Genomic DNA, 55257 nt, shown 5'->3' on the forward strand with positions numbered 1-55257 from the left:
CAGAAACGTCACAAAGTTATCACACACCGTTACGTGTTACAGTTCACTGGTGCCCAGCGAACTGTAACATTCGCAACCTTCATTTAAAGTTTTGCTTCGCAAAAGGAGGGTTGCTCACACCTGAAACATGTTCTTACGCAGCGAAACAGCAAGTGTTTCACTGCTGAGTGAACAGTAACGGTTACGTTACGATACGGGTTGACGCGTTTCCGGGAATGAGGTTATACTAGAGGTATCATATACGAAAAAGGAGTAACGAATTATGAAAGGTATCGTACTTGCCGGAGGTTCCGGCACACGTCTTTATCCGTTAACTATGGTAACATCGAAACAGCTTCTCCCGATCTATGACAAGCCGATGATCTATTATCCGCTGTCTGTTCTTATGAATGCAGGCATCCGCGACATCCTGATCATCTCCACCCCGCAGGACACCCCGCGTTTCGAGGCACTGCTCGGTGACGGCCATCAGTTCGGTGTACAGCTTTCCTACAAGGTACAGCCAAGCCCGGACGGACTGGCACAGGCCTTCATCATCGGCGAGGAGTTCATCGGGGATGATTCCGTTGCCATGGTGCTCGGCGACAATATCTTCTTCGGACACGGTCTGAACAAACGCCTGAAAGCAGCAGTAGAAAACGCTGAGACCGGAAAAGGCGCAACCGTATTCGGCTATTATGTAGATGATCCGGAGCGTTTCGGAATCGTAGAATTTGACTCCGAGGGAAAAGCCATCTCCATCGAAGAGAAACCGGAGAAACCGAAATCAAACTATTGTGTTACAGGTCTGTATTTCTATGACAACAAAGTCGTAGAGTATGCAAAGAACCTGAAACCGTCACCGCGCGGAGAGCTTGAGATCACCGACTTGAACCGGATCTATCTGGAAGACGGCAGCCTGAACGTTGAGCTTCTCGGACAGGGCTTCACCTGGCTGGATACCGGTACACATGAGAGTCTGGTAGAGGCAACCAACTTCGTAAAAACCATCGAGACGCATCAGCACCGCAAGATTGCGTGCCTCGAGGAGATCGGTTACCTGAACGGCTGGATCGGCAAAGACCAGCTTCTGACCGACATCGAGCCACTGAAGAAAAATCAGTACGGCCAGTATCTGATGGATGTGATGAACGGAAAATATATCGACAAATAAAAGCGAACAGCGTTGAAGAAAACTGCCCCGGAAGAAAAATCCGGGGCAGTTTTTGAAAAAAGTGCTTGACCATGACATAACGTCATCCTTTATACTCATGGTACAAACAGAAAATCAGACTGAAAAACAAGAGACAGACAAAACATAACGATAGCAAAATCAGAAAAAAGGAGAACCATTATGAGAGTATTTGTAACAGGTGTAAAAGGCCAGCTCGGCCATGACGTCATGAATGAACTTGCAAAACGCGGTCATGAAGGAATCGGCGTTGATATTGAAGAAATGGATATCACCGATGCAGAAAGCGTAAGAAAAGTCATTACCGAAGCAAACCCGGATGTCGTAATCCACTGTGCAGCATGGACCGCTGTAGACCTTGCTGAGGATGATGACAAAAAAGAAAAAGTACATCAGGTCAATGCAGTCGGAACCGAGAACATCGCAAAAGTCTGCCATGACCTCGACTGCAAAATGATTTACATCTCTACCGACTACGTATTCGACGGCCAGGGCACCCGCCCGTGGGAGCCGGATGATGAGCGTCATCCGCTGAACGTATACGGCCAGACGAAATATGAGGGTGAGCTTGCCGTAGAAAAATGGGTGAAAAAATTCTACATCGTCCGCATCGCATGGGTATTCGGCGTGAACGGAAAGAACTTCATCAAGACCATGCTGAACCTTGGAAAGACACACGATCATCTGACTGTTGTAGATGATCAGGTAGGAAGCCCGACCTACACCTACGACCTGTCCCGCCTGCTTGTCGACATGGCAGAGAAAGAGAACTACGGCCGCTACCATGCAACAAACGAGGGACTCTGCTCCTGGTATGAGTTCGCCTGCGAGATTTTCAAACAGGCCGCTGAGATCGATCCGGCTTACGGAAAAGTAAGTGTATCACCGGTAAGCTCTGACCAGTACCCGGCAAAAGCAAAACGTCCGTCCAACAGCCGCATGAGCAAAGAGAAACTGACCGAGAACGGATTCGAAAAACTGCCGACCTGGCAGGATGCGCTGCACAGATATCTGCGCGAGATCGAATTCTGATAGCAAACCCCGAAAATAACGCAAAAAGCAGTGCTGAATTTTTTTATCCTCTTCCGGCAAGAAGACACGTTCTGCGGTGGGAGATGAATTTATAGCAAGACCAGAAAATAACGCAAAAAATTCAGCACTGCAGAACGTGAATTACTGCGTCACGGATTTTCGTCGTACCCCGGTACGCCTTCAAATCCGTTCCTTGTAATTCGCGCCCTGCAGCACTGCCTTTTTTGCGTTATTTTCTGGTCTTGCTATAGTTTCTGAGATTGCTATAAACATTTCCAATAGGCGGAGCCCCAGGTAAAACGGGGGCTCCTTTTTCTTATGCAAAACCCATGCATTCAACAGGGAGAATTCCCCTTTTTCTTTTGTGAATATTGACAGAAAATGCCGTTAAATTTCTCACATCGGATCCGAGTATTTCTGTTGACATTTGAACATGAAATTGCCATTATGAGAGCAGAATCTTTACGTATCCGGCGGGGGCAGGAACGTGAAGACAACAGAAGAAGGTATGGGGGATCAAACAATGAAAAAGAGTCTGTTTTATCGGGTAAAAAAGATGCCGCCATCTGCGCAGACCATGCTGCTGTTTGCCGTCGAGGGTGTATTTCTGCAATATATCACATCGATCAACGGTTTCGGCCTGAATCTGTATGCGACAAACATGGGTGCAACCGACAGTCAGATCGGCATTATCCAGATGGTGCCGAACATTGTAGCGTGTGCAGCACTGCTGCCGCTTGGAATTCTGGCGGATCGTCTGAAGTCGACAAAGACGATACCGATGCTTACGCTTCTTGTGATGTGTGCCGGCTATGCATTTCTTGGAAGTGTACCGGCACTCGGCGAGAGACGTATGGAGCTGTTTTTTGTATCACTGGCATTTACTGCGGGGGCACTTGCTATTTACAATGCGCAGTGGCAGGCAATGTTCGGTGCTGCGGTTTCACTGCGGCAGCGAAACGATGTCTATGCCTTTCGGAATCAGTTCATGTTTGTGATTGGCATTCTTGCACCGGTGATCTGCGGGATTCTGATGGGAAGATGCCACACGGCCGATGGAAAGCTTCTGGTACTCCGAAGCTTTTTTTATCTGTGTGCTGTCTGTGTTCTGCTGCAGGCCGCTGCAATCAAAAAAATTCCGGTGGAACAGCAGGAGGAGGGCAAAGCTCCGGCAGAAGCGGGGAAGGCATCCTCACGTTTTTCTGTTTCTGATCTGCTGGAGGCGATCACAAGCGTGGGGAAAAATAAAGCATTGCGCTGGTTTTTCGTGCCGGTGGTCTTTTTCTATATCACCTGGCAGCTTGACTGGAGCATGTGGTATTTAGGACAGGTCAAATATTGCAAAATGTCGGAGATGACACTTTCCATCTGCAACGGTGTTTTCAATATCGGTCAGCTTGCGGCGGTTGGAATGATCGCGAAGGTTGTCCGGAAAAAATCGCCGGATTTTGCACTGATTTTCGCCGGGATCGGTCTTTGCTTCTGCCCGGTTATTATGATTTTGGTTCCACATTTACCGTTGGCGTACCGCGGGGTTACTTTTATTGTTCTGATGACGGTTCTGAACGCTCCACAGTGTGCCGTTGCACTCTGCACGGTACAGATTCTTTTAAATGCCGCACCGGAAAAGAACCGTTCGCTTTTGATCAGCCTCTTTACGATGATGACGACGCTGACCAACAGTGTTCTGCCGTTGCTTGGTGTCCGTCTGTATACGGCACTTGGGGCAGATTTTACGGCACTGTATCGGTTCAATCTGATAGATCTTGGGGTGCGCATTTTATCCACACTCGGGCTGATATGGCGTTATCAGAAGGCGAAAAAAGATGGCTTTCTGACAAAAATTTCGGATTGAGACGGGCCGTAAAAGCCGAAAATAACATTTACAACAGGAACGATATCGTGTATGATAAATGTGGCTTTCTTTGCACGTATGGAAAAGAGAAGCGCAAAAAGGAGTTTAAACAATGAAATGGAATAAATTTACATTAAAAACAAGATCGGAAGTGGAAGACATTGTGATCTCCACTCTGGCCGATGTGGGAATCGAAGGCGTGGAAATTCAGGACAAACAGCCTTTGACCGAGAGCGACAAACAGCAGATGTTCGTGGATATCATGCCGGATATTCCGGATGACGACGGCATTGCCTATCTGAATTTTTACCTCGATGTGGATGAGGACAAGGAGAAGGTTCTTGCAGATGTCCGCGCGGCACTTGCAGAAATGCAGGAGTTCCTGGATCTTGGAGAGTGCACCATCACAGAGTCTGAGACAGAGGACAAGGACTGGATCAACAACTGGAAACAGTATTTCAAACAGTTCTATGTGGACGACATTCTGATCATCCCGTCCTGGGAGGAAGTAAAGCCGGAAGACCGGGATAAAATGATCATCCATATCGATCCGGGCACAGCCTTTGGAACGGGTATGCATGAGACAACACAGCTTTGCATCCGTCAGTTAAAGAAATATGTGACAAAGGATACCGAGCTGCTTGATGTCGGAACCGGAAGCGGTATTCTTTCGATTATTGCACTGAAGCTTGGTGCGCGTCATGCGGTCGGAACAGATCTCGATCCGTGTGCGGTTCCTGCAGTTGAGGAAAACAAAGAAGTCAATGGAATTCCGGTAGAAGCTTTTGATATGATGATCGGAAATATCATTGATGACAAAGAAGTACAGGACAGAGTCGGATACGAGAAATACGATATCGTTACCGCCAATATTCTTGCAGATGTTCTCGTTCCGCTGACGCCGGTAATCGTACACCAGATGAAGCCGGGCGCTGTTTATATCACATCCGGCATTCTCGATGTGAAAGAGGAAGTTGTCAAAGAGGCAGTCGTTGCAGCGGGACTTGAAGTAGTTGAAGTTACACATCAGGGCGAATGGGTTTCTGTTACAGCAAGAAAACCGATGTAAATTAAGAAAAGCGAAACACCAGAAGAGAAAGAGAACAGATTCATGTACCGTTTTTTTGTAGAAGAAAGTCAGATTTATGACGGCACTGTCCACATCACGGGCAGTGACGTTAATCACATCAAAAATGTGCTCCGCATGCGGCCGGGCGAAAAAATACTGGTCAGTACCGGAGGCGAAAAGGAATATCATTGTGCCGTTTCGGATTTCCCGGAAGGGGAGGTTCTTGCCGCAGTAGAAGAAGTCACAGCAGCAGACAGAGAACTCCCGTCCGGAATTGTACTGTTTCAGGGTCTGCCAAAAGGTGACAAAATGGAACTGATCATCCAAAAAGCAGTGGAACTTGGTGCGACGGAAATTGTTCCGGTGGAGATGAAACGCTGCGTTGTGAAGCTGGACCGGAAAAAGGCGGAAAAGAAAGCAGAGCGTTGGCAGACGATCGCGCTTGGTGCGGCAAAGCAGTCCAAACGGATGCAGATTCCGACGGTACACATGCCTGTTACATTTCAGCAGGCGCTTGCAATGATGGCAGAATCAGACGTTCGCCTGATGCCGTATGAGAACGCAGAGGGGATGGAAGGAACGAGAAGAATTCTGGAATCCATTGAACCGGGTGAATCTATTGCGATCCTGATCGGACCGGAGGGCGGCATCGACGAAGCGGAAGTGGAAATGGCCATGAAGGAAAAGGTAGAGCCGATTACGCTCGGAAAGCGCATTCTGCGCACGGAAACGGCCGGAATGACCGTGCTTTCCATTCTGGTGTATCTTTTAGAAGGAAGGGAACGAACAAGATAATGGAAGCATATCTGGACAATTCCGCAACCACCTGTGTTTATCAGGAAACCGCAGATCTCGTCTGTGATCTGATGGTAAATCATTATGGAAATCCGTCTGCGATGCATCAAAAAGGGGTAGAAGCAGAACAATATATCAGAACCGCCCAGGAAACGCTGGCAAAGATTCTGAAAGTCAAAGAAAAAGAAATTTTCTTTACCTCCGGTGGCACAGAGTCCGACAACTGGGCGCTCGTCGGAACAGCAATGGCAAATAAGAGAACGGGAAACCACATCATCACAAGCGCGATCGAGCACCCGGCCGTGTCGGCACCGCTGGCATTTCTGGAGGAGCAGGGATTCCGTATTACGCGCCTGCCGGTAAATAAAGAAGGCCTTGTGGATGTGAACGAACTCGAAGAAGCGATCACGCCGGAGACGATTCTCGTTTCGATTATGTATGTCAACAATGAGATCGGTTCTGTTGAGCCAATCGGGGAGATCGGACGCAGAATCAAGGCGAAAAATCCGAAAACGTATTTTCATGTCGATGCGATCCAGGCGTTCGGCAAATACCGGATTTATCCGAAACGGATGGGCATCGACATGCTCTCCGTGAGCGGCCACAAGATCCACGGACCGAAGGGAAGCGGCTTTTTATATATTGATGAGAAAGTAAAAATCCGTCCGCTGATCTTAGGCGGCGGCCAGCAGAACGGCATGCGTTCCGGAACCGACAATGTGCCGGGCATCGCAGGCCTTGCGAAATCCGCTGAGATCGTTTACAGGCATTTTGACGAGCAGACTGCGCAGATGCGTGCCTGCAAACACCGTCTGATCGAAGGCTTGCGGGAGCTGGACGATGTGGTCATCCATGGCATGCCGGAAGAAGAGGGTGCGCCGCAGATTGTCAATGCATCGTTCTTAAATGTGCGTAGTGAAGTGCTGCTGCACACGCTGGAGGACCGCCAGATCTACGTTTCCGCCGGAAGCGCCTGCTCATCACACAAGAGAGCCGGAAGCCCGACGCTGACTGCCATCGGCGCATCGAAAGCCGAGATGGAGTCTGCCGTGCGGTTCAGCTTCAGCGAATTTACGACACTGGAACAGATTGATTACACCCTGGATACGCTGCGCGAGGTACTGCCGATGCTGCGCAGATTTACCAGGAAATAATAGAAAGAGGAAAATTATGATTACAATACAGCCGGAAATTGAAATCCTGAGCACCGAATCCTACGAGGATATGCTGCGCCGGATCGAGAAAATCGGAAGAGTCTGCTACAAGAGCGAGGAGCGCATTGGAGAAGGCACTGCAGAGAAATTCATCGCAGGCATCATCAAACGCGGCCATGAATCCGTCATTGAGCACGGCTCCATCACCGTAAAAGTAACGTGCGACCGCGGCGTGACCCATGAGATCGTCCGCCACCGTATCGCAAGCTACAGCCAGGAGAGCACCCGCTACTGCAACTATTCGAAAGATAAATTTGGAAACCAGATCACCTGTATCGATCTGGCAACCGGATTTTCCTATGATCTGGACGACGAGAACGACCGTAAAAAATACGAGGTATGGCAGAAAGCAATGGAAGCTGCAGAGCAGTATTACTTCCAGATGCTCGAACTCGGAGCAAAGCCGGAGGAGGCAAGAAGCATTCTTCCGAACTCCCTGAAAACCGAGATCGTCATGACCATGAACTTAAGAGAGTGGCGCCACTTTATCCGGCTTCGAAGCGCCAACGCCGCACATCCGCAGATGCGTCAGGTATCTGACCTGATCCTGAAGAAATTTTCTGAGGAATATCCTCTGTTCTTCCGTGATCTGGCTGAGAAAAAAGGAGAATAAAAAACGATGATGTACAAAGCATTTCTGGTAAAATATGCCGAGATCGGCATTAAAGGAAAGAACCGTCATCTGTTCGAGAAAGCGCTCTGCGTACAGATGGAGCACGCGCTTGCCCCGGTAGACGGAAATTTCCAGGTCACCCGTGAGATGGGACGAATCTATGTCAACACCGAAGGAGACTTTGATTACGAGGGCGCTGTCGATGCGCTGACAAGAGTTTTCGGTATCGCCGAGATCTGCCCGGTTGTCATTTTAGAGGACACCGGCTTTGAAGATCTGGCAGAGGCAGTGGTTTCCTACGTGAAAGAGCTGTACCCGACCGAGGAGAAAACCTTTAAGGTATGCGCACGCCGTGCGAACAAAAACTATCCGATGCACACAATGGAAGTCAACTGCGAGCTGGGCGGCCGCATCCTCGATGTCTGCCCGAACCTCAAAGTAGACGTTCACGAGCCGGATATCTATCTGAACGTCGAGCTGCGTCAGAAGATTTATCTGTACTGCGAGAGCATCGCAGGCCCTGGCGGTATGCCGGTCGGCACAAACGGACAGGCCATGCTGCTGCTTTCCGGCGGTATCGACAGTCCGGTTGCCGGATACATGATCGCAAAACGCGGTGTTAAGATTGATGCCGTTTACTTCCACGCTCCGCCGTACACCAGCGAGAGAGCCAAACAGAAGGTTGTGGATCTTGCAAAACTCGTTGCACGCTACAGCGGCCCGATCCGTCTGCATGTGGTCAACTTCACCGAGATCCAGCTTGCAATCTACGAAAAATGCCCGCACGACGAGCTGACCATCATCATGCGCCGTTATATGATGAAGATCGCAGAAGCGTTTGCACGTCAGGACAAATGCCTTGGCCTGATCACCGGAGAGAGTATCGGACAGGTGGCAAGCCAGACGATGCATTCCCTCGCCGTTACCAACGAAGTCTGCACCATGCCGGTCTTCCGTCCGCTGATCGGTTTCGACAAACAGGAGATCGTCGATATTTCCGAAAAAATCGGTACGTACGAGACATCTGTTCTGCCGTATGAGGACTGCTGCACGATCTTCGTTGCAAAGCATCCGGTGACAAAACCGAACCTGAATGTCATCAAATGCTCCGAGCGCCATCTGGACGACGTGATCGACGAGATGATGGAACGCGCAGTTTCTACCGCAGAGACGATCGAGGTCTGCTAAGGAAAACTTGCTTTAAAGAACAAAAAGGCCGGATCTTGTTTTGGGGGTTCTGAAAAACAAGATCCGGTCCTGATGATAAACAAAGACAAAAAAAGAGCCGCGGCGAGTGCGCGGCCCTTATGTTCTATCGTAATTATACAATGTACGGAGCAAGAACATCAAGTACGGTCTGAAGAGCATCTCCATCAGCATGGACGTTCAGGTCGATCGGTTTGGAAAGGTCGAGGCTGAAGATTCCCATGATGGATTTTGCGTCGATTACGTATCTTCCGGATACCAGATCGAAATCAAAATCGAATTTGGAAATGTCGTTGACGAAAGATTTTACTTTGTCGATAGAATTAAGAGAAATCTGTACTGTTTTCATGTTTGTAATCCTCCCTGTTATTTGGTTAACATTATTTATTACCCTCATTTAACAGCTTTATCTTACCGTCTGGAGGGGAAAAAGTCAATGCGAAAACATACAAAGATAAAGTGGAATCTTCGTGATTTTTAATAATAAAGATGAAGAAGAAAGGAGTATGGCATGAAAAAAACGGTAGCTTTGCATAATCTTGGGTGTAAAGTGAACGCATATGAGCTGGAAGCCATCCAGCAGCTCCTCGAAAACAGAGGGTACGAGATCGTGCCTTTTGCACCGGGAGCGGATGTTTACATTATCAATACGTGTACCGTGACGAACATTGCGGACCGGAAATCGCGGCAGATGCTGCACAAAGCGAAAAAGATGAATCCCGATGCGGTTGTCGTGGCCTGCGGCTGTTATGTGCAGGCGGCTGGGGAAAAACTCGAAGAGGATACGGCGATTGATCTGATCATCGGAAATAATAAGAAGAAAGATCTTGTGGATATTCTGGAAAACTTTCTGGCAGAACGTGAGGATGGTGGAAAACCATCCGACGCGGAGTGTAAGAGCTTCCTCGTGGATATGACACACAACCGTGAGTACGAGACACTCTCGATCAGCAAAACGGCGGAGCACACCCGCGCATTCCTGAAAGTACAGGATGGATGCAATCAGTTCTGTACTTATTGTATTATCCCGTACGCGCGCGGCAGAGTCAGAAGCCGCCGCCAGAGTGATGTGGTAGAAGAAGTAAAACGTCTGGCAGAGGCCGGTTATCAGGAAGTAGTGCTGACGGGTATCCACCTTTCCTCCTACGGACTCGATTTCCCGGAGGGCGAAAAAGAGACGCTGCTCGACCTCATCCGTGCTGTTGATGCAGTGGACGGCATCAGAAGAATCCGTCTCGGATCCCTGGAGCCGGGCATCATCACCGAAGAGTTTGCAGAGGCGATCGCCGCAATGCCGAAGGTGTGCCCGCATTTCCATCTTTCGCTGCAGAGCGGAAGCAATGGAACACTGAAGCGGATGAACCGGAAATATACCGCAGAAGAATACAAACACAAATGCGATCTTCTGCGTAAGGTATATGGAAATCCGGCGCTGACGACCGATGTGATTGTCGGTTTCCCGCAGGAGAGTGAGGAGGAGTTTGAAGAGTCGCGCGCCTTTGTCGAGGACATTCATTTCTTCGAGACTCACATCTTCAAGTATTCGAGAAGAGAAGGCACCCGCGCCGCAGCGATGACAGGCCAGATTCCGGAGCAGGAGAAGACGAAGCGCAGCCACGTTCTGCTGGAACTGGACGAGAGACGGAGACAGGAATATATGGAAGGCTTCCTCGGAAAAGAGCTGGAAGTGCTCATGGAAGAAGAAGTCGAGATCGACGGCGTCCATTACTGGACGGGACACACGAGAGAATATCTGCGCGTTGCCGTTCTTTCAGAAGAAAATCTCATGAATCAGATGGTGCTTGTCACCCCGGCGAGAATCCATGGAAAAGACTGTCTGATGTAGGAAATGATACCAATCCGGAAGATCTGATAGAAAAAAGAGCCGGAACGAAAAAGTTCGTTGCACTTTTTGAGGGTTCGTGGTAGAATACCCCGTGAGCCTGCAAAAAGGCGGGCAGACGAAGAAGAAAAACAGCGGCTGGCAGAACGAACGAAGAAGTGAGGGATGTCGGCTGCTTTCGCGTCTAAAAAGTATAATCTGTAATTCGTAGTAATTCGTAATGAAATGTTCGGCCGCAGATGCGGCAAAGGGTAAAAATCGTGATCAAAGAAGAGATTGTCAGAGAACTTTATGCAATTGCAGGGGAAGATGCGGTACAGACCGCAGAACCGATGAAAAATCATACGACCTTCCGTGTGGGCGGTCCGGCAGATTATTTCGTCGCTCCTCATACAGAAGAAGAAATTAGAAAAATCGTGGCTCTCTGCGAAGAAAAAGAGATCCCGTGGTTCGTCACCGGAAACGGCAGCAATCTCGTTGTAAGTGACGAGGGCTACCACGGTGTGATTCTTTCGGTTTACAAAAACTTTCAGGGAATCGAAGTGGAAGGAAACAGAATCCGGGCGAAAGCCGGAAGCATGCTCGTATCCATCAGCCGGGCGGCAAGAGAAGCCGGTCTTTCCGGTATGGAGTTTGCCTCCGGAATCCCTGGAACTTTAGGCGGCGGCGTCCGTATGAACGCGGGAGCCTACGGCGGAGAGATGAAGGATATTGTACAGAATGTCACTGTACTCACAAGAGAAGGTGAGATCCGGAAACTGGAAAAAGAAGAGCTCGGCTTCGGCTACCGTGCCAGCGTCATCAAAGACAGAGGCTACGTCGTACTTGGAGCAGAACTTATGCTTGTTCCGGGAGATAAAGAAGAAATTCTTGCCCGCATGCAGGAATTGAAAAACAAGCGGGTAGAGAAACAGCCGCTCGAGTATCCGAGCGCCGGCAGCGCATTCAAGCGGCCGGAAGGCTATTTTGCAGGCAAGCTTGTGATGGATGCCGGATTTTCCGGCTACGCAGTCGGCGGTGCAAAAGTATCTGAAAAACACTGCGGCTTTCTGATCAATGCAGGTGGTGCAACCGCATCGGATGTGATGGAACTGATCCGTCAGATCCAGGCAAAAGTAAAAGAACAGTTTGGCGTACAGCTTGAGCCGGAAATCCAGTTCCTCGGGGAATTCTGATTTTCGTTATCCACCAAAGGAGAAAAAACATGCGTTTTGTAATTGTGACCGGCATGTCCGGTGCGGGAAAAAGTACAGCGTTGAAAATGCTGGAGGACGCGGAATATTTCTGCGTCGATAACCTTCCGATCCCGCTGGTTGAAAAATTTGCACAGCTTACCGCCGACGGTACTTCCGGAGAAATCCAGAAAGTGGCAGTCGGAATCGATATCCGAAGCGGCCAGGCGCTCCCGGACCTGCAGAATGTTCTGGAGTGGATGAGCATCAACGGAATCTGCTATGAGATCCTGTTTCTGGACGCGTCCGATGACGTGCTGGTCAAACGATACAAAGAGACGAGAAGAACGCACCCGCTGGCAGGCCTTGGACGGGTGGATGAGGGAATTAGAAAAGAGCGCAAAGCACTTGAGTTCCTGAAAAAAGATGCGGACTACATTCTCGATACGAGCCAGCTTCTCACAAGAGAGCTGAAAGCGGAGCTCGATAAGATTTTCGTGCAGGATCAGAAATTCAAAAATCTGATGATTACCGTGCTCTCATTTGGATTCAAATACGGAATCCCGGCGGATTCGGACCTTGTTTTCGATGTGCGGTTCCTGCCGAATCCCTACTACGTAGAAGGCATGCGCCCGCTCTCCGGCAACGATGCTCCGGTGCGGGATTATGTGATGGGATTTGAGACAGCGCAGGTGTTTGCGGAAAAATTAGAGGATATGATCCGTTTTCTGATTCCGAATTATATTTCCGAGGGCAAGCATCAGCTCATTATCAGCATCGGCTGTACCGGTGGAAAACACCGTTCCGTAACCCTTGCCAACGAGCTGTACCGGCGTCTTTCCAACGCGAAGGACTATGGAATCCGGATTGAGCACCGGGATCTGGAAAAAGACGCCATCCGAAAAGGAATTTAGAGGTGGAAGGATGTCATTCTCAAGCGAGGTAAAAGAGGAATTATCGAGACATCTTCCGACGGCACGCCACTGCCAGATTGCGGAAACAGCGGCGATCCTGTCACTCTGCGGACAGATTTCCGAGAAGGATGGGACGATACGGATTCAGACAGAGAATGCGTATGTGGCAAGAAAGTACTTTACTTTATTGAAAAAAACATTTAATATAGAGGCAGAGCTTGCAGTTAAGCTGAATCAGAAGGAAAATACGTATCTGATCCGCGTAAATGACAGGGAAGAAACCCGTCAGATTCTGCAGGCAGTGAAGTTACACGAGACAGACCGGCAGTTAGCAATGCCGATTCCGGCTGTTGTGGTACAGCGTCAGTGCTGCAAACGGGCATTTCTGCGGGGCGCATTTTTAGCGTCCGGTTCCATCAGCGATCCCAACCGGTTTTACCATCTCGAAATTGTCTGCCCCGATGCGCCGAGAGCAGAACAGGTGCAGGAACTTCTGAAAAGCTTTGGAATTGATGCACGGATCGTTCTCCGGAAAAACCACCATGTGGTTTATATGAAAGAAGGCGCACAGATTGTGGAGATGCTTGGCATCATGGAAGCCAACATCGCACTTATGAATCTGGAAAACGTGCGGATCTTAAAAGAAATGCGCGGCAGTGTCAACCGAAAGGTGAACTGTGAAACTGCCAACATCAACAAAACGGTCAGCGCGGCGATCCGCCAGATCGAAGATATCCGGTATATCGAAGAAACCACAGGCTTTTCTTCTCTGCCGGAACCGCTGGAGCAGATGGCAAGGCTCCGCTTACAATACCCGGAAGCATCGCTTCTGGAACTGGGCAAGATGTTAACGCCGGTTGTTGGTAAATCCGGAGTTAATCATAGATTAAGGAAACTAAAAGAGATTGCAGAAGATTTGCGAAGGAAACAAGGAGGAGAAGTATTATGATTAAGAAACCAATCACAATTCGTCTTTCAAGCGGCCTGGAGGCGAGACCAGTTGCCATGCTGGTACAGGTAGCGAGCCAGTACGAAAGTGAAATCTACGTCGAGAGCGGCAGAAAAAAAGTAAATGCGAAGAGCATTATGGGTATGATGACACTTGGTCTGGACAATGGCGAGGAAGTTACCGTGACCGCAAACGGAAAAGACGAGAGCGAAGCCATGGACGGCGTTGAAAAATATTTAAGCAGTCCTTTTGCTGAATAATCTTACTGCACTTATAGCATGAACATAGAGCAAAACGGCATGTCAGAAAATTTTGACATGCCGTTTTGCTATGCTTTTTTATGTGAAATCAGACGAAAATCAGACCACGTTCTTCGCGCGGAACCAGTAGGTATAGAAATAGGAAAAACCGAGCGATTCATACAGTGTGATCGCAGGCGTGTTTCCCTCGACAACCTGAAGATATGCTTTCGTTGCACCGAGCCGGATTCCCTCGGAGAGGATTGTGCGGCAGATCGAGGAAGCGTAGTGGCGGTGGCGGTACGCAGGATGCACATGGATGGCATAGACACCGACGTAATCGCGGTCGCGGATGCCAAGGCCGGTGGCAACGATCGTTCCGGTTTCATCCTGGATGGAGGTACAGATGGTTTCTTTTGGAATAGCGCGGTACATCGAAGGAACGACCATGCGGTGCATCACGTTCGTCGTGCTCTTTAAAGCAAAGAGGCTGTCAATCCATTTCGGCGGGATAAAGCTGCTGACGGTCACGGCAACGGCAGGATCCTTTTTGGCAAAGTTCGCCAGATCCATTGTCATGACGTGCGTCGTGTGCTGGACTACATAGCCGCGGTCGGCGAGCATTGCATCAAAGCCGGGATTGACAAGCGGACTGATCTTGAAAATTGCCGGTGTACCCCAGCGACGGTAGATCTCCTCACAGTACTGCACTTTTTCCTCCACCGGAATCGTGGACGGCCCGATCTGCTCGACGCTGTTGGTCCGGTGTGTATAAAAATAAGAAAAACGAAGAATCCATCCGTCGTACAGCTCGATCTGGTGAGACGGCCATGCGTTCAGGGAAAGATCTTCGATGGTTTTGATCAGTGTATTCATATGAAAGTATTCCCCCTTTGGTTATGCATATAGTATAGAAGAAACAGGACAGATCTTCAAGAAAAAATCGAAAAATTCGACACGCGGAACCGGGCGGCCGGGACACGATGCGTAACGTTTTCTTGCATAATCGAAGAAAAGGGGTTATAATAGGGGGCAAAGACTGAGAATACAAGGAGAATTGAATATGTCAAAATTACTGAAGGTAATTGTGAATACGCTGCTTCTGCTTGCAATCCTGTCAGCAGGCGCACTGGTGATTCCGCCGTTTGCCGGCATCACGACACTTGTCTCAGACGGGATGGGAAATACCAACATTTCCCGCGGCGCTGTTACGTACGCAAAGAAGACAGATACGTCATCGGTTGCGACGGGAGACAAAATCCTGGTTGATGACAATTCCGGAAAGTATATCTATACGATACAGTCCCTCGACATCGCTGCCGGAACCGCATCCGTAAAAAATGTGATCAGTGGAGACACAACGGAAATTACCGTGAGAGCAACCGTGAGCAAAGTGATCATCACGATTCCGGTGATCGGCTTTCTGTCGATGGCGGCGCAGAGCAGAGAGGGAATCATGATCATCGGACTTGCCATTCTGTTTCTGGTCATTCTGTTCATCCTTTCCGAGGTATGGAAACGTGATGAAGAAGAGGAGGATGATGAAGAAGAGGAAGAAGACGAGGACGATGAGAAAGCGTCCGAAGAGCTTCGCAGCAGAAAGAAAGCTGCTCTGGAAGAAAAAAAGAAACGGGAAGAACAGGAAATGATCGAACAGTTGAGAGCAGCCGACCAGAAAACGGCAGAAGAAGAGAAACAGGACGAATTTGAAATTCCGGATCTGGAAGAAGAAGGAACGGAGCAGGTGTCCTTTAATACCGTCGATCTGCAGAACCTTGTAAGAGGAGAAGAAACCGAAGAAATTCCGGAAACCGTGGAAGAAACGGAAATCGTCGAAGAAGCTGCCGCAGAAGAAACAGCGGAAGAAGTGACAGAAGAAACCGAAGAAACGGAATCTGCAGAGCCGGAAACTGTGGAAGAAATCGAAGAGTTTGAAGAAACCATCGAAGAGCCGGAAGAAGAGCCGGAGCCGGAACCGTCCGAGCCGATCGAACTTGCCATGCCGGTTTACACGGCGGAAGAACTCCTCCAGAAGGCCCACGCAGCCGGAGATGACCCGAAAGTCATTGAAGATCCTGCAACCGGCATCACAATCTTAGATTATTCCGACATTCTGTAACTATTCAGAGCCATGCGAACGAAAAGAAAAGAACGCGAATCATGCTTGCATGAATGAACGTTCTTTTCTTTTTGTTCATATGGCAAGAAGCCACATCGAGATGCATCGCAGCGGAATCGAGATGGGGCTCTGAATAGTTGGAAAACGTCAAAAAAGAGAGAAATATAGGAAAAGTGCACAACACGGCACCCCTATATTTCTCTTTTTGCATAAAAACGGATAAATCGAAAAAAATAAAAAAAAACCTTGATTTTTCGTGGAGTTTCTTGTATACTAACAACTGTTGTGACATTGATAGCGTTGAAGCGCGAGGTTGCCGCTGAGAAACAGCGGGTTTTCCGTGGAGCGAATGTCAAGTTAAAGAAACTGGCGACAAGTCACTGTACCCACAATTAAGTCCACCTGTAAGAGTGGAAACGACCGTGTGCAAACATTAGGACACACACGGGTAAGTGTACAGTCACCGCTTGTCGTACTCGTAAAAGTGCGAAAAGGAGGCGACTTTTTTTATGGCAAGTCAAGTAATGAGAATTACACTGAAAGCGTATGATCATCAGTTAGTAGATGCATCTGCACAGAAAATTATTGAAACTGTAAAGAAGAACGGAGCAACGGTGAGCGGACCAGTACCGCTTCCAACGAAGAAAGAGGTAGTAACAATCCTTCGTGCCGTTCATAAGTACAAAGATTCCCGTGAGCAGTTCGAGCAGAGAACCCACAAGAGACTGATTGATATCATCGCACCTACCCAGAAAACAGTGGATGCATTATCAAGACTGGAAATGCCGGCTGGTGTTTACATCGACATCAAGATGAAAAACAAATAAGATCAGCTGCAAAAAGTCCGGGATCAGCCCCCGGCCATCAATCAAGCAAGCAATAGATGATATAGAAGCAACACTCATTCGAAGGAATCAACATCCCTAAGGGTCATAGTGTTCCACTTATATCAACTGTTCGCTAGAATGAACTTCTTTATAATAGGAAGTTCCGCTGTAGATAAAACAGGAGGTAAAAGGAATGAAGAAAGCAATCTTAGCTACAAAAGTCGGAATGACTCAGATCTTCGACGAAAACGGTGTTTTAGTACCGGTAACTGTATTGCAGGCAGGTCCGTGTGTTGTAACACAGGTGAAAACCGCAGACAACGACGGGTACAGTGCAATTCAGGTAGGCTTCGGCGAGAAGAAAGAAAACCGTGTGAACAAACCGATGAAAGGCCAGTTCGCAAAAGCAGGCGTTTCCTGCAAAAGATATCTGAAAGAGTTCAGATTTGAAGACGCTGAAACCTATACATTAGGACAGGAAATCAAGGCCGATATCTTTGGCGCAGGCGATAAAATCGACGCTACTGCAACAAGCAAAGGTAAAGGATTCCAGGGTGCCATCAAGAGACATGGTCAGTCCAGAGGACCTATGGCTCATGGTTCCAAATATCATCGTCACGCAGGTTCCAATGGTGCTTGCTCCGATCCGAGTAAAGTATTCAAAGGAAAAAGAATGCCAGGACAGATGGGTGGAAAGAAAATCACCGTACAGAACCTGGAAATCGTAAAAGTTGACGTAGAGAACAATTTACTGTTAGTCAAAGGTGCTGTACCAGGACCGAAAAAATCCATGGTTACCATCAAAGAGACAGTAAAATGCGGTAAATAAGTTCGTTGAAAGGAGGAACACACGTAATGGCTAACGTATCTGTATTAAATATGGAAGGCAAAGAAGTTGGCAGCATGGAGCTTAATGATGCAGTGTTCGGTGTAGAAATCAACGAGCATCTGGTACATCAGGCTGTAGTGCTTCAGCTTGCAAATAATCGTCAGGGAACTCAGAAAGCTAAAACCCGTTCCGAAGTAAGCGGTGGCGGAAGAAAACCGTGGAGACAGAAAGGAACAGGTCACGCAAGACAGGGTTCAACAAGAGCTCCTCAGTGGACAGGCGGCGGAGTTGTATTCGCTCCAGTACCAAGAGATTACTCTTTCAAAATGAACAAGAAAGAGAAAAGAGCTGCATTAAAATCCGTTCTGACAAGCAAAGTTCAGGAGAACAAATTCATCGTTCTTGATGAGCTGAAACTTGCAGAAGTTAAAACAAAAGAGATGAAGAAAGTGCTTGATAACCTCAAAGTAAACAACGCACTGGTAATCATCGGAGATGACAGCGAAAACGTAGCACTTTCCGCAAGAAATATTGCCGGCGTTCAGACTGCATCTGTTAATACCATCAATGTATTCGACATGCTGAAATACAACACCATCATCGCAACCAAGAGCAGTGTTGCATCTATCGAGGAGGTGTACGCATAATGGCAGATATCAGATATTACGACGTAATCCTGAAACCAATCGTAACTGAGAAGAGCATGAACGCTATGGGCGAGAAGAAATACACATTTATGGTTCACCCGGAAGCAAACAAATCTCAGATTAAAGAAGCAGTTGAGAAAATGTTCGAAGGAACAAAAGTAAAAAGCGTAAACACCATGAACATGGACGGAAAGAACAAACGTCGTGGAATGGTAGTTGGAAAAACTGCAAAGAGCAAGAAAGCAATCGTTGCTCTGACCGAGGACAGCAAAGACATCGAAATCTTCGAAGGACTTTAATTAGCAGCTGTTCGAAATATGCACACATAAGTGCGATACGAAATGAAAGGAGAACAAAGTAATGGGAATCAAAAGCTTTAACCCATATACACCTTCCAGAAGACACATGACCTCCTCTGATTTCAACGAAATCACGAAGAGCACACCGGAGAAATCTCTGGTAGTGTCCCTGAAGAAAAACGCTGGTCGTAACAACCAGGGTAAAATCACTGTAAGACACCGCGGAGGCGGAAGCAGAAGAAAATACAGAATCATCGACTTTAAGAGAAGAAAAGATGATGTTCCGGCAATCGTTAAATCGATCGAGTACGATCCGAACAGAACAGCAAACATCGCTCTGATCTGCTATGCAGACGGCGAGAAAGCATACATCCTGGCTCCGGAAGGACTGAAAGTTGGCATGAAGGTTATGAGCGGCGCTGCTGCCGAGGTAAGACCTGGAAACTGCCTGCCGCTGTCCGAGATTCCGGTTGGTACCATGGTTCACAACGTAGAGCTTCATGCAGGCAAAGGCGGACAGCTTGTTCGTGCAGCTGGTAATGGCGCTCAGCTGATGGCTAAAGAAGGCAAATACGCAACCCTTCGTCTTCCGTCTGGAGAGATGAGAATGGTTCCGATCAACTGCCGTGCATCCATCGGTGTTGTTGGAAATGGCGAGCACAGCCTGATCAACATTGGTAAAGCAGGACGGAAACGTAACATGGGTATCCGCCCGACTGTACGTGGCTCTGTCATGAACCCGAATGACCATCCACATGGTGGTGGAGAAGGAAAGACCGGTATCGGACGTCCGGGCCCGTCTACTCCTTGGGGAAAACCGGCTCTTGGCCTGAAGACCAGAGCAAAGAACAAGCAGTCTAACAAGTACATCGTAAGAAGACGCGATGGAAAAGCTTTATCGAAATAAGGAGGTAAACGATGTCTCGTTCATTAAAAAAAGGACCATTTGCAGATGAAAGCCTGTTAAAGAAAGTTGACGCTGCAAACGCTTCAGGAGATAAAACAGTCATTAAAACCTGGTCACGTCGTTCTACAATCTTCCCGTCATTCGTTGGACACACAATCGCTGTTCATGACGGAAGAAAACATGTGCCGGTATACGTTACAGAGGATATGGTTGGACACAAACTCGGTGAGTTCGTAGCAACCAGAACCTACAGAGGTCACGGCAAGGACGAGAAGAAATCCGGCGTCCGCTAAGTAGAATGATTTGAGAGAGGAGGTTTTTTAGCAATGGCTAAAGGACATAGAAGTCAGATTAAAAGAGCAAGAAATGCTAACAAAGATACCAGACCGTCTGCAAAGTTATCCTACGCTAGAATGTCTGCGCAGAAAGCTGGATTTGTTTTAGATGCAATCCGCGGTAAAGACGTAACAACCGCACTTGGTATTGTAACTTATAACCCGAGATATGCCTCCAGCGTAGTGAAAAAACTGCTGGAGTCCGCAATCGCAAACGCTGAGAACAACAACGGTCTTTCCAGAGAAAACCTGTATGTAGCTGAGTGCTTCGCTAACAATGCTCCGACCATGAAGAGAATTCATCCGAGAGCACAGGGCAGAGCTTACAGAATCCTGAAGAGAAACAGCCACATCACGATTGTGTTAGACGAGAAATAAGGAGGACATGTCATGGGACAGAAAGTTAATCCACACGGCCTGAGAGTCGGTGTTATTAAAGACTGGGATTCCAAATGGTATGCCGAGGGTGATTTCGCAGATAACCTCGTAGAGGACTACAACATCCGCACATACCTGAAGAAGAAACTGTACAGCGCAGGTGTTTCCAAGATCGAAATCGAAAGAGCATCTGACAGAGTAAAAGTTATCATCTACACCGCAAAACCGGGCGTTGTTATCGGTAAAGGCGGAGCAGAGATCGAGAAAGTAAAAGCTGAAGTTCAGAAACTGACTGACAAAAAGCTTATCGTAGATATCAAAGAAGTAAAAAGACCGGACCGCGATGCACAGCTCGTTGCTGAGAACATTGCATTACAGCTGGAAAACCGTATTTCCTTCCGTCGTGCTATGAAGTCTACCATGCAGCGTACGATGAGAGCTGGCGCTAAGGGAATCAAAACATCTGTATCCGGACGTCTTGGTGGAGCTGATATGGCTCGTACCGAGTTCTACAGCGAGGGAACTATTCCGCTGCAGACCCTGCGTGCCGATATCGATTATGGATTCGCTGAAGCAGATACCACTTACGGTAAAGTTGGCGTAAAAGCATGGATCTACAATGGCGAAGTACTTCCAACCAGAACTAAAAAGGAAGGGAGCGAGAATTAATTATGTTAATGCCGAAGAGAGTAAAACGTCGTAAACAGTTCCGTGGTTCCATGAAGGGTAAAGCCCTCAGAGGAAACAAAATTAACTACGGTGAATTTGGTCTCGTAGCCCTTGAGCCATGCTGGATCAAATCCAACCAGATCGAGGCAGCCCGTATCGCCATGACACGTTACATCAAACGTGGTGGTAAAGTTTGGATCAAAATTTTCCCGGACAAACCAGTAACCGCACAGCCGGCTGAAACCCGAATGGGTTCCGGAAAAGGTTCTCTGGAGTACTGGGTAGCAGTAGTAAAACCAGGCCGTGTAATGTTCGAAATCGCAGGTGTTCCGGAAGAAACAGCCCGCGAGGCATTACGTCTTGCCATGCATAAGTTACCATGTAAATGCAAAGTTGTTTCTCGTGCAGACTTAGAAGGCGGTGATAACAGTGAAAACTAACGAATTTGTAAAAGATTTAAATACAAAGAGCGCAGCTGAGCTGAATGACGAATTAGTAGCTGCTAAAAAGGAACTCTTCAATTTAAGATTCCAGAATGCAACCAACCAGCTTGACAATACCAGCCGAATCAAAGAGGTTCGCAAAAATATTGCAAGAATCCAGACTGTTATTGCCCAGAAGGCAAACGCAGCTGAGTAATTAGGAGGAAAATATCGTGGAAGAAAGAAATCTTAGAAAAACTCGCGTGGGCAAAGTTGTCAGCGATAAGATGGATAAGACTATCGTGGTTGCCATCGAAGACCATGTAAAACATCCTCTGTACAAGAAAATTGTAAAAAGCACATATAAGCTGAAAGCACACGATGCAAACAACGAGTGCCATGTAGGTGATACCGTACGAGTTATGGAAACAAGACCTTTATCCAAAGATAAGAGATGGAGACTTGTGGAGATCGTTGAGAAAGCGAAATAAATAAGAGATCAGAATGCTAAAGGAGGAATACCAGCATGATTCAGCAGGAAACTAGACTGAAAGTCGCTGACAACACCGGTGCAAAAGAAATCTTATGCATTCGTGTTATGGGCGGTTCTACAAGAAGATATGCCAACATTGGTGATGTAATCGTTGCTTCGGTCAAAGATGCAACACCAGGCGGCGTTGTTAAAAAAGGTGACGTAGTAAAAGCTGTTGTTGTAAGAAGCGTAAAAGGCGCTCGTCGTAAAGACGGTTCTTACATCAAATTTGATGAGAACGCAGCAGTTATTATCAAAGATGACAAAACTCCAAAAGGAACCCGTATTTTTGGACCAGTAGCCAGAGAGCTTCGTGAGAAACAGTTCATGAAGATTGTTTCCTTAGCTCCGGAAGTATTATAGGAGGACAGCTATGTCAATGAAGATTAAAAAAGGCGATACCGTAAAGGTAATCGCCGGCAAAGATAAAGACAAAACCGGCAAAGTAGTCAGCGTTGACGTAAAGAACAACCGTGTTGTTGTTGAAGGCGTAAACATGATTACAAAGCATGAGAAACCGTCTATGAGCAATCAGCAGGGCGGAATCGTTAACAAAGAAGCTCCTATCGATGCATCCAACGTAATGCTGGTTGTAAAAGGAGTTCCGACCCGCGTTGGAATCAAAGTTGAGATGGTTGAGAAAAACGGCAAAACAAAAGCTGTTAGAACCCGCGTTGCAAAAGCAAAAGAGCTGAACGGCGCAGTAATTGATTAAGGAAGAGAGGAGGCAAAACCGTGAGTAGACTGAAAGATCTTTACAACGAGCAGATCGTTGATGCAATGACCAAAAAATTTGGATACAAAAACGTGATGGAAGTGCCGAAGCTCTCCAAAATCGTAATCAACATGGGTGTTGGTGAAGCTAAGGAGAACGCTAAACTTCTGGACGCTGCAATCAGTGATATGGAAGCTATCACCGGACAGAAAGCAGTTACCACCAAAGCGAAAAATTCCGTAGCAAACTTTAAAATCCGTGAGGGTATGCCGATCGGATGCAAAGTTACCCTTCGTGGCGAGAAAATGTACGAGTTCGCAGACCGCCTGATCAACCTGGCACTGCCTCGTGTACGTGACTTCCGCGGCGTAAATCCGAACGCTTTCGATGGCAGAGGAAACTATGCTCTTGGTATCAAAGAGCAGCTGATTTTCCCAGAGATCGAGTATGATAAAGTTGATAAAGTCAGAGGTATGGACATTATCTTCGTTACCACTGCTAACACAGATGAAGAAGCTCGTGAATTACTGACATTATTCAACATGCCATTCGCAAAGTAATAGGAGGAATTGATTCATGGCTAAAACAGCAATGAAAATCAAACAGCAGCGCAAAGCTAAATTCTCTACAAGAGAATACAATCGTTGCAGAATTTGTGGCCGTCCACACGCATATTTAAGAAAATACGGAATCTGCAGAATCTGCTTCCGTGAATTAGCATACAAAGGCCAGATTCCTGGCGTTAAGAAAGCTAGTTGGTAAAATTTTAGAAGGAGGCAAATTCAAATGAGTATGAGTGATCCGATTGCAGATATGCTTACAAGAATCCGTAACGCTAACACTGCAAAACATGATACAGTAGATGTTCCGGCATCCAAAATGAAAATCGCAATCGCTGATATCCTGGTAAACGAGGGATACATTGCAAAATATGAACTCAGCGATGAGGGTGCATTCCAGAATATGCACATCACCCTGAAATACGGCGCTGACAAAAACGAGAAGATCATCACCGGTCTGAAGAGAATCTCCAAACCGGGTCTGAGAATCTATGTTGGCAAAGATGAGCTGCCGAGAGTACTTGGCGGACTTGGAATCGCTATTCTTTCCACAAACCAGGGTGTTATCACCGATAAAGAAGCTCGTAAGCTGCAGGTCGGCGGCGAGGTTCTGGCATTCGTTTGGTAATAGAAACGAAACAAGGCAACTGAAAACAGAGAGAGCTTAAAGCTCTCTCCGAAAATCTAAGTTAATAGGAGGAAATTGGTATGTCACGTATTGGAAGACTGCCAGTGGCAATTCCTGCAGGTGTAACAGTAGACATCCAGGAAAACAACCACGTTGTAGTAAAAGGACCAAAAGGAACATTAGAGAGAACTCTCCCGTCTGAAATGACCATCAAACTGGAAGACGGACACGTAGTAGTTACAAGACCGAACGATCTGAAGAAAATGAAAGCTCTTCATGGTCTGACCAGAACTCTGATCCACAACATGGTAATTGGTGTTAGCGAAGGCTATACCAAAACACTGGAAGTAAACGGTGTAGGTTACAGAGCTGCAAAACAGGGCAACAAATTAGTTCTGTCTCTTGGATATTCTCATCCGGTAGAGATGATCGATCCGGAAGGACTCTCCTCCGCTGTAGACGGCAACAAGATCATTGTTTCCGGTATCAGCAAAGAGAAAGTTGGCCAGTATGCCGCTGAAATCAGAGACAAGAGAAGACCTGAGCCATACAAGGGCAAGGGAATCAAGTATGCTGATGAAGTGATCAGACGTAAAGTTGGTAAGACTGGTAAGAAATAATTAAGGAGAGTGTGAACATGATTAGTAAAGTATCAAGAGCGCAGATGCGCCAGAAAAAGCATAGAAGATTACGTAATCATATCGTAGGTACTGCACAGCGTCCGCGTCTGTGTGTATTCCGCAGCAATAACCATATGTATGCTCAGATTATCGACGATACGATTGGAAATACTTTAGTTTCTGCTTCTACTCTTCAGAAAGATGTTAAAGCAGAGCTTGAGAAAACCAACAATGTAGATGCAGCAGCATATCTTGGAACCGTTCTTGGAAAGAAAGCTGTAGAAGCAGGTATTACTGAAGTTGTATTTGACCGTGGCGGATTCATCTACCAGGGAAAAATCCAGGCATTCGCAGACGCAGCTAGAGAAGCTGGGCTGGTATTCTAAGAAAGGAAGGAAAAGAACACATGAAGCATACAATTATTGATGCAAGCCAGTTCGAACTGGAAGAAAAAGTCGTATCAATTAAGCGTGTTACAAAAGTTGTTAAAGGTGGTCGTAACTTCCGTTTCACAGCTTTAGTAGTTGTCGGCGACGGCAATGGACACGTAGGCGCAGGCCTTGGAAAAGCAGCCGAGATTCCGGAAGCTATCCGCAAAGGTAAAGAAGACGCTATGAAGAAACTGGTAAGCGTAGCAATCAATGAGAACGGAAGTATCACTCATGACTACGTAGGTAAATTCGGAAGCGCAGAGGTTCTGTTAAAGAAAGCTCCTGAAGGTACTGGTGTCATCGCTGGTGGCCCAGCCCGTGCCGTAATCGAGTTAGCTGGTATTAAGAACATCCGTACAAAATCCCTTGGATCCAGAAATAAGCAGAACGTAGTTCTGGCTACCATCGCTGGTCTGTCTGAGCTGAAGACTCCAGAAGAAGTAGCAAGACTTCGCGGCAAATCTACAAACGAGATCTTTGCTTAAGGAGGATGTGAAAAATGGCAGATAAATTAAAAGTAACACTGGTGAAATCCCCGATCGGATGTGTTCCGAAACACAGAAGAACCGTGGAAGCACTGGGTCTGAAAAAAGTTAACAAGACGGTAGAACTGCCGGATAACGCAGCAGTTCGCGGCATGGTTAATCAGGTTTCTTACCTGGTTAAAGTAGAAGAAGCATAAGGAGGTACCGTAATGGACTTATCTAATTTACAGCCGGCTGAAGGTTCCAGACAGAACGATAACTTCCGCAGAGGCCGTGGACATGGTTCAGGAAATGGTAAAACAGCAGGTAAAGGCCACAAAGGACAGAAAGCACGTTCCGGAGCACCGAGACCGGGATTTGAAGGTGGTCAGATGCCTTTATACAGACGTCTTCCGAAGAGAGGTTTCAAAAACAGAAACTCCAAGGAAATCGTTGGAATCAATGTAGATGCTCTGAATCGTTATGAGGACGGAGCTGTTGTAACCGTAGAAACTATGATTGAGACTGGTCTTGTTTCCAATCCGAGAGATGGCGTAAAAATCCTTGGAAACGGTGAAGTCACCAAAAAACTCACTGTAAAAGCAAATGCTTTCAGCGAGAGCGCAAAGGCAAAAATTGAAGCGGCAGGTGGAACAGTCGAGGTGATCTAATGTTTAAGACCTTTATCAATGCATTTAAGGTCAAAGATGTTCGTCGCAAAATATTTTATGTGCTTATGATGCTTGTTGTCATCCGGTTAGGCTCTCAGATGCCTGTACCGGGTGTCAATACAAGCTTTTTTGCGAATTATTTTGCAAATAATACGAATGAGGCATTCAGCTTCCTGAATGCATTCACGGGCGGCGGTTTCGACCGTTTCTCCATCTTTGCTCTGAGTATTACACCGTACATTACTTCTTCCATCATTATTCAGCTGCTCACCATTGCAATTCCACGACTTGAGGAAATGCAGCGTGACGGCGAAGAGGGAAGAAAGAAAATGACTGCGATTACTCGTTATGTGACAGTAGGTCTTGCATTGTTTGAGTCTGTTGCCATGGCAGTAGGCTTTGGACGCCAGGGACTCCTCACCACTTTTAACGCAGTTAATGTGATTGTTGTAGTGGCAGCTCTGACAGCCGGTTCTGCCTTCCTTATGTGGGTGGGAGAACAGATCAACGACAAGGGCGTTGGAAATGGTATTTCTATGGTCCTGTTAATCAACATCCTTTCCAGAATCCCGCAGGATATGGTAACCCTTTACGAAACCTTCGTAAAAGGCAAAACCATCGCGCGTGGTCTGCTGATGTGGATTATCATCGCTGTTGTGATCATCGCTGTTGTTGTGCTGGTACTGATCCTGAATGGCGCTGAGAGAAGAATTCCGGTACAGTATTCCAAGAAAATGGCCGGAAGAAAAATGGTTGGCGGACAGTCATCCAATATTCCGCTGAAGGTAAATACAGCGGGCGTTATCCCGATCATCTTTGCATCATCCATCATGTCTTTCCCATCGATTATCCTGTCGTTTGTCGGAAAGTCGGATATCAAAGGTATCGGCGGAACGCTGATCAAGATGCTGAATTCCAACAACTGGTTTGATAAAACCAATCCAGTTGCTTCGCTGGGCCTGATTCTCTACATTGTCCTTGTTATTTTCTTCGCTTATTTCTATACCTCCATCACCTTCAACCCGATGGAAGTTGCAGATAACATGAAAAAACAGGGCGGCTTTATCCCAGGCATCCGCCCGGGTAAATCCACGGTAGATTATCTGAACAATCTGCTCAGCTATATTATTTTTATCGGTGCAGCAGGTCTTACCATTGTTGCAGTGATTCCATTTTTCTTTAATGGATTTTTCAAAGCGAATGTATCCTTTGGAGGTACTTCTCTGATCATTATTGCCAGCGTAATTCTGGAAACCTTAAAACAGATTGAATCCATGATGCTGGTACGCAATTACAAAGGATTCTTAAACGATTAAGGCATAAGAGGGACTGTCTGGATAAGACAGGCCCTTTCTTTTGTTTAAAGCGCTTTTAAAGAGGCTTTAACAGAGAAAATTTTTGCTATTGTGGTTTATTTTATGGTATAATAGGGTAAATTACACGCAGTGGATTGCTGCAAATTCAAACATGGGAGGAAAAGCGCATGAAAATTATTATGTTGGGGGCACCTGGTGCCGGAAAAGGTACACAGGCAAAACAGATCGCTGCAAAATATGAGATTCCTCATATTTCAACCGGCGATATCTTCCGCGCAAATATCAAAGAGGGAACCGAGCTTGGAAAGAAAGCGAAAGCATTCATGGACAAGGGAGAACTCGTTCCAGACGAGCTGACCTGCGATCTTGTTGTAGACCGTATTTCCAAACCGGACGCAGCAAAGGGCTACGTGCTGGATGGCTTCCCAAGAACGATTCCGCAGGCAGAGGCACTGACCAAAGCCCTGGAAGCACGCGGAGAGAAAATTGACTACGCAATCAATGTAGAAGTACCGGATGAAAATATCGTTCACCGTATGGGCGGACGCCGTGCCTGCATCGGATGCGGAGCAACCTATCATGTAGAATTTAACGCACCAAAGGTAGAAGATGTATGCGATACCTGCGGCGGCGAGCTGGTTCTCCGTGATGACGATAAACCTGAGACCGTACAGAAGAGACTGTCTGTATACCATGCTCAGACACAGCCTCTGATTGACTACTATAAGAAAGCCAATGTTCTGGTGGAAGTTGACGGAACCCAGGATATCAACGTGGTATTTCAGGATATAGTAAAGATTTTAGGAGCGTAAAGGATGTCCATATCAATTAAAACTGCCCGGGAAATTGAAAAAATGCGCCGTGCCGGTGAACTGCTGGAGAAGGTACACGATGAATTAGGCCGCGCCATCCATCCGGGAATGTCAACCTGGGAAATCAACAAGCTCGGAGAAGAGATGATCCGCAGCTTCGGATGCACTCCCAACTTTTTAAACTATAATGGGTATCCGGCTTCGATCTGCGTTTCTGTGAACGAAGAAGTGGTTCACGGAATCCCAAGTAAAAAACGGATTCTGAAAGAGGGCGACATTGTCAGCCTGGATGCGGGACTTATCTATGAAGGATACCATTCCGACGCAGCCCGCACACACGCGGTCGGTGAGATCTCGCCGGAGGCAAGAAAACTGGTGGAAGTAACACGCCAGGCCTTTTTTGAAGGAATCAAATACGCAAAAGCAGGCCATCATCTTCATGAGATTTCGGCGGCGATCGGTGCATACGCAGAGAGCTTCGGCTACGGCGTTGTCCGCGACCTGGTAGGCCACGGCATCGGAACGCACCTGCACGAAGATCCGGCAGTGCCGAACTTCGCACAGCCAAGCCGCGGCGTCCGTCTGCAGCCTGGCATGACGCTCGCCATCGAGCCGATGATCACAGCCGGAGGCTATGCAGTCAGATGGCTGGATGATGACTGGACCGTTGTGACAGAAGACGGCTCTCTTGCCGCACATTATGAGAACACGATTCTGATTACGGAGGGAGAACCGGAAATTCTGACACTTTCGCATACGGAGGAGGATTTATGAAACCGATTGTGAAAGGAATGTTTGCCAGAAGCCTGGCCGGCCACGATAAAGGAAAGCTGTATGTGATTTCGGATGTACAGGAGCCATACGTATTCCTGGTGGACGGAAAAATCCGTACCGCCAACCGGCCGAAAAAGAAGAAGCTGATTCACGTACAGCCGGATTACGAAATGACGGATGCGGTTCGTGATGAAGATATCCGTAAGGCATTAAAAGAAAAAAGTTGCAAAGAGTTGAAGGAGGATTAATCAATGTCTAAGGCAGATGTAATTGAAGTAGAGGGAACTGTCCTCGAGAAATTACCAAACGCAATGTTTAAAGTAGAACTGGAAAATAAACACGTTGTACTGGCTCATATCAGCGGAAAGCTGCGTATGAACTTTATCCGTATTCTTCCGGGAGACAAAGTAACCATCGAGCTGTCCCCATACGATCTGGACAAGGGACGTATTATCTGGAGAGATAAATAAGAAATACGATAAAAAAAGCCATCCGGCATGCCGGATGGCTTTTTCTCTGTATGTGTTTCTCTGTATTCATCCCCAATAACAGTAACCGTTCTACAGAACAAAGATTTCGATCACCGGCCTTCAGATTTCTGACAGCCACAAAGCAAGCACCAGTCTGCAAACCCTGCAGCATCCGCGGCGGCGGGCATCTGAATTTCTTTTCAGTCCCTTTTGAAACCTTCCAGATGTATTATGCAATATTTTAATAGAAAAAGCAATGAAAAAAGTATAAAATTTTATGAAAACTTTTTGTAAAAACCAGGAGAATTTGTGCACTTTTGAAACAAAATTTTTAAACCGTCAGAAAAAAAAGAAAAAGTGAAAAGACAGGAGAAAAGAGCGGCCGGAAAACCGTGAAAATGACAGATGAGGGCTCGAAAGCGACAGAAGAATATATGTTTGTGAATTCTGTGTGAAGTTGAAATATTTGGTTGAATTCTCAAAATAATGTGATACAATGCAATAGAGAAACTTTACGGAGAAATTTTACCGGGAAGGATCTCCTGTGCGGTGCGGTAAAATCCATGTACCGGCAGAAATCAGGGAAACATTTTATGAAACAGCAGGCTGCAGTCTGAAAAAAATTCGGATCTGCAGCAATGGCATCGCTGCTCCTTACAGATAACAGGAAAGGAAAATGTGCAATGACAAAAAGGGGAAAGAAAAAAGGCCTTGTTGCAGCATTGAGCGTAGTTGCAGTGATTGTTTTACTTGCCGCTGCATATGGAATCTTCTGTCTGATCATCGAGGATGACAAAATCTGGGCAGATGCTTCTATTAACGGAGTAAACATTCAGGGAATGAGCAAAAAAGAAGCTGCGCAGACAGTAGAACAGAAGTTTGAAGAAGATTATAAAGATACAGCTGTTACCGTTGAGCTGGATGGTCAGCAGTATACGATGAACGTATTTCCAATGCTGGGGATGGATGCTTCCGCAGAAATTGAAAAAGCATATGAAAAAGGCCATGGAAATCTTCTGGTTCGCGGTCTGGAGTGGGTCGAGATGAAATGGGGAAAGGCAGAGAAGCTTTCCTATGATGTGCAGCCGACTGCGACCCATCCAGATGAGGTGGAAGGAATTGTACAGGCATCCGGCATTCAGGATTACAACTCCATGCAGGATACTACATATGAAGTAACAGATACCGGCCTGATCGTGCATAAAGGCATTTCCGGAACCAGACCGGATGTGGATGCCTTAAAACAGCAGATCCAGACGAATGTGACAGCAATGAATTTCCAGGATGTAATTTCCTGCCCGACGGCAGAAAATCAGCTGACAGAACCGGATTTTGCCGGAATTGCAAGCCAGATTTATACCGATCCCGTCAATGCGACGCTGGATCCGGATAACGGATATTCCGTTGTGGCATCGAAAAACGGAACCTCAATGAATGCGGACAATGCGAAAGCCGAGTATGAGAGTGCAGAAGAAAATACGGATATCACGATTCCGTTTACATTTACCGAGCCGGAGATTACAACCGAGAAGATGAACGCAAACCTGTTTAAAGACACGCTTGGAAGTTACAGCTCCAGCGCAGCGGGTGGAACGAGCGGAAGAATTCACAACGTCGGACTTACGGCATCTATATGCAACGGACAGATTGTTCTGCCGGGAGAAACCTTCTCTTTTAATGGTGTCGTAGGTGATACAACGGCGGAAAAAGGATATCAGGAGGCAGCAGGCTATCAGGATGGCAAAGTCGTCCAGGTACTTGGAGGAGGCGAATGCCAGGTGTCCTCCACACTGTTTTCCGCTATTTTGTACACAGACCTTGATGTGGTGGAAAGAGCCAACCATTCGATGCCGGTACATTATGTGCCGTCTGGAATGGATGCAACCGTATTCTGGGATTCACCGGATTTCAAATTTGAAAATAATCATAAGTACCCGGTGAAAATTGTGATGAATATGGACAGCAGTGACACACTGACCGTAAAAATTCTCGGAACAAAAGAAAACGACTATACCATTGAGCCAAGGGTAAAGCAGATCGATGAAATGAGTAATGTAACGTATCGTGATTACAAAGATGCAAGCGGAAATGTAGTAAAATCAGAATCCGTATGCGCAAGCAAATACAAACCGCTGAACTCAGGATCATGATGCAAAAAAAGATGTTACCTGTAAAAACAGACGGGACAGAGAAAAAAAATCTGTCCTGCCTGTTTTTTTTTCTTACCGGTGGGAGAAATGAAAAAATGCACAGAAAAGGAGCAAAAAAAAGTGAAAAAATATGTAAAAAATTCCTTGCATTTCCGGGGACAAAATGCTATACTATAAAACGAACTTTTGCGCGTGGACTTTTTTCTAACCCACAAAAAGAAAGCGCATCCCAAAAGTTTACAACAGAAAATTCCCCTACACGGGGCGCTAGGAGCAAAGAAAGGAGGATTCATCATGAAGGTTAGATCTTCTGTAAAACCGATCTGCGAGAAATGCAAAGTTATCAAAAGAAAAGGTAGCATCAGAATCATTTGTGAGAATCCAAAGCACAAACAGCGCCAGGGCTAATCCGTCATTAGGCTTGATCGTAATTGTGCAGATTTTAAGTGCGGCTGCAGCAAAGATGCGCGTGAGTGCGTTGTTTTGCTGTTAATATTATAAAGTGAGACACCTGGCAGACAAAGCAGCCAGGACACCTCCGGCGGATGGACGCGCGGAGCGCAGACATCCCTTATAATATTGCTTAATACTCCCATCTGTCAGGTGGCAGAAGGAGAAAGGTCGTGCGAACACGGCTGGATACACGCATACCTGTATCCCAATTAGGAAAATATTAATGTTTTAGAAAAATGGAGGACAAAGTACATGGCTCGTATAGCTGGTGTAGACTTACCAAGAGACAAACGTGTTGAGATTGGTCTGACCTATATCTACGGAATCGGTAGAACAAGTGCAGATCGTATCTTAAAAGAGGCTGGAGTAAATCCAGATACACGCTGCAGAGATTTGACAGACGATGAAGTAAAGAGACTCAGCGCAGTTATCGATGAGACTCAGGTTGTAGAGGGAGATCTTCGTAGAGAAATCGCTATGAACATCAAACGTCTGCAGGAGATCGGATGCTACAGAGGTATCCGTCATCGTAAAGGCCTTCCGGTTCGTGGTCAGAAAACAAAGACCAACGCAAGAACCCGCAAAGGTCCTAAGAGAACTGTTGCAAATAAGAAGAAATAATTTAACCAGTAGTCCAATATAAGATTAAGAAAGTGTAGGTTAGTTTTAAAATGGCAAAAGTGACAAAGAAAACGACAAAACGTCGTGTCAGAAAAAACGTTGAACACGGACAGGCACATATCCAGTCTTCCTTCAATAATACAATCGTAACACTGACTGATGCAGAAGGAAACGCTCTTTCATGGGCAAGTGCCGGCGGTCTGGGATTTAGAGGTTCAAGAAAATCTACTCCATACGCAGCTCAGATGGCTGCAGAAACTGCTACCAAAGCAGCGCTGGTTCATGGCTTAAAGACTGTTGACGTTATGGTAAAAGGACCAGGATCAGGTCGTGAAGCTGCAATCCGTGCCCTTCAGGCATGCGGTCTTGAAGTTACAAGCATCCGCGACGTAACACCGGTTCCGCACAACGGATGCCGCCCACCAAAACGTAGAAGAGTCTGATTAGGAGGTTAAGAACATGGCAGTAAATAGAGTACCAGTCCTGAAAAGATGCAGATCCCTCGGAATGGATCCTGTATATCTTGGAATTGATAAGAAGTCCACAAGACAGCTGAAAAGAGCAAACAGAAAAATGTCTGAGTATGGTCTTCAGTTAAGAGAAAAACAGAAAGCAAAATTCATCTACGGCGTTCTGGAGAAACCTTTTGTTAACTATTACAAAAAGGCTGACAGAATGGAAGGACAGACTGGTGAGAACCTGATGATCCTTCTTGAGCTCCGTCTGGACAACGTTCTGTTCCGTATGGGAATGGCTAGAACCAGAAAAGAAGCACGTCAGATCGTTGACCACAAACACGTTCTGGTTAACGGCAAACAGGTAAATATCCCGTCTTACCTTGTAAGCGCTGGTGATACCATCGAAATCAAAGAGGGTAAAAAATCCTCTCAGAGATATAAAGACATCGTAGAGGTTACAGGCGGCCGTCTGACTCCAGAATGGATCGAGGCTGATCTTGAGGCACTCAAAGGTGTTGTAAAAGAGCGTCCTACCCGCGAAATGATCGATGTTCCGGTTGACGAAGTGCAGATCGTCGAGCTGTATTCTAAATAAAGAATCGCCATACGCGGAAGGCTTTATTCCCATGAGTAATGAGCCAACCAATTTAAAAGGAGGGGCTTTCGAGTGTTTGATTTTAACAAACCGAAAATTGAAATTACTGAGATTTCTGATGACAAGAAGTACGGCAGATTTGTGGTTGAACCTCTGGAAAGAGGCTACGGTATCACATTAGGTAATTCTCTTCGCAGAATTATGCTTTCTTCCCTCCCTGGAGCAGCAGTAAGCCAGGTTAAAATCGAGGGCGTTCTTCATGAATTCAGCTCCATCCCTGGAGTAAAAGAAGACGTTACAGAAATCATCATGAACCTGAAGAGCCTTGCAATCCGCAATAACAGCGTAACCAACGAAGCAAAAGTTGCTTATATTGAGTTCGAGGGCGAGGGAGTTGTAAGAGCATCCGATATTCAGGTAGATCAGGATATTGAGATCATGAATCCGGATCAGGTAATCGCAACCCTGAACGGCGGCCCGGACAGCAAGCTGTACATGGAGCTGACGATCACAAAAGGCCGCGGTTATATCAGTGCTGACAAAGGCAAGAGCGATGACATGCCGATCGGCGTTCTCGCTGTGGATGCTATCTATACACCGGTTGAGCGTGTAAACCTCAAAGTGGAGAACACCCGTGTAGGTCAGATTACCGATTACGATAAACTGACACTGGATGTTTACACCAGAGGAACACTGGATCCGGACGAGGCAGTCAGCCTGGCAGCTAAGGTTTTAAGCGAGCATCTGAAACTCTTCATCGATCTGTCTGAGAATGCGAAGACAGCAGAAGTTATGATCGAGAAAGAGGACAATGAGAAAGAGAAAGTTCTGGAGATGAACATCGACGAGCTTGAGCTTTCCGTGCGTTCCTATAACTGCTTGAAACGTGCCGGTATCAATACCGTAGAAGAGCTGTGCAACAAAACTTCCGAAGACATGATGAAGGTTCGTAACCTGGGCCGCAAGTCTCTGGAAGAGGTACTTGCAAAGCTGAAAGAACTGGGACTGTCACTGAGTCCTGGGGACGGAGAATAAATCACAGCGATTTATCTTTCCGTTTGATTTGTAGACGAAAACCCCCTGTCAGTAAGTCCGAGGCAGCATGACTTGCGGGTTCCACAAATGGAGGAAAATTTAAAATGGCAAAATATAGAAAACTTGGCAGAACATCTGACCAGAGAAAAGCATTATTAAGAAACCAGGTAACCAACCTTCTGTATCACGGAAAAATCGTTACCACTGAGACCAAAGCGAAAGAGATCCGCAAGATCGCTGAAAGCATGATCGCACTGGCTGTAAAAGAGAAAGATAACTTTGAGACTGTTACCGTTACTGCTAAAGTAGCTCGCAAAGATGCTGATGGCAAACGTGTGAAAGAAGTAAAAGACGGCAAAAAAGTTACCGTATACGATGAAGTTCAGAAAGAGATCAAAAAAGATCTTCCGTCCAGACTTCACGCTAGACGTCAGATGGCAAGCTTCTTCTATCCTGTAACAGAGGTTCCGACCGAAGCAGCAGGACGCAAGAAAAACACCAAGTCCATCGATATGCCACAGAAAATGTTCGATGAGATCGCTCCGAAATATGCAGACCGTAACGGCGGATATACCCGTATCATCAAGATCGGACCGCGTAAAGGTGATGCAGCTATGGAAGTTGTAATCGAGCTGGTTTAATCTGTAAATAGTTTTGAAATTCGCAGGGGCTGCCTCTTAGTAGGTGGCTCCTGTTTTGTTGTATATCATATTTTATATGACACAATTGCGAAATTGTGGCAATGTACGGGGTTGCATCTGCTTTGCGAATAAGGTACAATACAGAATACAGAACAGCTAAAATGGGATACAAAGGAGAGCATTTGCATGGAGAGCAAGAAAAAAATGTTGTTTATTTTTAATCCGTTTTCCGGAAAAGCACAGATTAAAAGTAAACTGTTTGAAATTATCGATGTTTTTGTAAAAGGCGGATATGAAGTCATTGTCCACCCGACGCAGGCAGTCGGAGATGGTTTCGAAAAGACAAAGGAGCTTGCGCCGCAGGTGGATCTCGTTGTCTGCAGCGGGGGCGACGGAACACTGGATGAAGTTGTCAGCGGTCTGATGGAAGTGGATCAGCGCGTTCCGATCGGTTATATTCCGGCCGGAAGCACCAATGACTTTGCAAACAGTCTTTCTATTTCGAAAGATATGGTACAGGCGGCAAAGGATATCATCGAGGGAAACCTGTATTCCTGTGATGTGGGAGCGTTCAACAACGACAGCTTTGTCTACATCGCTGCATTCGGCCTTTTCACGGATGTTTCCTATGAGACAGATCAGCACATGAAAAACATTCTCGGCCATCTGGCATACCTGCTGGAGGGATCCAAACGGATCTGGAATGTGCCGACGTACTGGATTAAAGTCGAGGCAAACGGGGAAACCTTTGAGGGAGAGTATATCTACGGTATGGTGACGAATGCCAAGTCCGTCGGCGGCTTCAAAAACCTGCCGGGACAGGATGTACGCCTGGATGACGGACTCTTCGAGGTAACCCTGATCAAACGCCCGAAAAACCCGCTGGAACTGAATGAGATCATTGCGTCCCTGCTGATGCAGGAGGATCACACAGACCTCATCGATTCGTTCAAGACCGACCGCATCATCATCGAGTCCAACCAGGAGATTTCCTGGACTCTGGACGGCGAATACGGCGGAGATCACGGCTATGTCTGCATCGAAGCGCGCAAACATGCCATGGAACTGGTTCTGAACAATAAGTAGGCACGGCTTTTTGATAAGTTTTTCACAAAAAAGTGCAAAAAAATGGATTTCGCTACGAAAATCATTTGGCATTTGCAGAAAGATGTTGTATAATAAAACCAGTTATGAAAGTAACAAGTATGCCGTAAGCCTGAAAACGGTACACGGCACAATTACAGACACAGGAGGTCATTTGAGCTATGTTAGTATCAGCAAAAGAAATGTTGGACAAAGCAAAAGCTGGCCACTATGCAGTTGGTCAGTTTAACATCAACAACCTGGAGTGGACAAAATCCATCCTTCTTACCGCACAGGAGATGAATTCTCCGGTTATCCTTGGTGTATCTGAGGGTGCAGGAAAATACATGACAGGTTTCAAAACTGTAGCTGCTATGGTAAAAGCTATGATCGAAGAACTGAACATCACTGTTCCGGTTGCTCTGCATCTGGACCACGGAACCTACGAAGGATGTTACAAATGCATCGAAGCAGGTTTCTCATCCATCATGTTTGACGGATCTCATTATCCGATCGAAGAGAACGTTGCAAAAACAAAAGAACTGGTAGCTGTTTGCAAAGAGAAAGGAATGTCTCTGGAAGCAGAAGTTGGTTCTATCGGTGGAGAAGAAGATGGTGTTGTAGGTATGGGCGAATGCGCTGATCCGAACGAGTGCAAGATGATTGCAGACCTCGGTGTAGATATGCTTGCAGCAGGTATCGGCAATATCCACGGTGTATACCCGGCTAACTGGCAGGGACTGAGCTTTGAGACTCTGGCAGCTGTACAGGAGCTGACAGGAACTATGCCGCTCGTTCTTCACGGTGGTACAGGTATCCCGGATGACATGATCAAGAAAGCCATTGACCTTGGCGTTTCCAAAATCAATGTAAATACAGAGTGCCAGCTTGCATTCGCAGCAGCTACACGTAAATACATCGAAGAGGGAAAAGATCAGCAGGGTAAAGGATTCGATCCTCGTAAACTGCTTGCTCCTGGCGCAGAAGCTATCAAAGCTACTGTAAGAGAAAAAATCGAACTGTTCGGTTCTGCAAACAAAGCCTGAGTTTAAGCACGAAAATGCTGTGCAGGATTCCTGGGGGACTTCCTCCTCAGGGTCCGCACAGTATTTTTTTTCGCGAGCAACGAGTCAAAGTCTGTGCTTGCACGAGACCTTGACGACTGCCGCGAAAGCTTTCATCGAATCCGCTAATTTTTTCGCCTGAATTAGGAAAGTTTTGTAAAATAATACGAAAAAGGGACTGAGTTCAAAAAAGCACTTGCGTTTTTTAAGTTTTTGAGTTATTTTAGTATCAGTTGGAAATCAAATCCATATGCGAATGTAAAACAAGGGCGTTCTACAAAAACTTAGCTTTCCTTAGCTGCTTTTTGAGAACCCCTTTTTCTTGTATCAGGACCTTTTTAGAGTCCGGCGGGAAGGTCGCATCGCAAAATTCACAAATGGAAAGGAAGAAAGAAAATGGGAGAATATGTAAATCCAGCCAAAATTTTTGGCGAAAATGTATTCAATGACACTGTAATGCAGGAACGTCTTCCAAAAAATGTTTACAAGAAGCTGAAAAAGATCATCGAAGAAGGCGGTGAGCTGGATCTTGCTACTGCAGATACGATTGCACATGAGATGAAAGAATGGGCAATTGAAAAAGGAGCAACACACTATACACACTGGTTCCAGCCACTGACCGGTGCAACTGCAGAAAAGCACGATTCTTTTATCACAGCACCGATGCCGAACGGCAAAGTACTGATGAGCTTCTCCGGTAAAGAGCTGATCAAAGGCGAGCCGGATGCATCTTCTTTCCCGTCCGGTGGACTGCGTGCTACCTTTGAGGCAAGAGGATATACAGCATGGGACTGCACCTCACCGGCTTTCGTTCGTCAGGACGCAGCAGGCGCAACCCTCTGCATTCCGACTGCATTCTGCTCCTACACAGGAGAGGCGCTTGACCAGAAAACACCGCTTCTTCGTTCCATGGAAGCTCTGAATGTACAGTCCCTGCGTCTGTTAAAACTGTTCGGAAACACCACTTCCAAGAAAGTAACTCCTTCCGTAGGACCGGAGCAGGAATACTTCCTGGTAGATGCAGAGAAATTCCTGCAGAGAAAAGACCTGATCTACACCGGACGTACCCTGTTTGGCGCAATGCCTCCAAAAGGACAGGAGATGGACGATCACTATTTCGGAACCATCCGTCAGAGAATTGCTTCCTTTATGAAGGATGTCAACATTGAGCTGTGGAAGATGGGTGTTACAGCAAAGACACAGCACAATGAGGTTGCACCGGCACAGCACGAGCTGGCTTCCATTTATTCCGAGGCAAACGTAGCAGTTGACAACAACCAGCTCGTTATGCAGACTTTAAAGAGAGTTGCATGCCAGCACGGACTGAAATGCCTGCTGCATGAGAAACCGTTCGCAGGTGTCAACGGTTCCGGTAAACACGACAACTGGTCCATCACCACAGATGACGGCATCAACCTTCTTGAGCCGGGCAAAACACCGCACGAGAACATTCAGTTCCTGCTCGTATTAAGCTGCGTTCTGAAAGCCGTTGATGTTCACGCAGATCTGCTTCGTGAGTCCGCAGCCGATCCGGGAAACGATCACAGACTGGGAGCTAACGAGGCGCCGCCAGCTATTATTTCTGTATTCCTTGGAGAGCAGCTGGAGGATGTTGTAGAGCAGCTCATCAGCACCGGAAATGCAACAAAGAGCAAAAAAGAGGGCGTTCTGGAGACTGGTGTTAAGACACTTCCGGATCTCAAGAAAGACGCTACCGACCGTAACAGAACCTCACCGTTCGCCTTCACCGGAAACAAATTCGAGTTCCGTATGGTTGGTTCCCGTGATTCCGTTGCAGCTCCGAACATCGTACTGAACACCATCGTTGCAGAAGCATTCCGCGATGCATGCGATGTACTAGAAGGCGCTGAAAACTTCGAGGACGCTGTCCATGATCTGATCAAGAAGAACTTAAGTGAGCATCAGAGAATCATCTTCAATGGCGACGGATATGCAGATGAGTGGTTAGCTGAGGCAGAGAGAAGAGGACTTCCGAACATCAAATCCATGGTGTATGCAATCCCGGCACTGACCACTGACACCGCAATCAAACTGTTCGGCGATTTCAAAGTATTCACCGAGGCAGAGCTGGTATCCCGTGCAGAAGTTAAATTCGAGAACTATGCAAAGACCATCAACATCGAAGCAAAGACCATGATCGACATGGCAAGCAAACAGATCATCCCGGCAGTCATCAAATATGCGACTTCCCTGGCTGGATCTATCAACACCATCACCGCAGCAGGTGTTACAGCAGTTGGTGTACAGAAAAATCTGCTGAACGAGACAAGTGCACTGCTTGAGAAAACCCAGAAAGCACTCGACGAGCTGATCGCAATCGAGAATGCAGGATGCGAGATGGAAGACGGCGAAGCAAAAGCAAAATACTACTACGAGAAAGTTGCTCCGGCTATGGAGGCACTCCGTGCACCGGTTGACAAACTGGAGATGATCGTAGACAAAGAGATGTGGCCGATGCCGTCCTACGGCGATCTGATGTTTGAGGTTTAATCCGCAGACGGTCTGATAAATTGTAAAAATTCTGTGAAAACAGGGCAGAAAAAGAGGCTGTTTTTGACAACAGCCTCTTTTTTTAGTATAATGAAGATTAGCTGTTGCCAGAAGAAAAAGGCGGACAGCGCTGCCGGAAGAAACGGCAGGAAAACATGGAGGAAACGCTTCTGGATTTCGAAGGAAAACAGAAGTATACAGAACAATGAATGCAGAACTGGAAATTTTAGGTGTGAAGCTGAAACATTACCGCGTCGATGCGGCGATGGAGATTGCAGAGGAATACCTCTCAAACGATAAGCTGAACACCATCGGGATTGTTACGATGCAGATGCTGATGCAGGCGAGCAAGGAACCGACGTGGAAACAGTATATCGAAGATCTGGATCTGACGGTCATCGGGGAAACCGAGGTGCTGGAGGCAGCAGGAATTGACCCGGAGACGCCGTCCTATGAGGAAGTGGAGACGAACGAGTTCATCGCACGCTTTTTCTGGGGACTGATTCAGAAGAAAAGCCGGATTTTCGTACTGGGCGACACTGGGGAAGAACTGCAGACACTGCAGAAATATCTGACAGAAACGTATCCCGGCATTGAGATCGGAGGCGGTGCTGTCGTCGAGACGCTGGAGGAATCCGCGTTTGACAGCCTGGTCAACGAGATCAACAGCCAGACGACGGACGTGATTGTGAGCGGCCTTGCAGGAACGCGGCAGGATCGTTTCGTTCTGGAAAACAGCAGCAAAATCAGCGCAAAAATCTGGCTGAGCCTTGGCGAGCATTCGACGCTGCAGAACGAGGCCGGTATAAAAACGAGCTGGTGGGGAACTCTGCTAAAGAAGAATACGTTCAAGTGGATGGTAACAAAATATAACAGCGAAAAGGACGGTTGAAGTTCATGAACTGGATACGGAACAAACAGCAGTGGAGAGATTATCTGCTGATTACGCTGGGAACCGCGGTCATGGCGGTTGCGACCAGCTCGATTTACGACCCGGCGGGGCTTGTTACCGGAGGATTTTCCGGTCTTGCAATCGTCATCAAACAACTGAGCCAGATGCTGTTCGGAAAAGGAGTTCCGCTCTGGGTGACGAACCTTGTGCTGAACATTCCGCTCTTTCTGTTCGGAATCCGTATGAGCCGCGATTTTCTGGTGAAAACCATCTTCGGAACCCTGATGAATACGTTCTGGATTGCCGTTCTCCCGGTGCTGCAGCTGGTGCCGGATGACAGGATGCTTTCCGCACTGTTCGGCGGCGTTCTGATGGGAGCAGGCATCGGCCTCGTCTTCATCGGAAACGGTACGACGGGCGGAACGGATATGATGGCGGCTCTGATCCAGAGAAAGCTGCGCCACTATTCCGTTGCACAGGTTATGCAGGTGCTTGATGGAATCATCGTCATCGCCGGTATTTTTGTCTTCGGTATCCACGCTTCGCTCTATGCGATCGTGGCAATCTACGTGACGACGAAAATGACGGATGCCCTGATGGAAGGTATGAATTATGCGAAATCCGCGTTTATCATTACCGCGCATCCGGAGCAGGTAGCCGATGAGCTCATGAAAGAACTCGACCGCGGCGCGTCCGGCATCCACATCAAGGGAATGTACACGGGCGAAGAGCGTATGATGGTATTCTGTGTTGTGGGCAAAAAACAGATCCCGCAGCTCAAACAGATCGTAGGAACGATCGATCCGGACGCGTTTGTCGTTGTGTCGGATGCAAGAGAGGTCTTAGGAGAGGGCTTCCAGACGGATTTTTCCTGACCTTTTTACGTAATTTGTGGTATAAATGTTGTGTTTTCTCTTCCTTTTTTGTCTATTTTGTATTAAAATAAGTATATCTGTGAGGTACTTTGCATCAGGCGCAGAACCATAGGGGTGTGGATATGCCTGGCAATGAAAGCGGGTGCAGCCGGAGACAAACTATAGGATGAAAGAGGGAAGAAAATATGATTTCAAATCAGATTTTACAGAGTACCATTGAGGGAATCAAAAATATTTCGCGTGTCGAACTCTGCGTGACTGATGTAGAAGGAAAGGTTCTGGTAACGACGTTTCCGGAGGTTGAGATCAGCCAGAATGATATTGTAACGTTTGCGCAGTCTCAGGCAGATTCCCAGACCATGAAAAACTATCAGTTTTTTAAAGTATACGATGAACACCAGCTGGAGTACATTCTGGTTGTAAAAGGCGGAAACGATGACATTCACCTGATCGGGAAAATGGTTACCTTCCAGATTCAGGGCCTCCTTACCGCCTACAAGGAGCGCTTCGATAAAGACAACTTTATCAAGAATCTGCTGCTCGACAACCTGCTGCTGGTCGACATCTACAACAGGGCGAAGAAATTACATATTGAAGTGGAAGCACGCCGCCTTGTATTTATTCTTGAGACAAATCCGGATAAAAACAGCGGGGCGCTCGAGAGCGTCAAGAGTCTGCTCGGTACCAAATCCGGTGACTTTATAACTGCAGTTGATGAGAAAAACATCATCATCGTAAAAGAACTTGCTCCAGGTGAGGATTATGCCCAGATGAACAAAGTGGCAGCCACCATTCTGGAAGCAGCAGGAAGAGATGAGGAGGGGAAAACCCACGTTGCTTACGGTACCATTGTCAAGGAGATCAAAGAAGTATCGCGTTCCTATAAAGAAGCCAGAATGGCGATGGACGTCGGAAAAATTTTCTCCGCTGAGAATGATATCTATGCATACAGCTCACTGGGCATTGGCCGTCTGATTTACCAGCTTCCGATCCCACTGTGCAAAATGTTCATCAAAGAAATTTTCGGCAACAAATCGCCGGATGACTTTGATGAGGAGACACTGACAACGATCAATAAATTCTTTGAAAATTCTCTGAATGTCTCGGAAACCTCGAGACAGCTTTATATACACCGAAATACCCTTGTCTATCGGCTGGATAAGCTGCAGAAGAGCACGGGACTCGATCTTAGAGTTTTTGAAGATGCGATCACATTCAAGATTGCGCTTATGGTTGTGCAGTACATGAAATACATGGAAACGCTCGATTATTAAGCGAGAACCCTTGAAGGAGGAATTGCATGATAACATTGGATAGTGTAAGTAAGAGTTACGCGAAAGGCCAGCCGGCCGTCAACAACGTATCCTTACACATCGAGAAGGGGGAATTCGTCTTTATCGTGGGAAACAGCGGTTCTGGAAAATCGACGCTGATCAAGCTCCTTTTGAAAGAACTCGAGCCCACATCCGGTACCATTAAGGTAAACGGACAGATCTTAAATAAAATGAAACGCTGGAGAGTGCCGAAATACCGCCGCGGTGTCGGCGTCGTATTCCAGGATTTCCGCCTTTTAAAAGACCGGAATGTCTATGAAAACGTAGCATTCGCACAGCGTGTCATCGAGAAACCGAACCGCGTCATCAAAAAGCGCGTGCCGGAAGTCCTGACGCTGGTCGGACTGGCAGAGAAGTACAAATCCTTCCCGAAGGAGCTTTCCGGAGGAGAGCAGCAGCGAGTTGCCGTGGCAAGAGCCATTGTCAACCGGCCTGACATTCTTCTGGCGGACGAGCCGACCGGAAACCTGGACCCGGGAAACTCCATGGAGATTATGAAGCTCCTGGAGGAAATCAACAACAGAGGAACGACCGTTCTTGTGGTAACCCACAACCGTGAGATCGTCAACTCCATGAAAAAACGCGTTATTACCATGCGAAAAGGCGTGGTAGTCAGCGATGAGAAGGAGGGCGAGTACCATGAGGTTTAGTACACTGGGCTACAGCATCAAACAGGGTGTCAAAAACATCTGGAGAAACAAGATGTTCTCGCTGGCATCCATCGCAACCATGGGAGCCTGTATCTTTCTGTTCGGTATCTTCTTTGCGGTTGTCATCAACTTTAACTACATCGTAAAAAATGCCGAGACAGACGTATCCATGACCGTCTTCTTCAACGAAGATGTGGATCAGGCGACGATCGATGAGATCGGAACGGAGATCAAGGCCAAGACCGATGTGGTCAAGGAATGTAAGTATGTTTCCGCGGATGAGACGTGGGAAAACTTTGCAAAACAGTATTTCGAAGGAAAAGAGGAATACAAGGACGGCTTTAAGCCAAACGACAACCCGCTCGCAACTTCTGCTCACTACGAGGTTTACGTATACCAGGTAGAGACGCAGGATGCACTGGCTGAGTATATCCGCTCGCTGGACGGTGTCCGTGAGGTTAAACAGGCCGAGGGCGCAACAACAACGTTGACGACGATGAACCGTGTCATTGGCTACGTTTCCATCGCGATCATCCTGATTCTTCTTGCCGTATCTGTTTTCCTGATCAGCAATACCGTCACGATCGGTATTTCGGTCCGGAAAGAGGAGATCGGTATCATGAAGCTGATCGGTGCGACGAACCTGTTTGTAAGGGCTCCGTTCCTGATCGAGGGTATCCTGATCGGTCTCGTCGGAGCAGCGATTCCGCTGGGGCTGCTGTACGTTGTATACAACAGAGTCATCAGCTACGTTATGACGGAGTTCAGCGTACTGTCGAACTTTATGGCATTCATGCCGGTATCGGCCGTATTCCGGATTCTGCTTCCGGTCGGACTCATTCTCGGTATGGGAATCGGACTTGTCGGCAGTATCTTTACGATTCGAAAACACTTGAAAGTCTGATAGGATTAGACAATATAATAAAGTAAAAATAAGTCCCGGAATCCGTCAAAAGATTCCGGGATCTTTCGATTGGGAGGCATATTTTGGAAGAACTGATGAAGGAAGAAAAAGAGGGCGTAAAAGCGGCAGAGCAGGAAAAACCGAAAAAGCGCAGAAACAGAAAGAAAAACCGAAAAAATGAGATGCGGAAGAGCTACTTTGCGGGCATGATTTCCATGCTGGCGCTTGTAATGATCGTGCTTGTCGGAACAACGTTTCTTTGGCCGGGAAGCAGTGCGGACCACCCCGGCGGCTTCTGGTCGTGGCGGAAGACGGCGGCGATCAAAGCGATGATCAGCCAGCTTTACGCGGGCGATGTGGATGACACAGAGCTGTCGGATGCGATGTATAAAGGGATGATCAGCGGCCTCGGCGACAAGTATTCTACGTATTACACGAAAGAGGAATACGAAGCGATCAAGACAGCGCAGGAGGGCTACTATCAGGGTATCGGTGTTACGGTGACGCTGGACGGCGATAAGCTGCAGGTCACCGGCGTACAGGACGATACCCCGGCGGCGAAGGCCGGTATTCAGGCGGATGACCGCATTGTGAAGATTGACGGGCAGACACTCGAAGGCTTAAGCCTCAACGATGCGGTCGGTCTTCTGAAAAACAGCGAGAACGATACCGTGACGCTTTCCATCGAGCGGGAAGGCGAGGCGGATCTGATTGAAACGGAAGTCAAAAAAGAGAAGCTTGCGGCGATTGTGGCAGACGGTAAAATGCTGGACGACAAGATCGGCTATCTGGCCATCAGCGAGTTTACAGGGCTTACCTCCGAGCAGTTCCAGAAAGCATACCAGTCACTGCAGGATCAGGGCATGGAGCGCCTGATCATCGACCTGCGCGGCAATCCGGGCGGCCTTGTGACGGCAGTCTGCGACACCCTGCGCCAGATCCTGCCGGAGGGACTCATCGTATATACCGAGGATAAAAACGGAAAACGGGAAGAGTATACCTGCGACGGCGATACCCCGATCTCGATTCCACTCGTCGTGCTGGTCAATGAAAATACGGCAAGTGCGGCAGAAATCTTCACGGGAGCAGTCAAAGATTACGGCATCGGAACGATTGTCGGAACGACGACATTCGGAAAAGGCATTGTCCAGAATACATTCCAGCTCTCGGACGGCAGCGTGGTGAAACTGACGATTGCCCATTATTACACGCCGCTCGGAAACGACATCCACAAGGTCGGCATTACGCCGGATGTCGAGGTGGAGCTGCCGGATGACGCGACGAGCGATGTGCAGATCGAAAAAGCGTTGGAAGTTGTCAAAGGACTGGAAAGTGCGGAATAAAATAAGAATTTTTACAGAAAAGCAGGAAAAAGGTAGGAAAAAAAGCACGAACGTGTTATCTTAGTAGAGGAGCCGAAAACAGATCTTGGCAGGCTCTAAAAGAAAGTGAGGAAAGACAGATGAACTTTACAGAAAGAAGAAAACAGGTTTTTGATAAAATGGACCAGGATTCCGCACTGCTTTTGTTTTCTGGAATCGAGCTGCATGTCAGCGCAGACGAATATCTGCCGTTTGAAGCAAACCGCAACTTTTTCTATCTGACCGGCCTTCGCAGAGATCACATGATCCTGATGATGAAAAAGACCGCAAAAGAGGAGAAATCCATTCTGTTTATCGAGGAAGCGGATCTGAACCAGGAGAGATGGTTTGGAAGAAAAGTAACCGTATCTGAGGCACAGGAGATCACCGGAATCGATGACGTTCGTTTCCTGGATTCCTTTGAGGGCATGGTAAACCGTCTGATGGCACGCGAGGACATCGGAACCCTGTATTTCGACTGCTACCGCTATCAGGTCGAGGATCTGCCGGATTACAACATGGTAAAGGCAGAGGAGTTCGCAAAGAAATTTCCAGGCAGACCGATTAAAAACATTGCTCCTGTCATCGCAGCACTGCGGATGCAGAAAGATGAGGATGAGATCGCTCTCGTCCGCCAGGCAATCAAGATCACCGACGACGCGCTGAAATTCGTGATGAAGAATCTGAAACCGGGCTGCACCGAGTATCAGGCACAGGCTGATTTCGAGTACAAGATTTTCCACGAGGGAGCAGACGGAACGGCATTCCCGACGATCGCAGGAAGCGGTGCAAACGGAACGATGCTGCACTACGACACCAACCGTGACGTGTGCGAGGATGAGACCCTGCTTCTGATGGACCTCGGAGCAAAATTCCAGGGCTACTGCGCAGATATCACCAGAACGTATCCAGTCAACGGAAAATATACGGACCGTCAGAGACAGGTTTACGACGTTGTTCTGGCAGCAAACCGCGCCGTTGCAAAAGCAGCAAAACCGGGTATGACATTAAAAGAGCTCGACGATATCGCAAAGGATGTTCTCGGCGAGGGCTGTGTGAAACTTGGCCTGATCGAGAAGAAAGAGGATGTCGGAACCTATTACATGCACGGCGTTTCCCATCACCTCGGCATCGATGTACACGATGTGACCGCGGCATGGAACGACAAGCTGCGTCCGGGTGCCATTATTACCGACGAGCCTGGTTTGTATATTGACGAATGGGAAATCGGTATCCGGATTGAGGACGATATTCTGATTACAGAAAACGGCAGCGAGGTTCTCTCTGAAGCCGTGATGCGTGATCCGGATCAGATTGAAGCGTTTATGCAGGAAAAGTAAAAAAATGACATCGGAAGATGCCAAACCGAAACAAAGCCCAAAGAAAAGAGGCGCAAAAAATCCTGAAAATTTTCCGGAAAAGCAGGAAAAGGTCAGGAACAGATGAAAAGGAGAAAACAAGATGAAAATTGCAGTCACATACGATAACGGGAATATTTTCCAGCACTTTGGAAAAACAGAGAACTTTAAAGTTTATGAAGTAGAAGACAATAAAGTGGTTTCCAGCGAAGTGATCGGATCCAACGGAACCGGCCACGGCGCACTGGCAGGCCTTCTTTCCGAGCAGGGCGTGGATGTTCTGATCTGCGGCGGCATCGGCGGCGGTGCACAGGCAGCTCTTGCTGAGGCAGGCGTAGAGCTCTGCTCCGGAGCGGAAGGAGATGTGGATGCAGCGGTGGAAGCTTACTTAAACGGAACGCTCACATCTGCAGGTGCAACCTGCGATCACCACGATCACGAGGAAGGTCATTCCTGCGGCGACCACTGCGGAAGCCATGAGGAAGAGGAGAGCTCCTGCGGCGGTTCCTGCGGAACCTGCGGCGGCGGATGCGGTGCACCGACTCCGGTTATGGAAGGTAAGAATGTCGGAAAAACCTGCCGTACCCACTACAGAGGAACCTTCAACGATGGAACCCAGTTTGATTCTTCCTACGACCGCGGCGAACCGCTCGAGTTCATCTGCGGTGTGGGCCAGATGATCCGCGGCTTCGATGCAGCCGTTGCAGAGATGGAAGTCGGCGAAAAAGTCAACATCCATCTGATGCCGGAGGAGGCTTACGGAATGCCGGATCCGAACGCAATTTTCACCGTTGCGATCGCACAGCTTCCGGGAGCAGAGGAAGTAGAGGTCGGACAGCAGGTTTATCTGCAGAACCAGTACGGCCAGCCGTTCCCGGTAAAAGTTACCGCAAAAGACGAGACCAATATCACGTTTGATGCCAACCATGAGATGGCTGGAAAAGAGCTGAATTTTGAGATTGAGCTGGTTGAAGTGAAATAAAAAAATGCATAAAAAGAGTGTCAGGGCGAAGGAGCCAGGCACTCTTTTTTGATGCGCAGAAAAATCAACGATTCCCATTTCCGATTTCCGTTATTTTTTGTAAAAGTAAACAAAAAATGACCAAAATTCATTTTTTGCCATTTCAAATATTGACTAATAGTCATTTAAGTTGTAAGATGTGGTACTAGAAAAACAAGTTAAAAATGAATCAGAGGAGATGAATGAAAATGGTTAAAGTTGGCAAATGGATTGCCAAGCACAGGATTCTGATGCTGATCATTGGATTTCTGCTGATTATTCCGTCAGTCATCGGAATGGCAGCAACGAAAGTAAACTATGATCTGCTCAGCTATCTGCCGGAGCATCTGGAAACTGTAAAAGGACAGGACATTCTGGTAGATGAATATGGCATGGGTGCGTTCTCTATGGTTGTCGTGGAAAACATGGAAATGAAGGACGTACAGAAACTCGAAGAAAAATTCGAGCAGGTAAACCACGTAAAAGAAGTTTTATGGTATGACGATGTGGCAGACATCAGCGTGCCGGTTGAGATGATCCCGGAAAAACTCCGGAAAGCATTCTACAATGGGGATGCAACCATGATGCTCGTTCTGTTCGACAATACGACTTCTTCCGATGACTCCATGGAGGCAATCGAGGATCTTCGTAAAATTGCGAACGAGCAGTGCTTCATCGGCGGTATGACCGGTGTTGTTACCGATATCAAAAACGTAGCATTAAAAGAGCTGCCGGTTTACGTTGTCATCGCCGCAGTTTTGAGCCTCGTTGTCATCGAGCTGACATCGACTTCCTTCGTTGTTCCGATCCTGTTCCTGTTAAGTATCGGACTTGCAATCCTTTACAACCTGGGAAGCAACGTGTTCCTTGGTGAGACTTCCTACATCACAAAAGCGCTGACCGCCGTGCTGCAGCTTGGTGTTACGATGGACTACTCCATCTTCCTGCTGAACAGTTTCGAGGAGAATAAAAAGCGTTTCCCGGATGACAAAGAGCGTGCGATGGGCCATGCAATCGCCAACACGTTCAAATCCGTAGCCGGAAGCTCCGTTACCACCGTAGCCGGTTTCCTGGCACTGTGTGTTATGACCTTTGCCCTTGGCCGCGACCTTGGTATCGTTATGGCAAAAGGTGTTTTGATCGGCGTTGTCTGCTGTGTCACCGTCCTGCCGGCCATGGTTCTGGTATTTGACAAGGCAATTGAGAAAACGAGACACAAACCGCTGGTAAAAAGCCTGGATAAACCGTCCGCCTTTATCACCAAACATTATAAAGTATGGGTTGTGATCTTCCTGGTTCTGCTGTTCCCGTCGATCTACGGAAACAATCATACCCAGATTTATTACAACATCGCACGTTCCCTTCCATCTACCCTGGACTGTAACGTGGCAAACGATGAAGTAAAAGCGCAGTTCAACGTCAGCAACATGCACATCGTCATGATGGACCGCGATATGGACTCCAAACAGAAAAAGAAAATGATGGATGAGATCGGCAAGGTAAAAGGTGTCAAATCAACCATCAGCATGGGCTCCCTGCTCGGCCCGACCATTCCGGAATCCATGATCCCGGAAAATCTCCGAAGCATGCTGCAGAGCGATGAGTATGAGCTTGCATTTGTGAGCTCTGAATATGAGTCCGCAACAGATGAAGTAAACGAACAGGTCAAAGCGATTGACAAAATCGTAAAATCCTACGATAAAGATGGAATGGTCATCGGTGAAGCACCGTTGATGAAAGACCTGCAGGATGTTACCGATGCTGACCTTGTCAACGTAAACGTGCTTTCCATTGGTGCAATCTTTATCATCATTCTGCTGATCTTCAAATCGATTTCTCTGCCGATTATTCTGGTAGCAGTCATCGAGTTTGCAATTATGCTGAATATGGCAATCCCGTATTATCAGGGAACCAGCCTTCCATTCGTGGCCAGCATCGTAATCGGAGCGATTCAGCTCGGTGCAACCGTGGACTACGCGATCTTGATGACAACCCGTTATCAGAAAGAGCGCCAGAATGGAAAAGACAAGAAGGAAGCTATCAGTATTGCCCATAAGACCAGTATGCCGTCCATCATCAGCAGTGGTCTGAGCTTCTTTGCCGCAACCTTCGGTGTGGCCTGCTACTCCCAGGTTGAGATGATCGGTTCCATCTGTACTCTGCTTGCGCGGGGCGCGATCATCAGTATGGTCGTTGTTATCCTGATTCTGCCGGCAATGTTTATGATTTTCGATAAACTGATCTGTAAGACATCGATTGGATTTTTAAAGAAGAAAACAAAATAAAGTATGACAAATCCCCTGTACCGGAAGTAGCTGGTGCGGGGGAATTTTTTTGCTTTGCGTTCAAATTTCTGATATGACGGATAAGATTCTGCCACGGATTGAAGACTGGAAGAACCGGCCACTGGACGAGGTCTATCCTATTCTCCACATCGATGCAATCCATTATTCTGTAAGGGATAATGGCGTGATCCGAAAGCTTGCTGCTTATCCAATGCGTCGTAAAACCCCTTGCTGTGGGGAGTGTCAAATGGAAGAAGTATACCGGAAAAGAAGAAGGATAATACGGAAAATCTGAAAAGATAAAAACTACTCTTTATGAAGCGTATTCTCATAGTGACAGATCACTGGATGATATCCTGGCGTTTATTGAAGGAAGAGATGATGATATTGACTGGTGAGGGATGGGGAAAACAGTCTTTAGGGTACTTTTTTCAGGAAGTTCACAAAATAGGTAACTGTTTCATTTGATAAATATAGTATATTCTGGAAACGTGTTCTGTGTGTGGTGAGAAAATTAAGGGTTTCTAAAATAATGAACATTATATTGACAGAAATACTCCGGGGAAAAATAAAAATCCCCGGAGTATTTTTACGTGTTTCTATCTAAAAGCACCATCAAAAATCATATCAGCAAATCTTACATTCCGGTCACTCACCGCACCAGACAATTCAAACATTCCTTTAGTACTATCTGTGACAATCAAAGTCAAGGTATTTTCATGAAAATAGAATTTCCATGTTTGTGAATGCCCGGTTTCCTGCCAGCATATAGTCAAAATAAGGGTACTCTGGTCTACCCAACTGTGATGGGCAGCATATTTCCAAATACGGTTTCTCTGTTCGTCTCCAATAAGTGGGCTATTTGACGGAATTTCAATTGCATATGTGGTTTCTCCAAACAAATCAACAGTACAGGAACTGTGAATAGTCTGTATTTCATCGATTACAAACTCCATACGGCTGTTGCCAATCTCAAAGCGAAGAGTATGTTTTTCATCTGATGTACGACTGCGTAAATCAAATTCTTTTCCCTGAAGCATATGCATTAGATAAGAAGCACTCGGCGAATATACAACGGGAGTTTCCCACTGGTTCATTACGTTTTTCATGTATTGGTAACACCATGCATCACGAGGTTTCGGCTGCTCAGTTATGTTATTAAGGATATACTTTTCAATCAGAGGGAAAATTCTGCTTCCATCCGTTTCTTCAGCAGTAGTTGTAATAACCATATCCATTTTCGGAAATACCATGCAATACTGGCCAAATGCTCCATCAGCACGATAGCTCCCCGGACTGTTCTCCCAAATTTGATATCCATAGTGGCGGCCCCATCCGGCACATCCCTGCACGTTTGTGGAAATGTGGGGGTATGATGCCTCCGTAACCCATTCTTCCGTGAGAATGCGTATGCCATTGTAAACACCTTTATGTAAGTACAAAAGTCCCAGTTTTGTGAGATCACGTGGAGCAATCAAAAGCCCCCATGCTCCAGTGTTAACATCTCCATGTTTATCCCAACTGACATCTGTAATCTCCAGAGGATCAAATAGATGCGTCTGTAACCAATCTTTCAGGCACATGCCAGTCACACGGCTGATAAGTTCTGACAGCATATAAGTTCCTCCGGAATTATAGACAAAATGAGTTCCTGGCTCATATACCATTTTTCTGGTAAAAAAGATTTCCGGCCAGGGTCTTATGCCATTGCACATATCTCCCACTGTATCCACGCCATGACCCGTACTCATAGTCAAAAGATGGCAAATTTTTATGGTACGGGCTGCATCATCCATGTCCAAATCTCGACATTCCGGAAAATAATCAAGAAGGAAATCATCTACCCGCAACAAACCTTCTTTTACCGCAATCCCTATAGCCGTGGATGTAAATGTTTTGCTTACGGAATATACCAATCTTTTATCAAGTGCACAAAACGGATATTTGGAAACTTCTGCTATCGCTTTATCATGGCGAACAATATGAAGAGTCCGCAATTTATAATTTATTTCATCACATTCTTTCAGAAACTGGGCAATAGCTACAGAGGAAATGCCTACATCTTCAGGAATATAAAATTTATTGAATAATTGTGTCATTAGAATTCTCTCCTTTATTGAGTATTTCTCAATTTTATAACTTCTTCATCTGCATTCATAAAGTTACTAATCAAAACTAACAAAATGCTACAGACCAAAGGAACGACTGCATATCCGCATCTTTCAGCAAACAGGGTGACAGAAGATTGTGCAATGCCATTATTTGCAGCCTGAGCGTCATATTTACACAGAGACAAAGTGTGTGTCTGGTCAATGATAAAACCGCTTGAAAATTCTGTCACTGCGTTGATAATACGTCCGGCAGACATCATAAAAGCAATAAACGACATGGACAACAGCAGATTGTCGGTCAGATACAGTGTTAAAAAGAACCAAGAATACCACCCAGACAATTAGATCCACAGCCAAAAAGTGCGTATCCAAACATTTGAGATTTTGCAATCTCTCCATTATTCTTATCTCTCATTGTGATAATCCTCCAAGATTATTTTAAGTTTTTTACGCGCGCTTTTACTTATCTGAAAGATATCATAGATAGTATATTGTAAGATATAGGAGAATTAACCTTTGAATTTAGTAATATTGACCAGTCATTTTTATAACACTCGTTTTATAGTAACTCATTAACTAACGTACCTTGAAAATTTCATATAAGACAACAAATATTTCATATTAGTAGTGTTTTCCATTAACATACATTCAGATTCTTTGTTACTTTTTTAGCTGTTTGCTGAAAGTAAGGTGCACTGATCCAGACTGTCCAGATATGCTGACAGTTTCTTAAAATTCAATGCCGCAAGTTTAATTCCGAACCGAAGCTTTGTGGCTAAAAGTCCTCTGACCGGCATTGCCCTGTCTGCTTGATATAGCTGCAGCTTTTCGGGGCATTTCCGGCAGGACAGCTGATAACCCTGGTCCCTTCTTCTGTGAATAAGAAATTATTCATTCTTAGCAAAAGACATGGGATCACCTCACAAATAATCTGAGATCATGATACCATTTCCTGACATAAATTTGTTGTTTTGTATGAAATTTTCAAGGTTCGCACGGGTGTACCTTTTGCCCCCCCTAATCATAAAATGGATTTTTTGTTATCATTTTTCTATAATTTCCAGGGGTTTTCGAATAATATTTTTTAAACTGAGCGATAAAACTTCCCTCATCCGAAAAGCCCACCTCCTGAGCGATTTCAGAGATCCGTGTGTTTGTGTCCTTAAGCAATTGTTCTGCATGAATAACCCTGCACTGTGTCACATACTGATTAAATGTCATACCTGTATTTTTTTTGAATAAACGGCAAAAATATTCTTTGGAGAAGAAAAAACGTTCTGCTACTTCACTGGTCTTGAGATTGCTGCTGTAGTTTTCATGAACATAATTAAGAACATGTTCAAAACGCTGAAAACTTTCCGAACTTGTCGCTTCGAACTTTTCCCGTTTCATACAACATTCTGTTGCAAGAATATACACAATTTCACAAATTTGTTTGATTGCATAAATATTCATATATGCTGCATCTTGTGTTTTACATTTCTTATTCATTTCTTCAAGAAGTAACTGTATCTTCCGTTCTGCCATATTGTTAAGAATAAAGTAACAGTTATCATAATCTGGAATCACTTTTTTTAGAAAATCGTAGCTGATTTGTATCGTAACCCCTGTAACGCAGATCCCGCCCTGTGGAAAAAAAGGGATAGACGAATGGACTTCTCTGCTGTTTATCACAACAACATGTGAAGGCGTTACATCTTCAATTCTTCCATTTATAAAGAAGCGGGAAGAGCCTTCAAAAACCGTATTTATTTCCAACTCTTGATGCCAGTGACTTTTTATGATTGCACTGTCCGCCCGGGTATGGCGAATCAATCGTCCAGGAACGATTCCGTTTAGTTTTACTTTTTCATAAATTCCATAATCTTTCATTCGTTATACCTCCCTGTCTGGATTTCAATCAAATAGGAGAGAGTGATTATTTTCCGTCATCAATAAACGTAGTACGCATTTCTGTATCCCATAGAGATATGTGTAGTATTCTCATTGCGAGAACTCATGTAAAGTATATCAGATTAATTTAAAAATGTCTAATAAGTATGATATGGGTGTCAAAACACTCATTTTATAGTAACTCATTAACTAACGTACCTTGAAAATTTCATATAAGACAACAAATATTTCATATTAGTAGTGTTTTCCATTAACATACATTCAGATTCTTTGTTACTTTTTTAGCTGTTTGCTGAAAGTAAGGCGCACTGATCCAGACTGTCCAGATATGCTGACAGTTTCTTAAAATTCAATGCCGCAAGTTTAATTCCGAACCGAAGCTTTGTGGCTAAAAGTCCTCTGACCGGCATTGCCCTGTCTGCTTGATATAGCTGCAGCTTTTCGGGGCATTTCCGGCAGGACAGCTGATAACCCTGGTCCCTTCTT

Annotated in this window: 65 protein-coding genes and 1 pseudogene; 61 read left to right on the plus strand and 5 right to left on the minus strand. The window is 46.5% G+C overall.

Features of this window, described 5'->3' with window-relative positions; translation table 11 throughout:
- Window positions 1-262 precede the first annotated feature (262 nt).
- The 8 genes from rfbA to thiI all read left to right on the plus strand — a co-directional run bounded on the left by rfbA (window position 263) and on the right by thiI (window position 8937).
- Window positions 263-1153: a glucose-1-phosphate thymidylyltransferase RfbA gene (gene rfbA / locus DWX32_RS11045; protein WP_022461852.1), complete on the plus strand. Its 891-nt coding sequence runs from the start codon at window positions 263-265 to the stop codon at window positions 1151-1153.
- 180 nt (window positions 1154-1333) lie between these two features.
- The gene (gene rfbD, locus DWX32_RS11050) at window positions 1334-2203 is read left to right on the plus strand and encodes a dTDP-4-dehydrorhamnose reductase (RefSeq protein ID WP_022461851.1); all 870 of its coding nucleotides are present in this window, start codon (window positions 1334-1336) and stop codon (window positions 2201-2203) included.
- A gap of 523 nt (window positions 2204-2726) precedes the next feature.
- Window positions 2727-4058, plus strand: coding sequence for an MFS transporter (locus DWX32_RS11055; RefSeq protein ID WP_158579579.1), 1332 nt, complete (start codon window positions 2727-2729; stop codon window positions 4056-4058).
- A gap of 112 nt (window positions 4059-4170) precedes the next feature.
- The gene (gene prmA / locus DWX32_RS11060; protein WP_022461849.1) at window positions 4171-5127 is read left to right on the plus strand and encodes a 50S ribosomal protein L11 methyltransferase; all 957 of its coding nucleotides are present in this window, start codon (window positions 4171-4173) and stop codon (window positions 5125-5127) included.
- A gap of 42 nt (window positions 5128-5169) precedes the next feature.
- Complete coding sequence (locus DWX32_RS11065) at window positions 5170-5922, plus strand: 16S rRNA (uracil(1498)-N(3))-methyltransferase (RefSeq protein ID WP_022461848.1); 753 nt, start codon at window positions 5170-5172, stop codon at window positions 5920-5922.
- A complete protein-coding gene (locus DWX32_RS11070; protein WP_118660036.1) occupies window positions 5922-7076 on the plus strand; it encodes a cysteine desulfurase family protein in 1155 nt (384 codons plus the stop codon). The genes DWX32_RS11065 and DWX32_RS11070 overlap by 1 nt, the downstream gene beginning before the upstream one ends.
- A gap of 16 nt (window positions 7077-7092) precedes the next feature.
- Window positions 7093-7749: an FAD-dependent thymidylate synthase gene (gene thyX, locus DWX32_RS11075; RefSeq protein ID WP_022461846.1), complete on the plus strand. Its 657-nt coding sequence runs from the start codon at window positions 7093-7095 to the stop codon at window positions 7747-7749.
- Window positions 7750-7758: 9 nt separating this feature from the next.
- The gene (gene thiI, locus DWX32_RS11080; RefSeq protein ID WP_082424694.1) at window positions 7759-8937 is read left to right on the plus strand and encodes a tRNA uracil 4-sulfurtransferase ThiI; all 1179 of its coding nucleotides are present in this window, start codon (window positions 7759-7761) and stop codon (window positions 8935-8937) included.
- A 133-nt stretch (window positions 8938-9070) separates the two neighbouring features.
- On the opposite strand, the gene DWX32_RS11085 is transcribed toward thiI, so the two are convergent.
- Window positions 9071-9304, minus strand: coding sequence for an HPr family phosphocarrier protein (locus DWX32_RS11085; RefSeq protein ID WP_022461844.1), 234 nt, complete (start codon window positions 9302-9304; stop codon window positions 9071-9073).
- Window positions 9305-9466: 162 nt separating this feature from the next.
- Here DWX32_RS11085 and mtaB point away from each other — a divergent pair, with 162 nt between their 5' ends.
- From mtaB to DWX32_RS11110, 5 genes are all read left to right on the plus strand, one after another.
- On the plus strand, window positions 9467-10801 hold the full coding sequence (mtaB, locus tag DWX32_RS11090) for a tRNA (N(6)-L-threonylcarbamoyladenosine(37)-C(2))-methylthiotransferase MtaB (protein ID WP_118660038.1): 1335 nt from the start codon (window positions 9467-9469) through the stop codon (window positions 10799-10801).
- A 260-nt stretch (window positions 10802-11061) separates the two neighbouring features.
- Entirely contained in the window at window positions 11062-11973 is a 912-nt protein-coding gene (murB, locus tag DWX32_RS11095) for a UDP-N-acetylmuramate dehydrogenase (protein ID WP_416388352.1), read from the plus strand.
- Between the two features lie 29 nt (window positions 11974-12002).
- The gene (gene rapZ, locus DWX32_RS11100) at window positions 12003-12884 is read left to right on the plus strand and encodes an RNase adapter RapZ (protein WP_022461841.1); all 882 of its coding nucleotides are present in this window, start codon (window positions 12003-12005) and stop codon (window positions 12882-12884) included.
- A 10-nt stretch (window positions 12885-12894) separates the two neighbouring features.
- Complete coding sequence (whiA, locus tag DWX32_RS11105; RefSeq protein WP_055220767.1) at window positions 12895-13833, plus strand: DNA-binding protein WhiA; 939 nt, start codon at window positions 12895-12897, stop codon at window positions 13831-13833.
- Window positions 13830-14093 carry an HPr family phosphocarrier protein gene (locus DWX32_RS11110; protein WP_022461839.1) on the plus strand — a complete coding sequence of 88 codons (264 nt, stop codon included), beginning with the start codon at window positions 13830-13832 and terminating at the stop codon, window positions 14091-14093. The genes whiA and DWX32_RS11110 overlap by 4 nt, the downstream gene beginning before the upstream one ends.
- Before the next feature lie 99 nt (window positions 14094-14192).
- On the opposite strand, the gene DWX32_RS11115 is transcribed toward DWX32_RS11110, so the two are convergent.
- Window positions 14193-14948 (minus strand): GNAT family N-acetyltransferase, encoded by a 756-nt coding sequence (locus DWX32_RS11115; RefSeq protein WP_117510467.1) that lies wholly within the window; start codon window positions 14946-14948, stop codon window positions 14193-14195.
- 187 nt (window positions 14949-15135) lie between these two features.
- Here DWX32_RS11115 and DWX32_RS11120 point away from each other — a divergent pair, with 187 nt between their 5' ends.
- The 48 genes and pseudogenes from DWX32_RS11120 to DWX32_RS11355 form a co-directional block, all read left to right on the plus strand.
- Entirely contained in the window at window positions 15136-16191 is a 1056-nt protein-coding gene (locus DWX32_RS11120) for a hypothetical protein (RefSeq protein ID WP_118660040.1), read from the plus strand.
- 509 nt (window positions 16192-16700) lie between these two features.
- A complete protein-coding gene (gene rpsJ / locus DWX32_RS11125) occupies window positions 16701-17018 on the plus strand; it encodes a 30S ribosomal protein S10 (RefSeq protein WP_117510469.1) in 318 nt (105 codons plus the stop codon).
- 193 nt (window positions 17019-17211) lie between these two features.
- Entirely contained in the window at window positions 17212-17847 is a 636-nt protein-coding gene (gene rplC, locus DWX32_RS11130; RefSeq protein ID WP_022461666.1) for a 50S ribosomal protein L3, read from the plus strand.
- 26 nt (window positions 17848-17873) lie between these two features.
- Entirely contained in the window at window positions 17874-18494 is a 621-nt protein-coding gene (gene rplD / locus DWX32_RS11135) for a 50S ribosomal protein L4 (protein ID WP_022461665.1), read from the plus strand.
- On the plus strand, window positions 18494-18793 hold the full coding sequence (gene rplW / locus DWX32_RS11140; protein ID WP_022461664.1) for a 50S ribosomal protein L23: 300 nt from the start codon (window positions 18494-18496) through the stop codon (window positions 18791-18793). Before rplD ends, rplW begins: the two co-directional genes overlap by 1 nt.
- Before the next feature lie 61 nt (window positions 18794-18854).
- Window positions 18855-19700 (plus strand): 50S ribosomal protein L2, encoded by an 846-nt coding sequence (gene rplB / locus DWX32_RS11145; RefSeq protein ID WP_055266980.1) that lies wholly within the window; start codon window positions 18855-18857, stop codon window positions 19698-19700.
- A gap of 11 nt (window positions 19701-19711) precedes the next feature.
- Entirely contained in the window at window positions 19712-19993 is a 282-nt protein-coding gene (rpsS, locus tag DWX32_RS11150) for a 30S ribosomal protein S19 (RefSeq protein WP_022461662.1), read from the plus strand.
- A 33-nt stretch (window positions 19994-20026) separates the two neighbouring features.
- Entirely contained in the window at window positions 20027-20413 is a 387-nt protein-coding gene (rplV, locus tag DWX32_RS11155; RefSeq protein WP_118660042.1) for a 50S ribosomal protein L22, read from the plus strand.
- A gap of 12 nt (window positions 20414-20425) precedes the next feature.
- Entirely contained in the window at window positions 20426-21082 is a 657-nt protein-coding gene (gene rpsC, locus DWX32_RS11160) for a 30S ribosomal protein S3 (protein WP_022461660.1), read from the plus strand.
- Window positions 21083-21084: 2 nt separating this feature from the next.
- Window positions 21085-21522, plus strand: a complete 438-nt coding sequence (gene rplP / locus DWX32_RS11165) for a 50S ribosomal protein L16 (RefSeq protein ID WP_022461659.1) — start codon at window positions 21085-21087, stop codon at window positions 21520-21522.
- Entirely contained in the window at window positions 21512-21721 is a 210-nt protein-coding gene (gene rpmC / locus DWX32_RS11170) for a 50S ribosomal protein L29 (protein ID WP_022461658.1), read from the plus strand. The genes rplP and rpmC overlap by 11 nt, the downstream gene beginning before the upstream one ends.
- Before the next feature lie 16 nt (window positions 21722-21737).
- Window positions 21738-21995, plus strand: a complete 258-nt coding sequence (rpsQ, locus tag DWX32_RS11175) for a 30S ribosomal protein S17 (protein WP_022461657.1) — start codon at window positions 21738-21740, stop codon at window positions 21993-21995.
- Window positions 21996-22030: 35 nt separating this feature from the next.
- Complete coding sequence (rplN, locus tag DWX32_RS11180; RefSeq protein ID WP_022461656.1) at window positions 22031-22399, plus strand: 50S ribosomal protein L14; 369 nt, start codon at window positions 22031-22033, stop codon at window positions 22397-22399.
- Window positions 22400-22409: 10 nt separating this feature from the next.
- Window positions 22410-22751, plus strand: coding sequence for a 50S ribosomal protein L24 (gene rplX, locus DWX32_RS11185; RefSeq protein ID WP_022461655.1), 342 nt, complete (start codon window positions 22410-22412; stop codon window positions 22749-22751).
- Window positions 22752-22771: 20 nt separating this feature from the next.
- Window positions 22772-23311 (plus strand): 50S ribosomal protein L5, encoded by a 540-nt coding sequence (gene rplE, locus DWX32_RS11190; RefSeq protein ID WP_022461654.1) that lies wholly within the window; start codon window positions 22772-22774, stop codon window positions 23309-23311.
- Window positions 23312-23327: 16 nt separating this feature from the next.
- Window positions 23328-23513 carry a type Z 30S ribosomal protein S14 gene (locus tag DWX32_RS11195; RefSeq protein WP_022461653.1) on the plus strand — a complete coding sequence of 62 codons (186 nt, stop codon included), beginning with the start codon at window positions 23328-23330 and terminating at the stop codon, window positions 23511-23513.
- Between the two features lie 24 nt (window positions 23514-23537).
- Window positions 23538-23939, plus strand: coding sequence for a 30S ribosomal protein S8 (gene rpsH / locus DWX32_RS11200; RefSeq protein WP_022461652.1), 402 nt, complete (start codon window positions 23538-23540; stop codon window positions 23937-23939).
- 80 nt (window positions 23940-24019) lie between these two features.
- Window positions 24020-24559 carry a 50S ribosomal protein L6 gene (gene rplF, locus DWX32_RS11205; RefSeq protein ID WP_022461651.1) on the plus strand — a complete coding sequence of 180 codons (540 nt, stop codon included), beginning with the start codon at window positions 24020-24022 and terminating at the stop codon, window positions 24557-24559.
- Between the two features lie 17 nt (window positions 24560-24576).
- Complete coding sequence (gene rplR, locus DWX32_RS11210) at window positions 24577-24945, plus strand: 50S ribosomal protein L18 (protein WP_022461650.1); 369 nt, start codon at window positions 24577-24579, stop codon at window positions 24943-24945.
- 20 nt (window positions 24946-24965) lie between these two features.
- Window positions 24966-25475 carry a 30S ribosomal protein S5 gene (gene rpsE, locus DWX32_RS11215; protein ID WP_022461649.1) on the plus strand — a complete coding sequence of 170 codons (510 nt, stop codon included), beginning with the start codon at window positions 24966-24968 and terminating at the stop codon, window positions 25473-25475.
- Between the two features lie 14 nt (window positions 25476-25489).
- Window positions 25490-25672, plus strand: a complete 183-nt coding sequence (gene rpmD, locus DWX32_RS11220) for a 50S ribosomal protein L30 (protein WP_022461648.1) — start codon at window positions 25490-25492, stop codon at window positions 25670-25672.
- 12 nt (window positions 25673-25684) lie between these two features.
- Window positions 25685-26125 carry a 50S ribosomal protein L15 gene (gene rplO, locus DWX32_RS11225; protein WP_022461647.1) on the plus strand — a complete coding sequence of 147 codons (441 nt, stop codon included), beginning with the start codon at window positions 25685-25687 and terminating at the stop codon, window positions 26123-26125.
- Entirely contained in the window at window positions 26125-27441 is a 1317-nt protein-coding gene (secY, locus tag DWX32_RS11230) for a preprotein translocase subunit SecY (protein ID WP_022461646.1), read from the plus strand. The genes rplO and secY overlap by 1 nt, the downstream gene beginning before the upstream one ends.
- A gap of 167 nt (window positions 27442-27608) precedes the next feature.
- Window positions 27609-28253, plus strand: coding sequence for an adenylate kinase (locus tag DWX32_RS11235; protein ID WP_022461645.1), 645 nt, complete (start codon window positions 27609-27611; stop codon window positions 28251-28253).
- Window positions 28254-28256: 3 nt separating this feature from the next.
- Window positions 28257-29027, plus strand: a complete 771-nt coding sequence (gene map, locus DWX32_RS11240) for a type I methionyl aminopeptidase (RefSeq protein WP_022461644.1) — start codon at window positions 28257-28259, stop codon at window positions 29025-29027.
- The gene (locus DWX32_RS11245) at window positions 29024-29275 is read left to right on the plus strand and encodes a KOW domain-containing RNA-binding protein (RefSeq protein WP_022461643.1); all 252 of its coding nucleotides are present in this window, start codon (window positions 29024-29026) and stop codon (window positions 29273-29275) included. Before map ends, DWX32_RS11245 begins: the two co-directional genes overlap by 4 nt.
- A 3-nt stretch (window positions 29276-29278) precedes the next feature.
- The gene (infA, locus tag DWX32_RS11250; protein WP_022461642.1) at window positions 29279-29497 is read left to right on the plus strand and encodes a translation initiation factor IF-1; all 219 of its coding nucleotides are present in this window, start codon (window positions 29279-29281) and stop codon (window positions 29495-29497) included.
- Window positions 29498-30180: 683 nt separating this feature from the next.
- Complete coding sequence (locus DWX32_RS11255) at window positions 30181-31647, plus strand: VanW family protein (protein ID WP_158555030.1); 1467 nt, start codon at window positions 30181-30183, stop codon at window positions 31645-31647.
- Between the two features lie 11 nt (window positions 31648-31658).
- Entirely contained in the window at window positions 31659-31952 is a 294-nt protein-coding gene (locus tag DWX32_RS19880) for a hypothetical protein (RefSeq protein ID WP_147398488.1), read from the plus strand.
- The gene (rpmJ, locus tag DWX32_RS11265) at window positions 31942-32055 is read left to right on the plus strand and encodes a 50S ribosomal protein L36 (RefSeq protein ID WP_003022746.1); all 114 of its coding nucleotides are present in this window, start codon (window positions 31942-31944) and stop codon (window positions 32053-32055) included. The genes DWX32_RS19880 and rpmJ overlap by 11 nt, the downstream gene beginning before the upstream one ends.
- Window positions 32056-32352: 297 nt before the next feature.
- Window positions 32353-32721 (plus strand): 30S ribosomal protein S13, encoded by a 369-nt coding sequence (gene rpsM / locus DWX32_RS11270; protein ID WP_117510474.1) that lies wholly within the window; start codon window positions 32353-32355, stop codon window positions 32719-32721.
- A gap of 50 nt (window positions 32722-32771) precedes the next feature.
- Window positions 32772-33164 (plus strand): 30S ribosomal protein S11, encoded by a 393-nt coding sequence (rpsK, locus tag DWX32_RS11275; protein ID WP_022461574.1) that lies wholly within the window; start codon window positions 32772-32774, stop codon window positions 33162-33164.
- 16 nt (window positions 33165-33180) lie between these two features.
- A complete protein-coding gene (gene rpsD / locus DWX32_RS11280; protein ID WP_022461575.1) occupies window positions 33181-33774 on the plus strand; it encodes a 30S ribosomal protein S4 in 594 nt (197 codons plus the stop codon).
- A 72-nt stretch (window positions 33775-33846) separates the two neighbouring features.
- The gene (locus tag DWX32_RS11285) at window positions 33847-34809 is read left to right on the plus strand and encodes a DNA-directed RNA polymerase subunit alpha (RefSeq protein WP_117510475.1); all 963 of its coding nucleotides are present in this window, start codon (window positions 33847-33849) and stop codon (window positions 34807-34809) included.
- A 104-nt stretch (window positions 34810-34913) separates the two neighbouring features.
- Window positions 34914-35450, plus strand: coding sequence for a bL17 family ribosomal protein (locus DWX32_RS11290; protein WP_022461577.1), 537 nt, complete (start codon window positions 34914-34916; stop codon window positions 35448-35450).
- A 186-nt stretch (window positions 35451-35636) separates the two neighbouring features.
- Complete coding sequence (locus DWX32_RS11295) at window positions 35637-36536, plus strand: diacylglycerol/lipid kinase family protein (protein ID WP_022461578.1); 900 nt, start codon at window positions 35637-35639, stop codon at window positions 36534-36536.
- Window positions 36537-36715: 179 nt separating this feature from the next.
- Window positions 36716-37579: a class II fructose-1,6-bisphosphate aldolase gene (gene fba, locus DWX32_RS11300; RefSeq protein ID WP_022461579.1), complete on the plus strand. Its 864-nt coding sequence runs from the start codon at window positions 36716-36718 to the stop codon at window positions 37577-37579.
- A 414-nt stretch (window positions 37580-37993) separates the two neighbouring features.
- Window positions 37994-40108 (plus strand): glutamine synthetase III family protein, encoded by a 2115-nt coding sequence (locus DWX32_RS11305; RefSeq protein WP_117510476.1) that lies wholly within the window; start codon window positions 37994-37996, stop codon window positions 40106-40108.
- A gap of 205 nt (window positions 40109-40313) precedes the next feature.
- Window positions 40314-41000, plus strand: a complete 687-nt coding sequence (locus tag DWX32_RS11310) for a WecB/TagA/CpsF family glycosyltransferase (protein WP_117510477.1) — start codon at window positions 40314-40316, stop codon at window positions 40998-41000.
- Window positions 41001-41005: 5 nt separating this feature from the next.
- Window positions 41006-41875 (plus strand): YitT family protein, encoded by an 870-nt coding sequence (locus tag DWX32_RS11315; protein ID WP_117510478.1) that lies wholly within the window; start codon window positions 41006-41008, stop codon window positions 41873-41875.
- A 185-nt stretch (window positions 41876-42060) separates the two neighbouring features.
- Entirely contained in the window at window positions 42061-43149 is a 1089-nt protein-coding gene (locus tag DWX32_RS11320) for a PucR family transcriptional regulator (RefSeq protein ID WP_117510479.1), read from the plus strand.
- 26 nt (window positions 43150-43175) lie between these two features.
- Complete coding sequence (gene ftsE, locus DWX32_RS11325; protein WP_022461638.1) at window positions 43176-43859, plus strand: cell division ATP-binding protein FtsE; 684 nt, start codon at window positions 43176-43178, stop codon at window positions 43857-43859.
- Complete coding sequence (ftsX, locus tag DWX32_RS11330) at window positions 43849-44763, plus strand: permease-like cell division protein FtsX (RefSeq protein ID WP_022461639.1); 915 nt, start codon at window positions 43849-43851, stop codon at window positions 44761-44763. The genes ftsE and ftsX overlap by 11 nt, the downstream gene beginning before the upstream one ends.
- Window positions 44764-44846: 83 nt before the next feature.
- Window positions 44847-46106, plus strand: a complete 1260-nt coding sequence (locus DWX32_RS11335) for a S41 family peptidase (protein ID WP_118660046.1) — start codon at window positions 44847-44849, stop codon at window positions 46104-46106.
- A gap of 119 nt (window positions 46107-46225) precedes the next feature.
- On the plus strand, window positions 46226-47464 hold the full coding sequence (locus DWX32_RS11340; protein ID WP_118601069.1) for an aminopeptidase P N-terminal domain-containing protein: 1239 nt from the start codon (window positions 46226-46228) through the stop codon (window positions 47462-47464).
- 121 nt (window positions 47465-47585) lie between these two features.
- A complete protein-coding gene (locus tag DWX32_RS11345) occupies window positions 47586-48464 on the plus strand; it encodes a NifB/NifX family molybdenum-iron cluster-binding protein (RefSeq protein WP_055227718.1) in 879 nt (292 codons plus the stop codon).
- 227 nt (window positions 48465-48691) lie between these two features.
- A complete protein-coding gene (locus DWX32_RS11350) occupies window positions 48692-50767 on the plus strand; it encodes an efflux RND transporter permease subunit (RefSeq protein WP_117761409.1) in 2076 nt (691 codons plus the stop codon).
- Between the two features lie 64 nt (window positions 50768-50831).
- A pseudogene (locus tag DWX32_RS11355) lies at window positions 50832-50975 on the plus strand (transposase); the annotation flags it as partial.
- Between the two features lie 391 nt (window positions 50976-51366).
- On the opposite strand, the gene DWX32_RS11360 reads toward DWX32_RS11355, so the two are convergent.
- The 3 genes from DWX32_RS11360 to DWX32_RS19970 all read right to left on the minus strand — a co-directional run.
- Window positions 51367-52866 (minus strand): serine hydrolase domain-containing protein, encoded by a 1500-nt coding sequence (locus DWX32_RS11360; RefSeq protein WP_118660048.1) that lies wholly within the window; start codon window positions 52864-52866, stop codon window positions 51367-51369.
- Between the two features lie 1029 nt (window positions 52867-53895).
- Window positions 53896-54750, minus strand: a complete 855-nt coding sequence (locus DWX32_RS11365) for an AraC family transcriptional regulator (protein WP_118660050.1) — start codon at window positions 54748-54750, stop codon at window positions 53896-53898.
- Window positions 54751-55052: 302 nt separating this feature from the next.
- On the minus strand, window positions 55053-55257 hold a 205-nt coding region (locus DWX32_RS19970; protein ID WP_207664915.1), incomplete at its 5' end, for a hypothetical protein.

This window comes from Blautia sp. AF19-13LB, from assembly GCF_003479105.1.
Taxonomy (GTDB): Bacteria; Bacillota; Clostridia; order Lachnospirales; family Lachnospiraceae; genus Fusicatenibacter; species Fusicatenibacter saccharivorans.

Bases quoted from the DNA above. Each gene is read 5' to 3' on its own strand.
- rfbA (WP_022461852.1), top strand. From the start codon at position 263: ATGAAAGGTATCGTACTTGCCGGAGGTTCCGGCACACGTCTTTATCCG.
- rfbD (WP_022461851.1), top strand. From the start codon at position 1,334: ATGAGAGTATTTGTAACAGGTGTAAAAGGCCAGCTCGGCCATGACGTC.
- DWX32_RS11055 (WP_158579579.1), top strand. From the start codon at position 2,727: ATGAAAAAGAGTCTGTTTTATCGGGTAAAAAAGATGCCGCCATCTGCG.
- prmA (WP_022461849.1), top strand. From the start codon at position 4,171: ATGAAATGGAATAAATTTACATTAAAAACAAGATCGGAAGTGGAAGAC.
- DWX32_RS11065 (WP_022461848.1), top strand. From the start codon at position 5,170: ATGTACCGTTTTTTTGTAGAAGAAAGTCAGATTTATGACGGCACTGTC.
- DWX32_RS11070 (WP_118660036.1), top strand. From the start codon at position 5,922: ATGGAAGCATATCTGGACAATTCCGCAACCACCTGTGTTTATCAGGAA.
- thyX (WP_022461846.1), top strand. From the start codon at position 7,093: ATGATTACAATACAGCCGGAAATTGAAATCCTGAGCACCGAATCCTAC.
- thiI (WP_082424694.1), top strand. From the start codon at position 7,759: ATGTACAAAGCATTTCTGGTAAAATATGCCGAGATCGGCATTAAAGGA.
- DWX32_RS11085 (WP_022461844.1), bottom strand. From the start codon at position 9,304: ATGAAAACAGTACAGATTTCTCTTAATTCTATCGACAAAGTAAAATCT.
- mtaB (WP_118660038.1), top strand. From the start codon at position 9,467: ATGAAAAAAACGGTAGCTTTGCATAATCTTGGGTGTAAAGTGAACGCA.
- rapZ (WP_022461841.1), top strand. From the start codon at position 12,003: ATGCGTTTTGTAATTGTGACCGGCATGTCCGGTGCGGGAAAAAGTACA.
- whiA (WP_055220767.1), top strand. From the start codon at position 12,895: ATGTCATTCTCAAGCGAGGTAAAAGAGGAATTATCGAGACATCTTCCG.
- DWX32_RS11110 (WP_022461839.1), top strand. From the start codon at position 13,830: ATGATTAAGAAACCAATCACAATTCGTCTTTCAAGCGGCCTGGAGGCG.
- DWX32_RS11115 (WP_117510467.1), bottom strand. From the start codon at position 14,948: ATGAATACACTGATCAAAACCATCGAAGATCTTTCCCTGAACGCATGG.
- DWX32_RS11120 (WP_118660040.1), top strand. From the start codon at position 15,136: ATGTCAAAATTACTGAAGGTAATTGTGAATACGCTGCTTCTGCTTGCA.
- rpsJ (WP_117510469.1), top strand. From the start codon at position 16,701: ATGGCAAGTCAAGTAATGAGAATTACACTGAAAGCGTATGATCATCAG.
- rplC (WP_022461666.1), top strand. From the start codon at position 17,212: ATGAAGAAAGCAATCTTAGCTACAAAAGTCGGAATGACTCAGATCTTC.
- rplD (WP_022461665.1), top strand. From the start codon at position 17,874: ATGGCTAACGTATCTGTATTAAATATGGAAGGCAAAGAAGTTGGCAGC.
- rplW (WP_022461664.1), top strand. From the start codon at position 18,494: ATGGCAGATATCAGATATTACGACGTAATCCTGAAACCAATCGTAACT.
- rplB (WP_055266980.1), top strand. From the start codon at position 18,855: ATGGGAATCAAAAGCTTTAACCCATATACACCTTCCAGAAGACACATG.
- rpsS (WP_022461662.1), top strand. From the start codon at position 19,712: ATGTCTCGTTCATTAAAAAAAGGACCATTTGCAGATGAAAGCCTGTTA.
- rplV (WP_118660042.1), top strand. From the start codon at position 20,027: ATGGCTAAAGGACATAGAAGTCAGATTAAAAGAGCAAGAAATGCTAAC.
- rpsC (WP_022461660.1), top strand. From the start codon at position 20,426: ATGGGACAGAAAGTTAATCCACACGGCCTGAGAGTCGGTGTTATTAAA.
- rplP (WP_022461659.1), top strand. From the start codon at position 21,085: ATGTTAATGCCGAAGAGAGTAAAACGTCGTAAACAGTTCCGTGGTTCC.
- rplN (WP_022461656.1), top strand. From the start codon at position 22,031: ATGATTCAGCAGGAAACTAGACTGAAAGTCGCTGACAACACCGGTGCA.
- rplX (WP_022461655.1), top strand. From the start codon at position 22,410: ATGTCAATGAAGATTAAAAAAGGCGATACCGTAAAGGTAATCGCCGGC.
- DWX32_RS11195 (WP_022461653.1), top strand. From the start codon at position 23,328: ATGGCTAAAACAGCAATGAAAATCAAACAGCAGCGCAAAGCTAAATTC.
- rpsH (WP_022461652.1), top strand. From the start codon at position 23,538: ATGAGTATGAGTGATCCGATTGCAGATATGCTTACAAGAATCCGTAAC.
- rplF (WP_022461651.1), top strand. From the start codon at position 24,020: ATGTCACGTATTGGAAGACTGCCAGTGGCAATTCCTGCAGGTGTAACA.
- rplR (WP_022461650.1), top strand. From the start codon at position 24,577: ATGATTAGTAAAGTATCAAGAGCGCAGATGCGCCAGAAAAAGCATAGA.
- rpsE (WP_022461649.1), top strand. From the start codon at position 24,966: ATGAAGCATACAATTATTGATGCAAGCCAGTTCGAACTGGAAGAAAAA.
- rpmD (WP_022461648.1), top strand. From the start codon at position 25,490: ATGGCAGATAAATTAAAAGTAACACTGGTGAAATCCCCGATCGGATGT.
- rplO (WP_022461647.1), top strand. From the start codon at position 25,685: ATGGACTTATCTAATTTACAGCCGGCTGAAGGTTCCAGACAGAACGAT.
- secY (WP_022461646.1), top strand. From the start codon at position 26,125: ATGTTTAAGACCTTTATCAATGCATTTAAGGTCAAAGATGTTCGTCGC.
- DWX32_RS11235 (WP_022461645.1), top strand. From the start codon at position 27,609: ATGAAAATTATTATGTTGGGGGCACCTGGTGCCGGAAAAGGTACACAG.
- map (WP_022461644.1), top strand. From the start codon at position 28,257: ATGTCCATATCAATTAAAACTGCCCGGGAAATTGAAAAAATGCGCCGT.
- DWX32_RS11245 (WP_022461643.1), top strand. From the start codon at position 29,024: ATGAAACCGATTGTGAAAGGAATGTTTGCCAGAAGCCTGGCCGGCCAC.
- infA (WP_022461642.1), top strand. From the start codon at position 29,279: ATGTCTAAGGCAGATGTAATTGAAGTAGAGGGAACTGTCCTCGAGAAA.
- DWX32_RS11255 (WP_158555030.1), top strand. From the start codon at position 30,181: ATGACAAAAAGGGGAAAGAAAAAAGGCCTTGTTGCAGCATTGAGCGTA.
- DWX32_RS19880 (WP_147398488.1), top strand. From the start codon at position 31,659: ATGTTACCTGTAAAAACAGACGGGACAGAGAAAAAAAATCTGTCCTGC.
- rpmJ (WP_003022746.1), top strand. From the start codon at position 31,942: ATGAAGGTTAGATCTTCTGTAAAACCGATCTGCGAGAAATGCAAAGTT.
- rpsM (WP_117510474.1), top strand. From the start codon at position 32,353: ATGGCTCGTATAGCTGGTGTAGACTTACCAAGAGACAAACGTGTTGAG.
- rpsK (WP_022461574.1), top strand. From the start codon at position 32,772: ATGGCAAAAGTGACAAAGAAAACGACAAAACGTCGTGTCAGAAAAAAC.
- rpsD (WP_022461575.1), top strand. From the start codon at position 33,181: ATGGCAGTAAATAGAGTACCAGTCCTGAAAAGATGCAGATCCCTCGGA.
- DWX32_RS11290 (WP_022461577.1), top strand. From the start codon at position 34,914: ATGGCAAAATATAGAAAACTTGGCAGAACATCTGACCAGAGAAAAGCA.
- DWX32_RS11295 (WP_022461578.1), top strand. From the start codon at position 35,637: ATGGAGAGCAAGAAAAAAATGTTGTTTATTTTTAATCCGTTTTCCGGA.
- fba (WP_022461579.1), top strand. From the start codon at position 36,716: ATGTTAGTATCAGCAAAAGAAATGTTGGACAAAGCAAAAGCTGGCCAC.
- DWX32_RS11305 (WP_117510476.1), top strand. From the start codon at position 37,994: ATGGGAGAATATGTAAATCCAGCCAAAATTTTTGGCGAAAATGTATTC.
- DWX32_RS11310 (WP_117510477.1), top strand. From the start codon at position 40,314: ATGAATGCAGAACTGGAAATTTTAGGTGTGAAGCTGAAACATTACCGC.
- DWX32_RS11315 (WP_117510478.1), top strand. From the start codon at position 41,006: ATGAACTGGATACGGAACAAACAGCAGTGGAGAGATTATCTGCTGATT.
- DWX32_RS11320 (WP_117510479.1), top strand. From the start codon at position 42,061: ATGATTTCAAATCAGATTTTACAGAGTACCATTGAGGGAATCAAAAAT.
- ftsE (WP_022461638.1), top strand. From the start codon at position 43,176: ATGATAACATTGGATAGTGTAAGTAAGAGTTACGCGAAAGGCCAGCCG.
- ftsX (WP_022461639.1), top strand. From the start codon at position 43,849: ATGAGGTTTAGTACACTGGGCTACAGCATCAAACAGGGTGTCAAAAAC.
- DWX32_RS11340 (WP_118601069.1), top strand. From the start codon at position 46,226: ATGAACTTTACAGAAAGAAGAAAACAGGTTTTTGATAAAATGGACCAG.
- DWX32_RS11345 (WP_055227718.1), top strand. From the start codon at position 47,586: ATGAAAATTGCAGTCACATACGATAACGGGAATATTTTCCAGCACTTT.
- DWX32_RS11350 (WP_117761409.1), top strand. From the start codon at position 48,692: ATGGTTAAAGTTGGCAAATGGATTGCCAAGCACAGGATTCTGATGCTG.
- DWX32_RS11360 (WP_118660048.1), bottom strand. From the start codon at position 52,866: ATGACACAATTATTCAATAAATTTTATATTCCTGAAGATGTAGGCATT.
- DWX32_RS11365 (WP_118660050.1), bottom strand. From the start codon at position 54,750: ATGAAAGATTATGGAATTTATGAAAAAGTAAAACTAAACGGAATCGTT.